Source organism: Nocardia sp. NPDC050412 (assembly GCF_044458825.1).
In the GTDB taxonomy this organism is placed as follows: domain Bacteria; phylum Actinomycetota; class Actinomycetes; order Mycobacteriales; family Mycobacteriaceae; genus Nocardia.
Genome location: NZ_JBITIJ010000001.1, coordinates 343736 through 393028, shown reverse-complemented (window position 1 = coordinate 393028; position 49293 = coordinate 343736). Strand labels below are relative to the sequence as shown.

Here is a 49293-nt window from a genome sequence, read left to right as displayed (position 1 = left end):
GCCGACCTCGTCGGAGATGTCTACGTTGGTGTAGACGTTCTGTACGTCGTCGCTGTCCTCGAGCGCGTCGACCAACTTGAATACCTTGCGCGCGCCATCGACGTCGACGGCGACCGATACCGACGGCTGGAAGCCGGATTCGGCGGAGTCGTAATCGATTCCGGCATCCTGCAGCGCCTTGCGCACCGGGAACAAATCCGATGGCTCACTGATGACCTCGAAGGACTCACCGAGGTCGTTGACCTCCTCGGCGCCAGCGTCGAGCACGGCCACCAGCACGTCGTCCTCGGACAGCCCGTTCTTCTCCAGGGTCACGATGCCCTTGCGGTGGAACAGATAGGAAACCGAACCCGGATCGGCCATATTGCCGCCATTGCGAGTCATCGCCACGCGCACCTCGCCAGCGGCGCGGTTGCGGTTGTCGGTGAGGCATTCGATCAGCACCGCGACACCATTGGGGCCGTAGCCCTCGTACATGATGGTCTGCCAGTCGGCGCCGCCGGCCTCTTCACCGCCGCCGCGCTTGCGAGCACGCTCGATGTTGTCGTTCGGAACCGACGACTTCTTCGCCTTCTGGATGGCGTCGTACAGCGTCGGATTTCCCGCGGGGTCACTGCCACCAGTGCGGGCCGCCACCTCGATGTTCTTGATCAACTTGGCGAAGAGCTTGCCGCGCTTCGCGTCGATCCCCGCCTTCTTGTGCTTGGTGGTGGCCCATTTGGAGTGGCCGCTCATTCCCTACTTCCTCCAGTCGACAGCACGTTTGATCGTGCGCACGGTACCCGCACCGGCCGGGTAGACAACTCTCTCAGCCTACTCGTCCGGTTACGGCGAGTTCCTATGGGCGACTACTGGACGTCGCGAACCAGATCGACGAACATCTGGTGCACCCGCAAATCGCCGGTGACCTCCGGATGGAACGACGTCGCGACTACCTTTCCCTGTCGCACTGCGACAATGCGCCCGGCGGCCGGGCCACTGGGAACCGTCGCAAGCACCTCGACACCCGCGCCCACCCGCTCCACCCACGGCGCCCGGATGAACACCGCGCGCACCGGGCCGTCGGTCAGCCCGGCGAAGTCCAGATCGGTCTCGAACGAATCGACCTGACGTCCGAATGCATTGCGCCGCACCGTCATATCGATACCGGACAGATGCTTGGCATCCGGGCGGGTGTCGAGCACTTCGGAGGCGAGCAGGATCATCCCGGCGCAGGATCCGAAGGCGGGCATACCTTCCCGCAGTCGCGCGCGCACCGGTTCGAGGAGTTCGAAGACCTCCAGCAGCTTGCTGATCGCGGTCGATTCGCCACCGGGCAGCACCAGCGCATCCACCGCGGCCAGCTCGGAGATGCGACGCACCAGCACCGGTTGCGCACCGCATTCCGCGAGTGCGGCGACATGTTCGCGCACGTCACCCTGCAAGGCCAGCACGCCGATGGTGGGCCGGTCGGGACTGCGCTGCGCGCCCGTTGCGGGCGAGGCGACCGATGCGTTCACGCCATGAGCTTACGAGGCGCGCTACTGTGGCCCTGCTCACGGTGGTAATCGGCGTCGCATTCACCATCGCGCAGACCGGCATTGAGTCCGGGCGCTGCCCAGTCAGCGACGAACTCGAACGCGAACTACGTCGGATGACCGAAACCGTGGCGTGCCACCCGTACATCCATGTGGCCAGCGCCCGACCGAGGCGCATCCGGCCGGTCAGCTGGTGAATTTGCAGCTCTGGTAGCCGGAGCTCACGTAGGTGCTGGCACCCGGATCGAGGTAGATCGAATCCCCTTGACCGTCCGTCCTGGCGTACAGCCAGACCGTCGCATTCGTCTGGTTGTCCGCCGCTCCCCGGCCGATGGCTATGTTGTAGGTCCGGTACTCGTCCGGATTATCGATCCGGTCCGAATAGCCAGATCCGTTCTGGTAGGAAAAGCTCCCGACAGCCACATTCCTGCCTCCATTCTTGACGCATTGAAACCGTCGTTCCTGGTCGGCGACTTCTTTGCGCGGCAGTCTACGAGCCGCCCGAGCAAAATACAGACCGTTCGGCATTTCCCGACACTGGGAAAACTGAGCGTTTCGGCGCTCACTCCCCGCGTAAGGTGCGAATCAAGCCCTCTTGCACAACCGCGGCAACCAACTCGCCCGCGCGGTTGAAAATCTTGCCGCCGGTCAGTGCACGACCGAAGCCCGCGGACGGCGAGGACTGGTCGTAGAGCAGCCACTCGTCGGCACGGAACGGGCGCAGGAACCACATGGCGTGATCGAGCGAGGCGTTCTGGGTCGGCTCATCGGGGTGAGTGACCTTGGAGGAGCCGAGCAGGGTCATATCGCTCATGTAGGCGAGGGTGCACACGTGCACGACCGGGTCGTCGGGCAGCGGATGCCGGTAGCGGAACCACACCTGCTGCGGGGAGACGACGCCGTCACGGCGGGTCACCACATCCTGGGGCACGGTGCGGATATCCCAGTGCTCCCATTCGCGCATCGCCCACAGTCGCTCGGGACTCATCGTGGTGCTGGCATCGGGAAGCTCATCCGGCCCCTGCACCTGCGGCATCTCGTCCTGATGTTCCGGACCCGAGTCACCGACATGGAACGACGCCGACATGGTGAATATCGCGGCGCCGTCCTGTACGCCGGTGACCCGGCGGGTGCAGAAGGACCGGCCGTCGCGGATGCGCTCCACGAGGTACACGGTCCGCTCTTCCGGATTGCCCGGCCGCAAGAAGTATCCGTGCAGCGAATGCACCTGGAACCGCGGCTCCACCGTCCGCACCGCCGACACCAGCGCCTGGCCGGCAACCTGTCCGCCGAATGTGCGCACGAGCTGGGTCTTGGTGGACGCGCCACGGAAGATGTCCCGCTCGAGCCGCTCGATCTCAAGCGCCTCTTCGATTGTCGCCATGAGGCCGAGATTATCCCGAGCGCTGATGCGGCCTGTCGGTGACCTCTCGGCAATGTCCGTGTCCGCCGCCCAGAACGGGGTTCGACAGCATCGTTTGATGGAATGGATCGGTGCCGCATTTCGATCCGATCACCCTGGACGGCCTCGTCGAACTCGTCGTCGACCGTATCCGCGAGCTGGGCGGGCGGGTGCTGATCGCCATCGACGGTGCCGACGCCGCCGAACCCGTCACGATCGCGGACCGAATCGCCACCGCACTGCGTGACACCGGACGCACCGCCGAGGTCGTCGCGCTGCACGATTACATCCGCCCCGCCTCGCTCCGCATGGAATTCGGCCGCACCGACGAAATGTCTTATCGCACTGCCTGGTTCGATTACGCCGCACTCGACCGCGAAGTCATCCGAGCGCTACGCCACGACACCCGTTGGCTCCCGGCACTATGGGACGAGGCACGCGACCGCTCGGCCCGCTCCCCCATCCGCACTGCCGCCCCTGACACCGTCCTGTTCGTCGCGGGCCCCATGCTGTTGGGCCGCGGCCTCGACTTCGATCTGACCGTCCACCTCGACATGTCCCAACCGGCCCTACACCGCCGCACCCCACCCGATGACCGGTGGACCATCCCCGCCCTCCTCCGCCACGACCGCGACAACCCCAGCATCCCAAGCTTTTTCATCCGCTGGGACCACCCGGATCGTCCGGCACTCCGAATAGACGACACCACTCGTCGGTAGTCGTACGATCCCAGAACACTGGCCGCCCCTCCTTGCAATTTTGTTCGGTGACAGACATTTCCGCTATCCATAATTAGATGCGCATATCTACGTATCAATATGTCTGTGCACCAGGAGTCGATTCCCTTCTGGGGATCCGTTCCCCTGCGGGAGCCCGTAAGGGGCGCGAAACCCTAGGAAGAGTGGGAATATTCGCGATGGAAGACGCAGTGAGGCGGTGAGCAGGATGCTCACCGCCTCGAATCACCTACTCCCCCGGCCGAACCCACCCGCGGCCGGGATCAGGGACTAACCGCAGGCCGTCGACTGCTGACCGAGATTGGTCAACATGGTGCAGGCCCAACTCTTTTCGACCTTCCACTTACCATCCTCGGCTACGAAGGGCACATCGACGATGTTCTCCTGGCCGTTGATGGTGAACTTCGACTTGGCATTGAGTGCGTCGCCGAAGGCGCTCACCTCGATGACCTCGGCTTTGGCGCCCGCCTGCTGGTAGGCCTGCGCCAAGCGGTTCGGCAGTTCCGGATCCGCGGTCGCGCCTTGCACCAGATCCAGCTTTTCCGAACTCGGTACCGACGGGTCCAGCGCACGGAGCAACTGAGCGTTGAGATCGGCGACGCTCGGGGTCGGCGGGACGTTCGCATTCGACCTCGTGACGCTGGTCGAGGATTTGGTCGGCGTGGTCGCGGTCTTCGAGTCATCGCTGCCACACGCCGACAGGCTGAGCGCGGCCACGGCGGCCAGACCCGCGATCGCGATACGTCCGGTCTTACGAAGCTTCAACTGATCATCCTTTGCCGTTCGGACAGTCCGTGACCCTGGCGGTGCCGCGCGAACTGCCCGCACGGCCGTCGACGTACACCGAATTCCGAAGCTAGCCACCAGCTCTGTGGCGGGCATAAGACAACTGTGAGGGCCGCAACAGCTTCTCCTCCATCGCACAGAACGCGCAACGCCCGCGGCAGTGGATCAAGCAATCCCGGTGCCGCGGGCGTCGATTCGATTCAGCGGTCGATCACCAACCGCGCTCGGCCAGCCGGTGATCGACCGGCAGCTCCTCGACATTGATGCCGACCATGGCTTCGCCCAGACCGCGCGAAACCTTCGCCAGCACATCCGGGTCGTCGTAGAAGGTGGTCGCCTTGACAATGGCGGCGGCGCGTTCGGCCGGATTGCCGGACTTGAAGATGCCCGAGCCGACGAAGACACCCTCGGCGCCGAGCTGCATCATCATCGCGGCGTCGGCGGGGGTGGCGATGCCGCCCGCGGTGAACAGCACCACCGGCAGCTTGCCGGTCTGGGCGACCTCCCGCACCAGCTCGTACGGCGCCTGCAGCTCCTTGGCGGCGACGAACAGCTCGTCCTCCGGCAGCGACGACAGCTTGCGGATCTCGGCGCGAATCTTGCGCATGTGGGTGGTGGCATTGGAGACGTCGCCAGTGCCGGCCTCACCCTTCGAGCGAATCATGGCCGCACCCTCGGTGATCCGGCGCAGCGCCTCGCCCAGGTTGGTGGCACCGCACACGAACGGCACGGTGAAGTTCCACTTATCGATGTGGTTGGCGTAGTCGGCGGGGGTCAGCACCTCGGATTCGTCGATGTAGTCGACGCCGAGGCTCTGCAGGATCTGCGCCTCCACGAAGTGGCCGATACGCGCCTTGGCCATGACCGGAATGGAGACGGCGGAGATGATGCCGTCGATCATGTCCGGATCGCTCATCCGGGAGACGCCGCCCTGTGCGCGGATATCGGCCGGAACACGCTCCAGGGCCATCACCGCGACCGCGCCGGCGTCCTCGGCGATTTTGGCCTGCTCGGGGGTGACGACATCCATGATCACCCCGCCCTTGAGCATCTCGGCCATCCCGCGCTTCACGCGGGCGGTGCCGATGGTGTTGGTGGTCTCGGGCGTGGTCACGGCAAACTCCTGAGTCATGTGCGCCAATCGGGTCGCTTGGAACTAACGCCACCGATTCTAGGCGGGCCGATCAGGCCACTTGATAGCCAGTTGGACAGCACTGGCCTTGCCCCGACCAGCGAGTCTACGTCCGGCCCGCAGCCACTGGACCCGTCACGAGACGGATCCGTCGGGCCGACGCAAGTATTGCGCCGCCCCGGACGAACACCCGACAAGAACTACAGCGGGCCGACTACCAGCAACTGGGCCCAATACCCCGCGGCATCAGAACCCAACAACGGCAATAAGAAATCGAACAACAGGTAGGACATGTACTGCATACCTTCCACACGCCAACGGACCATCTCACTGCAGTGGAAGTACCACCAGAACTTCCGGTAGCGCTCCCCCACCAGCACTACCCATGCGGCAGCAATCCAGTCGCGACGCTATCACGATCGTGAAACACATCACAGCCGAAAGATCCAGGCGCGCACGCTGATCGCGCACCGGCGGCGGTAACCGACCCGAGCCCGGTGCTCGCGCCGATGCGGCGGGAAGCCGCGCAGTCGAGGCAGGAATGGGCGCTCGGGGCAATCCCCGATCACCGGATAGACCGCACCTGAGGATCGGAATCGGCCAGCGCAGCTGCGGCAGCTTCGGGAAGCAGCTGGTCCAAGTGGTACGGATAGACGGTCTCGCCGGTGTGATCCAAGGCGACGATATCCGCCCCGGTGCACCACTTGTTGTCGGTAATGCTGCGCCGCTCGACCGCGGTCAGATTGCCCGGTTCGGGGTCGAAGGCGGGGACGCGCAGGGCGAAGAACAGCTCCTCGGCGCGGATAAGTTCACCGTCGAACGGAAATACCGCGACCCGCCGCCAGATGGGACCGCGCAGACTGGTCGGATCCGCGGTATATCCAGTCTCCTCCCAGAGCTCGCGCACCGCGGCACTGCGCAGGGTTTCCCCCGGTTCCACACCGCCGCCGATCGTGAACCAGAAGAAGACGTCGGGGGTTTTCGGGTCGTTGCCGCGCATGAGCAGCACGCGGTCCTGTTCGTCGAGCAGCACTACACGCGCCGAGGTGCGCACCGTATCGACAGCCAAGCCGGTCGAGGCCGCCGGGGTGGCGCGTTCGCTGATCTCGAAGTACGTCGGGAGCGGCGCGGTGCCGCCCAGGTGCAAGATGCGTACCGGGCGGCGGGTGCGCAGGGCGAGGGTGTCGCGGACCGCGTCGTTGTGGAAGCGGCGCGCGATGAGCACCCGGGCCTCGGCATCGGCGAGTTCGGCGACCTGCTGTGGGCGCAACTGGGCGATATCGACCGTGGAAAGTGCTGCGGAAAGCTGATTTTCGATGGTTTCGCGGTCGGCGCGGCCCGCACGCTCGGCCCGATCGGCAAGTGCGGTCAGCCGTTTGGCCTGCTCGACCAGCGCGGAATCGGCGCTCGGGCCCGCTATGGCCACGGCGACCGACCTGGCCACCACCGCCCGCCGCGCCAGTGCACCGTCGAGGGCCTGCCAGGACTGATCCGACCGCACGTGCAGCCGGTCGAGCCGGTTCGCCGTCGAGGCAGCCCACAGACCGATCGCCACGACCACCGCCGCGATGAGCGCGAGTACGAGAACCGTTGTGGCGGAGAACGTAATCATGGAGCGGCCCTCACCGTGCAATCGATCATCCGGCGGCCCGCACGCGCGTATCCCCCACCGTGACGGTTTCGTAGACCCGCAGGATCTGTTCGGCGACCACGGGCCAGTCGTATTCGCTGACCACTTGGTTGGCGGTATGGATCAGGGCTTCGCGGCGCACATCATCGGTGAGCAGGGTATCCAGCGCCGCGGCGAGCAGAGTCGAATCCCCCACCGGGACAAGCATTCCCGCGGTGCCATCGCGCAATACTCGACGGAAGGCATCCAATTCGCTTGCCACCACGGCAGTTCCGGCCGCCATCGCCTCGATCAGAATGATGCCGAAGCTCTCCCCACCGAGATTCGGCGCGACGTACACATCCGCGCTGCGCATTGCCGAGGCCTTGTCCTCGTCCGATACCTGGCCGAGGAAGCGCAGGTGGCGGGCGAGCGGCCCGGCCTCGCGGCGCAGTCGGTCCTCGTCACCGCGCCCGACGATGAGGATCTCGACATCCGAGTGTCTGCGCACCAATTCGGGCAGCGCGCCGAGCAGGACTTCCATCCCCTTGCGTGGTTCGTCATAGCGACCGAGGAACAGCACCGTCCCGCCCGCGCGCGGATATCCGGGCAGCATCGGGGCCCGCGCGAACGCGGGCACATCGACACCGTTGGGGATCTCCACCGCATCCGAACCGAGCGCCTCCACCTGCCAGCGCCGCGCCAACTCGGAGACCGCGATCCGGCCGCTGATCTTCTCGTGATAGGGACGCAGCACACCCTGAAAAGTGCTCAGCACCAACGATTTCGTGGTCGAGGTGTGGAAGGTCGCGACGATCGGCCCCTCGGCGATCTTCAGCGCGAGCATGGACAGGCTCGGCGCATTCGGTTCGTGGATGTGCAGTACATCGAAGTCGTTGCCGTCGATCCAACGCCGAATCCTAGTGTAGGCCATGGGGCCGAAGGACAACCGGGCCACCGAACCGTTGTACGGAATCGCCACCGCACGACCGGCTGACACCACGAAATCCGGCAGCGGCGTGTCCTCCGATGCGGGCGCGAGCACGCTCACCTTGTGGCCGCGTTCGATGAATACCCGCGCCAATTCCACGACATGGGCCTGCACACCACCGGGGACATCGAACGAATAGGGGCAGACCATGCCGATTTTCATGGTGTCTTCTCCCCTTTGGCGCTTTCCATCCCGGCTTGTGCCGCGGCGATCCTGGCCCGCCGCTGCGCCGAAAGGTCCTGCTCCCATTGTGGCTGCAACATATGCCAATCGGCCGGGTGCTCGGCGATATTGGCCGCGAACCGGTCGGCCAGCGCCTGGGTGGCCGCCGCAACGCCGCCCGAAACATCCAGCGGCGTTTCGGTCTTCATTCCCCATCCTTCGCGACCATCGGCATCGACGGTGAACCAGAGGTGCACCGGAATCAGCGCCGCGCCGGTCTCGATGGCCAGCTTCGCCGCGCCCGCGGGCAGCCAAGTGCGCTCGCCGTACATGGTCACCGGGACGCCCTTACCGGTCAGGTCCCGCTCACCCATCAGGCATACGACATTGTTCGCGCGCAGGCGGGCGGCCAGCGCGGTGAACGGCGGCTGCTCACCACCGGTCAGCGGGAATACCTCGAACCCGAGGCTCTCCCGGTAGGCAACAAACCGCTCGAACAGCGATTCCGGCTTCAGCCGTTCAGCGACGGTCGCGAGGGTACCGCTGTGGTTGACCAACCAGACCCCGGCCGCATCCCAGTTCCCGGAGTGCGGCAGCGCCAGCACTACACCACGTCCCCGCGCCAGTGCGGCATCCAGATTCTCCACGCCCGCCACCGGCGAACCGGTCAATGAGGAGTGGTCCATCGTCGGCAGTCGGAAGGCTTCGCGCCAGTAGCGGGCGTAGGACCGCATGCTCGCGCGGATGAGTTCGTCGGGCACCTCGGCCGGGCTCACACTGAGCACGCGAGCGAGATTGCGCCGCAACTGATTGGGCCCGCCACCGGCACGGAATGCGCGATTCGCCTTGTCCGCGACCCGATTACCGCCCCAATCGAAGGCCCGCCGCGCCGTCGACTCGGGCAGCGCGCGCACCACCCGCCAACCCGCCGCATACGCCCAATCCGTCAGTCCGGACTTGATCCGTGAGCCGACGCCTTCGGACTCGGAACTCACGACCGCGCCTCGCTGGCTTTCGGCTCCGTCGTGCGCGAGAGCGCACTGTGTTGATGGTGCATTCGCTGGCGCTCGCTCACGAGGGCAACTCCGTCGCGTCCGCCGGATTCTGTGGCGGCGCGGGCGGAATCACGTCCCGCGCGCCCGGCGAATTCCGGACCGCCAGCACCCGCTGGAATACCGTGATAATGCTCAACACCGCCAGAATCCACATCGCCACGTGTACGGCCCAGGTCAGCCATTCGATCCCCCAATACCCACCGATACCGGTGAGCCCGGCGCCGACCAAAACGATGATCAGCCGATCCGGCCGCTCGATGAGTCCACCGTCCGCGGATAGGCCACTCGCCTCGGCGCGCGCCTTCGCGTACGAAATCACCTGGGAGGTAACCAGAACCACCAGGGTCGCCAGGAACAGCGGCTTACTGTTCTCGTGATACACCGCCCACCAGGCCAACCCGGCGAAAATAGCGCCGTCGGCGACCCGGTCGCAGGTGGCATCCAGTACCGCACCGTATTTCGTGCCGCCGCCACGGGCTCTGGCCATGGCGCCGTCGAGCATGTCGAACATGACGAACAGCCAGATCACCATGGTTCCCCAGAACAGATGTCCGGTCGGGAACAAGGTGACCGCGGCCGTGATCGAGGCGACGGTGCCGATCACCGTGATCGCGTCGGGAGTGAGTCCGGTACTGACAAGCGCTCTGCCCAGCGGCGCAGTCGCTTTGGAGAACGTCTCGCGGCCGAAGAAGCTGAGCACCCTACTCGACTTCCTTCCACGCCGCCGAAAGCAGCGCCCGAGTTTCCCGCAACAACTGCGGCATGACCTTCACACCGCCGACGATGGTGATGAAGTTGGCGTCCCCGCCCCAGCGCGGCACGATGTGCTGATGCAGGTGATCGGCGAGTGAGCCACCGGCCACCCCACCGAGATTCAGACCGACATTGAAACCGTGCGGCCGCGAGACCCGCTTCATCACCCGAATCGCTTGCTGGGTGAAAGACATCAGTTCGGCGCTCTCCTCGAGCGTCAGATCCTCGAGGTTGGCCACCTTACGGTAGGGCACGACCATCATGTGCCCCGGGTTGTACGGATAGAGATTCAGTACCGCGTAGACGTGTTCGCCACGAGCGATGACCAATCCGTCCTCATCCGTCATCTTCGGAATATCCGTGAACGGATGGCCCGTGGTGTCTTTCGGATTGGACGTGGCCGCCTCTGCGATATAGGACATCCGGTACGGAGTCCACAACCGCTGCAACCGATCCGGCTCCCCTGCCCCGCTATCCACGATGCTCCCGTGCTCGTCCGAGTCCGCGTTCAAATCCGCGAGCCCGTCCGGCGCCGTGCGCTCAGTCATGCTCTGTCCGTTCTGGTTTGAGCGGGGCCCCTCCGTGGTTACGCAAGCTTCTTCCTCCGGGCCCTGACCACTCATACCGTGCCCTTCACCACAAAACCCTCGGCGGTCGGCGAGGCGTTCTCCCGGTTCGCGATCCATTCCACGATCGTGGCCACCGCGGCGGCGACCGGCACGCCGTTGACCTGGGTGCCGTCGCGGAAGCGGAAGCTGACCGCACCCGCGTTCACATCGCGCTCACCGGCGAGCAACATGAAGGGGATCTTCTGCGCGGTGTTGTTGAAGATCTTCTTCTGCATCCGGTCGTCGCTGCGATCGACCTGCGCGCGAATGCCCGCGTCCCGCAGCTGTTCGATCACCGAATCCAGATGCGGCGCAAAGGTTTCCGCAACCGGGATGCCCACCACCTGGACCGGCGAGAGCCAGGCCGGGAAGGCGCCCGCGTAATGCTCGGTGAGCACGCCGAAGAAGCGCTCGATGGAACCGAACAGGGCGCGGTGGATCATTACCGGCCGCTGCTTGGTGCCGTCGGAGGCGGTGTATTCCAGGTTGAAGCGCTCGGGCAGGTTGAAGTCGAGCTGGATGGTCGACATCTGCCAGGTGCGACCGAGCGCATCCTTGGCCTGCACGGAGATCTTCGGACCGTAGAAGGCGGCGCCACCCGGATCCGGGACCAGCTCGAGTCCGGAAGCCTCGGCCACCTCGGCGAGGGTTTCGGTGGCCTCGTCCCAGATCTCGTCGGAGCCGACGAACTTCTTCGGATCCTTGGTGGACAGCTCGAGGTAGAAGTCGTCGAGGCCGTAGTCGGCGAGCAGGCCGAGCACGAATTGCAGCGTGCTGGTCAGCTCGGCGTGCATCTGCTCCTTGGTGCAGTAGATGTGCGCGTCGTCCTGGGTCATACCGCGCACCCGGGTCAGACCGTGCACGACACCGGACTTCTCGTAGCGGTAGACCGAGCCGAATTCGAACATCCGCAGCGGCAGTTCCCGATAAGACCGGCCGCGCGAGCGGAAGATCAGGTTGTGCATCGGGCAGTTCATCGGCTTGACGTAGTAGTCCTGGCCGGGCTTGCGGACGGTGCCGTCCTCGTTGAGTTCGGCGTCCAGGTGCATGGCCGGGAACATGCCGTCCTTGTACCAGTCCAGGTGACCGGAGACCTCGAACAGATGTCCCTTGGTGATGTGCGGCGTATTGACGAATTCATAGCCCGCGGCGACGTGGCGACGGCGCGAGTACTCCTCGAGCTCCTTGCGGATGATGCCGCCCTTGGGATGGAAGACCGGCAGGCCGGAGCCGAGTTCGTCCGGGAAGCTGAACAGGTCCAGCTCCAGACCGAGTTTGCGGTGGTCGCGGCGCTCTGCCTCCTCGAGCAGGTGCAGATGCTCGTCGAGAGCCTCCTGCGATTCCCACGCGGTGCCGTAGATGCGCTGCAGATCCTCGCGGTTCTGGTCACCGCGCCAGTAGGCGGCGGAGCTGCGGGTCAGCTTGAAGGCGGGAATGAATTTGGTGGTCGGTATGTGCGGGCCGCGACACAGATCGCCCCAGACCTTTTCGCCGGTGCGGGGGTCCAGGTTGTCGTAGATGGTCAGCTCTTTACCGCCGACCTCCATGACCTCCGGATCGTCGATACCGGACTTATCACCGATCAGCTCGAGTTTGAACGGCTCCTTGGCCAGTTCGACGCGCGCGTCGTCGACCTCCACCACCCGGCGCGAAAACCGCTGCGCGCCTTTGACTATCTTCTTCATCCGGGATTCCAGCTTGGCCAGATCCTCGGGGGTGAACGGCCGGTCGACCTGGAAGTCGTAGTAGAAGCCGTCCTTGATGGGCGGACCGATGCCGAGCTTGGCCTCCGGGAACTCCTGCTGTACGGCCTGGGCCAGCACATGCGCGGCCGAATGCCGGATCACGCTGCGCCCGTCCTCGGTATTGGCGGCGACCGGCTCGACCTCGACATCGGTGTCCGGGGACCAGGACAGATCCTTGAGCCCCTCCGCATCGCGCACCACGACGATGGTGTCCGGCCCCTTCGTCGGCAGCCCCGCCTCGCGCACCGCGGCACCCGCCGTCGTCCCGGCCGGCACCCGAACGAGGGCGACAGGGCTGATAGGTGCTGAGGTGGTCACGGCGAGAGACTCCTTGGCGTTCGCTGGCGGGCGTGTTCCCGCGCTGGTGCGGGCGGTCGCCCACAGGTCATCGTCGGAGGCGAAATTGCTCCGGCGCGACCATGCTATCGGCACCATGGCGGCCCCGCGTCGATGGACTCGGATCGCCACGTCGTGGGCCGGCCGGCGCCGTTGCGCGAGACCCGAACGTGACATCGAGCATTCGGTTCCGTCACATGACCGCCGCCGGTTCGATGCGGTAAGCCCGGCGGCTCGACGCGCCCGAACGTGTTCGGATCCGACGCCTGGGCGAGCGATCAGCTTTCAGCGGCGAGCCGAGCCAGGAGCAGCTTGCGTTCGGCGGCGGGCCGCTTCGGGCAACTGGTGCACATTTCGCAGCTGGGCACCTCGAAGACCAGGCAGCACGAGATCCGGCGGACAAAGGTCCGCCCGTCGACATCCACGAACCGCGGTACCGGAAGTTTCCCTCCGACTTCGCTCGCAAGCCGCGCCCCAGCTTCGGGCTGCCCCGCATCCAGGGCCCGATTCCCGATGGCATCGGCGGCAATCGCCCAGAGTGACGGCACTCCCGCACCCGAGACCGCCGCTACAGGGCCGATCACGGCCGCCAAGGTCTCCTGCAACGCCTTCGCGCAGGCATGGCCCAGGGCGGCGTCGGTCTCATGCGGTGCGCCGCAGTCCCCCGGCGCGGCCCCGAGACCTTGACCTGCGACGGAGTGAATGCGGATGCGTTCTATGCCGCCGTCCGGACGGACCTCGCAGTCGAGGCGGTCCAAGAACGGCTCAGGCGCTGGTTTGTCGTTCGCGTAGGCGCAGGCGAGCTGTTCGACCAGTGCCGATGCGACCATGCACCACCAGAGCGTGCCGGAGACGCGGGGTTCGGCGGTACCCCAGGAGCGGCCCATTTCCGCGATGCGCGCCGACAGCCAGTCCGGTTCGGTCAGGGTTCGGCCGGGGACCGTGTTCACCACTGCAGGGGACTGCGCAACCACTGCCATTCGACTCCGATCCAGCCGCCGACCAACCCGAATGTTCCCAATACCCATAGTGTCGCGAGGACCAACGCGAAGGTCGCCACCGCCGCGAACACCCGCATGGCCGGCCCTCGTGCGGAGTACCACGCCATACCCTGCCGATACTTGTCACGCAGCCAGCCGAGCACCCGGCGCGCCCAGGCGAATTCGGTGGCGAGAATGCCAAGTCCGGCGAATACGATCGCCCAGCCGGGCCCGGGATAGGGAATCGCCAGGATTCCGATTGCGAGCACCGCGATACCGACCATCGCGACCCCGATCCGGTAGGCGAGGTTCAGCGTAGGTCGCGCGGCCAGCCGGGTGCGGAAGGCGCGCCATCCGGTGCGCGCGGGTTCTGATTCCAACTCGACACTCATCTCCACCAGCCTACGAGCGACATGCGTGGATCCGCCCGAGCGAGGTCGGACGGATCCAGCTGTCATCGACTCAGACGAGTTCCGGCGTGACCCGCGCGCCGTTGTCGTCGATATGGGCGACGCCGTTCACGGTCACCTCGATAACACGCGCGCTGGCGATATCGAAGAACAGGCCCGATACCGTCACATCACGCTCGGCCATCGCCGCGCGCACCGCGGGATGCCGGTGCAGCGTCTCCAACTGCACGGCCACATTCACCATGCTCAGCTGGTCGACCTCGCCGAATCCAGCGGCCGCGGCCGCCTGTGCCACCGGGTGCCCGAACTGGAACTGCTCCAGGCTCGGATGGGCATGGGCGAGCCAGGGTTCGATACCCGGTCCAGTGTCGGCGCCGGAATGCAGCGCCTTCATCGCTCCGCACGACGAATGCCCGCACACGACGATGGACCGCACATTCAATTCGTTCAGCGCGAAGACCAGTGCGGCCTCCACCGACGCGTCTCCGCTGTCCGGCACCAGATTGCCCACATTGCGCACCGTGAACATGTCACCGGGTCCGCTGTTGGTGATGACGTTCGGAACCACTCGGGAGTCCGCGCAGGTCAGGAAGAAGGTATCGGGATCCTGACGGTCACGCAGTTCGTCCAGATGCGGCCGCACCACATGGGCGTGGCTGCGATGGTAGGCGGCGACACCCGAGGTCACCCGGTCGGCATTCGCGTCGTCACCGCGCCACGGGCCGAGGATCTCGTCGAGCACCGCACGCCCGAATCCGCGGGCGGGCGGACCCGCGGTCGCGTGCGCCATCCGCGCACTGCCGATTTCCACGAAATCGACTGCGCCGCCGGTGCTTTCCTGCTGCCGCACCCAGTCTTCGATGGCTTCGAAGGCGGCATGGTCGAGGAAGTCGACCGTCATCTCGACGGTGACGTCCACGCCTGCGGGCACTTTCGCGAATTCCGCGGACAGCTTCGGCAGCGCGAGGAAGGTGCAGGAGCCGTCGATGGTCAGCAGCCAGCGCTGCGAACCGGGAATCTGCGTGGCCGCCACGGCAACTCGCACGACGCGCCACAGCAGCAGACCGAAAGCCAGTGCCAGACCGATGATTACGCCTTCCAGCAGATTAAGGAAGACCACGCTGACGATGGTGACGGCATAGATGAGCAGATCGCCGGTGCGCCTGGCCATCTTGATGTGGGCCAGCTTCACCAGCTGAATACCGATGACGATCAGCAGACCAGCGAGCGCGGACTTCGGAATCTGCTGCACCACCCCGGCCAGGACTACCGAGAACAGCAGAATCCAACAGCCGTGCAGTATCGCCGAAGCGCGGCTGCGGGCACCCGCCTGCACATTGGTGGCACTGCGCACGATCACGCCGGTAACCGGCAGACCGCCTAGTAGACCCGAGAGCACATTGGCCGAGCCCTGACCGATCAGCTCACGGTCGAAATTGGTGCGCTTACCGGTATGCATCTTGTCCACGGCCACCGCCGATAGCAGACTCTCGACGCTGGCGATGAGCGCGACGGTCAGAATCATCAGCGCCACCGCGGACCAGTTGCCGCTGGGGAGCTGCGGCAGTCCGATGGCGTCGAACAGCGAGCCGTTCAACACGATTCGCTCGGCCTCGAAGGGCAGCACCAGCGACAACACCGTGCCGACCAAGACCGCCACCAGCGGTCCCGGCACCACCCGCACCTTGGCGGGCACCCGGCGCCAGCCGAGCATGATCGCGATGACCACCGCGCCGATGATTGCGTCATCGCCGTGCAGCGACAACAGTTGCGACGGCAACTGGGTGATGTTGTTCCAGGCGGAACTATGCGAGGACCCACCGAGCAGCACGTGAACCTGTTGCAGCGCAATGGTTATGCCGATGCCCGCGAGCATCGCGTGCACCACCACCGGCGCGACGGCCAACGCGGCCCGCGCAATCCGGCTGAGCCCGAATAGGATTTGCAGCACACCGGCCGCGACGACAATGAACGTGGTTGTCCGCCAGCCGAATTGGTTGATGGATTCGGCGACAACAACGGTCAGACCCGCGGCGGGTCCGCTGACCTGCAGCATCGAACCGCCGAGCGTGCCCGCGACGATGCCGCCGATGACGGCGGCGATGAGCCCGGCGGCGACGGGCGCGCCGGAGGCGACGGCGATGCCGAGGGACAGCGGCAACGCGACCAGGAAGACCACGATAGAGGACGGCAGATCGTGGCGCAGGATCGACGTCAGACGATCCGACAGAGGTTCGGAACTGCGATGGCCCTTGCCCTGTTCAGCGGGCGGTAACGGTGGTGCGGCTACAGCGCTATCAATAGCCATTGACTTCTCCTTCGCCGACTCGGCGCGAACGCCGAGGTCGGTTGACGATCAAAATGTCCAGCAGGGCACAGACCGCGAACCGGCATATCGCGGTGAAGCAGTTCCCGACACAGCGATGGGTCGAGAGGTAAATCGCATCAAGGCTATTGGTAAAGACTTAGCAAAGCCTGAGAACTTGGCGAAAAATGCTCGAATCCATACCTCCGAATCGGTGTGAAACGCGACACATCCGTGCCGAGTTGTCCTGTCGGGCCACATCATTCGGCCCGACAGCACGCGACTAGACGGGCTCGGCAGCCACGCCCCGCACATCGACCAACCCATCGAACGCCTCGACCGTCAGCTCGTCGTCGAACTCGGCGATGCCGTCCATGGTCACCTCGATGACCCGGGCGGTCGCGAGATCGAAGAACAGTCCGGAGACCGCCACGCCCCGCTCCTCCATCGCCCGCCGGACCACGGGATGGGCATGCAGCCGTTCCAGTTGCACCGCCACATTCACCATGCCGAGCTGGTCGACCGGGCCGAATCCGGCGAATGCCGCGGCATCGGCGACCGGATGTCCGAGCCGGAACCGGTCCAGGCTCGGCCGCGCGTAGGCGAGCCAGTCGCCGAGCCCCGGTCCCGTGTGCACCGCTTGATGCAGTGCGTCCATCGCGCCGCAACCGGAGTGCCCGCAGACCACCACCGCCCGCACATCCAGCTTCTCCAGCGCATAGACCAGCGCGGCCTCCACCGAGACATCACTGCCGCCGGCCGGGACCAGATTGCCCACATTGCGAACGGTGAACAGATCCCCCGGCCCGCTATTGGTGATGACATTCGGCACGATGCGGGCATCAGCACAGGTCAGGAAGAAGGTGTCAGCGTCGGGCCGGTTGCGCAATCCATGCAAATGGGGACGCATCAGATGGGCGTGGCCGCGGTGATAGGCGGCGATACCGGCCGCGATCGGATCGGCCCGATTACCCGTCCGCCGCCACGGTCCGATGACCTCATCGATAACCTGACGCGAGCGCCCACGCTCGGGCGGACCCGCAACCGCGGTCGCCATACGCGCGCTACCGATTTCGACGAAATCGACTGCGCCACCCGCGACTTCACGCAGACCGGCCCAGTCGGTGATCAGCTCATAGGAGGCGTGGTCGAGGAAGTCGACCGTCATCTCGATGGTCACGTCGACGTCCGCGGGGACCTTCGCCAGTTCCGCGGTCAGCTTGGGCAGCGCGAGGAAGGTGCAGGTGCCATCGATGGTGACCAGCCAGCGGTGGGCGTCGACCACCGGTTCGGCGTGGATGGTCACCCGCACCACGCGCCACAGCAGCAGGCCGAAGGCAAGTACGAGACCGATCACCATGCCCTGCAACAGATTCAGGAACACCACACCCAGCACCGTGACCACGTAGACGAACAGGTCGCCGTTGCGCCGGGCCAACCGGATATGGGCCAGCTTGACCAGTTGCACGCCGATGAGGATGAGCAGCCCCGCGAGCGCCGCCTTGGGAATCTGCTGCACCAGCCCGGCCAGCGCGACCGCGAACAGCAGGATCCACACGCCGTGCAGTACCGTCGCGGCCCTGGTACGCGCGCCGGCATGGGCATTGGTAATGCTGCGAACGATCACTGCCGCAATCGGCAGACCACCGAGCAGACCCGACACCACATTGGCCGAGCCCTGCCCGATCAGTTCGCGATCGAAATTGGTTCGATGGTCGGGCCGCGTCTTGTCCACCGCGACCGCCGAGAGCAGGCTCTCAACGCTGGCGATCAGCGCGATCGTCACCATCGCCATCGCGACGGCGAACCAACTGCCGGACGGGATCGCGGGCAAACCGATGGAATCGAGCAGCGACCCGTTCAGCACGACGCGCTCGACATGAGTCGGCCCCACCAGCGACAGGAACGTGGCGACCAGCACGGCGACGAGCGGCCCCGGTACGACCCGGATGGAGCGCGGGAGGAACTTCCAGCCGGTCAGGATGACGATAACCACCAGGCCGACGAACAGATCGCCGCGATGGACCGACATCAACTGATGCGGTAGCTGAGTGAGGCTGGCGAACGAGGAACTCAGCGAATTGCCGCCGAGCAGAATATGGACCTGTTGCAGCGCGATGATGACGCCGATACCGGCCAGCATCGCATGGACCACCACTGGTGCGATGGCGAGTGCGCCGCGCGCAACGCGACTGAGTCCGAACAGGATCTGCAATAGGCCCGCACCAATGGTGATGAAACAGGTAGCGGCCCAGCCGAATTGGTGCACGCTCTCGGCGACGACGACGGCAAGACTCGCCGTCGGCCCGCTGACCTGCACAGCCGAGCCGCCAAGTAGCCCGGCGACGACACCGCCGACTACGGCGGCAATGAGGCCCGCGGCGACCGGCGCGCCGGAGGCGACCGCGATACCGAGCGAAAGTGGTAGTGCGACAAGGAAAACCACGACTGAAGCGGGTAGGTCATGGCGGCCGACGGCGGCAAGGCTTGCTGGAAGACTTGCGCGAAGCGGCGACGTCCGTGGTGCGGGATCGGTGTCGGTGGACATTATTCTCCTTCGCCGAAACGGCGTGAAGCCGATCGGTTCATCGGTCGAACATGTACTGGCATCGAAAGCGAGCGGCGGGCGAAGCTTTCTGGAGAACGCTGGGTGCTACGTGTGCTCCGCACGGAGCAACTTCGTGGAGCAGTGACCCCATGGCACGAAGGTCAGGCGCAATAGTAAAGACTTCGCAAAGCACATGGAAAGGTTTATGGTGCGGATGTGGTCTACTGCTATCAAAATGTGACCCAAGTCACAGCAGGCAAGAGGATTCCGATTCCCGGAGCGGAGACGTGGCGGGCACTGCGCCGATAAGAAATAAGGCCGGGCACCCTTGGCGCACCGACCCTGATCGAATGGGTGGTCCCAGCTGGTTTCGAACCAGCGACCTTCCGCGTGTGAGGCGGACGCTCTCCCGCTGAGCTATGGGACCGAACTCGGCGCTCGAGCGGCGGCAGAGCAGCCGTTCGAACGAGATGGAACCTTAGCACGCACTACCGGCGTCCCACCAAATCGCCACCCCGACAGCGATGATCGGCCGTCGAGCTTTGCGACTGACATTGGTGCGGACTCGTGAATTGCGAAGTAGTGCAGCAGCTCCCGGAGGGGTCACATCGGGTGGGTAGCCATGGATCACCCCATCGACCGCGATGCCGCTTGCCTACGTTCCCGCCCCATGGCGGTCCGGATGTGGCGCAAACGAAGGTGCGCCCCCCTATCCGACACCTTCGCCCCGCGATGCGCCTTATCGCACCTCGCGAACAACACCGATGTAATTCAACTTCAGGCCTCTCTACCAGCGGATTTGTAGGTTGCGCCGAACGTCGGCTAATGTTCTGTCTCGCACCACGGCGGGCCGCAAGCCCCCGGAGATGCAAATGCGGATGTAGCGCAGCTGGTAGCGCATCACCTTGCCAAGGTGAGGGTCGCGGGTTCGAATCCCGTCATCCGCTCGAGGAGTAGGGCCAGGCAATAGTAAAGCCTTCCCCCTTCGCACGGTGGAGTGGCCGAGTGGTGAGGCAACGGCCTGCAAAGCCGTGCACACGGGTTCGATTCCCGTCTCCACCTCGCGCGATTAGCTCAGCGGGAGAGCGCTTCCCTGACACGGAAGAGGTCACTGGTTCAATCCCAGTATCGCGCACCACCGTTTTACCAGGTCAGCCCCGGTTCTTACCGGGGCTGACTTTGTTTGTGCCTCACGGCGCCTCACCACGCCCCTGGCGGCTACCCGAGTACGCGAACTCGCGAAGTTGCCGGATTACCTTCGGGACCATCTCGACCTCGGCGGGATGATTGATCATCGGGTCGAAGTAGTCGGTCCGCTGCTCGCCCTCGGCCAGGCGCAGGTTGATCTCGGCGAGTTTGCGGGTCCGGCCGCCGATGGCGCTGCCGATCAGATCGAAATGCACCTCGTGCTCGCGCAGATATTCTTCGAGTGCTTCGATGGAGGCGGATTTCGGTTGTGCCGCATCAGGTTCGGCGAATACCCAGGTAGGCATCGAATTGCCGAAACGGTACGGCATCAGGCCGCCGTACCTGGCGCGGGCCCAGCCGGTAGCGACGGTGATCACGAACCGACCGATTATGCCGCGGCCCGTGGTCGCAAGGGCGAAGTCCCATGGCTTGTCGTCGCGATCCAGCACGCGAAAGGCGAACCCGAGCACATCCGGTACGGCCCCCGGCAGCCCGGTGCCCTTCGACAGGCGGGCAATGACGGCCCGTTCACCGCTACCGAACAGGTTCTCGAACTCGTATTCGGCGTGCAGCCGACCCGACAGGTGCAGTCCGTCAGGATGGAAGACCCGCGCATGCCGGAGTCTGGCGCCGGCTGCGAACGCGCTTCGCACGACTGTGGCAGATAGATCGACCATGGCGAGTCCTCCGAGGTAGACGACGTTTCGTTACCCGGTTGCCCCGCGCGTAGCCGGATAAACGGTAGGCGCTCCCGAGTCCGCGATGGCACGGTCCGGAACCACCTTCGATGGCGCGCCGCCGAACGACGCATGACCGATGACAACGAGCCACGCGACCTCAGTGGCTCCCTGCACGCATGAGCGCAGGTCCTGCCGATGTCAATGGACCAGTTGGTCAGCCCACGGGGATGGCAGGGTTGCGCTGGATATGTCGGCGATTTCCCGTAGGCGGGAGGTGGGGATTCCTAAGCGGCTCAGTTGGATCAGGCCCTGGGAGATGACGATGATGTGGGCGCTGAGAGCCGAGACAATGGCGGGGTCGGCGGGGGCGCTATCGGGCAGGGAGGTTCGTAGGCGGTCGGCTACGCCTTCTTCCATGGCAGCGGTGGTGTGGGTGCCGATGATGGCGACTTCGGGAATGCGGGTGCCGAGTTGGGCGATGCTGTTGATCATCAGGCAACCGCGGCGGTCGGGCCGGGCGGCACAGTCGTCGATGACCGCTTGGAACAGGGCCCGGACGGCGGCGCGCGGTGAGCCGGACGCGGATGTGACGACCTCGCGGACGAAACGAGCCCGGCGTTCGCAATAGCGCTCGAAGGCAGTGAGGAACAGGCCGCGTTTATTGCCGAAGGCGGCGTAGATGCTGCCGTTCCCGACACCGGTCGCGCGGGATACGTCCTCCACCGACGTCTCGTCGAACCCCTTCGACCAGAACAGTTCCGTCGCGGCATCGAGCAGGTTCGATTCATCGAACTGTCGCGGCCGTCCCATGCGCTCACCGTACCAACCGGGTCGTGATGTCGAGCACCTCACTTGTTCTGGAGGCGTACCTCCATAATACTGGTTGACATGTCCGTAAAATTCGGCGGTACGGCCCGCAGGCGAGTCGGTGTGCTGGTTTTCGACGGTGTCAAGATGCTCGACTTCGTCGGTCCCGCAGAGGTATTCGTGGAGGCGAACCAGTCGGTGGCGGGCTATGAGGTGGTACTCGTTTCGGCCGACGGCAAGGACGTGCACACCTCGATCGGCGCGCGCACGCAGGTGAGCTGCGCAGCGGCCGAGGCGGGTCGCTTCGACACAGTGGTGATTCCGGGCAGCGAGTTGCCCGTGGAAAAATTCGTGACTCCCGAGATGCTGGCGGCGGCGCGGTACCTGTCGTCGCATACCCGGCGGATTGCGTCGATCTGCAGTGGCGCGTTCGTCCTAGCCCAGCTCGGACTGCTCGACGGTAGGCGGGCGACGACCCATTGGAAGTTCACGGCCGACCTGGCGCGCCGGTTTCCGGCGGCGCTGGTGGAACCGGATGCGATTTTCGTGCGTGACGGCAACCTCTACAGTTCGGCCGGTGTCGCGGCCGGTGTGGATCTCGCGCTGGCGCTGGTCGAGGAGGATCATGGTGCCGATGTCGCCCGAAGGGTGGCACAGTCACTGGTGGTGTACATGCAACGTGCCGGTGGACAGTCGCAGTTCTCGGCATCACTGAGCGGGCCCGCGCCACGCAGTCCGCTGCTGCGCGGAGTCGTTGACCTGATCTGCGCGGACCCCGCGTACCCGCATACCGTGCAGAGCCTCGCCGCGCACGCGCGCATCAGCGTCCGGCACCTGACCCGGCTGTTCCGCACGGAGCTCGAACGTTCGCCCGGGGAGTATGTCGCGTTCATTCGGTTCGGGGTTGCCAGAGATATGCTGCACGCTGGACACAGCGTGACCGAGGCGGCGATGGCCGCCGGATACGGCAATAGCGAGGCATTGCGGCGGGCGTTCGTGGCGCGGCTCGGCATTTCGCCGCGCAAGTATCAGCAGCGTTTCCGGACAACCGGATCGACCATAGGCACCGAGTTCGCGGCGGCCGTGTCCTGATCGGGGGCATTTCCGGCCGGTAAAGGGGGGCGCGGGCGACAGGAGGCAGCGGAAACTGCTTTGGACACAGCGCCAGATCGAGAAAGGACCGCGATGTCCCCCGCGTCAACCCCAACCGTTGTACTCGTGCACGGCGCCTTCGCCGATGCGTCGAGTTGGTCGCCGGTCACCCAGCGGCTGCTCGACAAGGGCCACCGGGTCGCTGCACCGCCGGTGTTCAATCGCAGTCTGTCCGGCGACGCCGCCTACATCCGGGCGGTCGTCGAACAGATCGACGGTCCGGTGTTGTTGGCCGGGCATTCCTACGGCGGCGCGGTCATCACCGTCGCCGGCGTTGCCGAGAATGTCGTCGGCCTCGTCTATGTCTCCGGTTACGCGCTGGAGGAGGGCGAGAGCCTTGGCCAATTGCAGGGCCGGTTCCCGGATTCCGAGCTGGCGGCACATCTGGTCTACACCTCGTATCCGGTCGACGGCGAGACCACCGGAACCGATGTGTCCGTCGAAATCGACGCGTTCCCAGCTATTTTCGCAGCTGGAGTCGACGCCGCGAAGGCGCGGGTGCTGGCGGTGTCACAACGGCCGCTGTCGGCAACCGCGTTCGGTGAGGCCGCCACAGCCGCAGCCTGGAAGACCAAGCCGGCCTGGGGAATTGTGTCCAGCTCCGACCGCACCATCAATCCGGATGTCGAGCGTTACGGCTATCGACGGGCCGGGCTGCGGGCGGTGGTCGAGATCGACGCACCGCACCTGGTGATGCAGACCCATCCGGACCGGGTCGCGTCCGTCATCACCGACGCGATCACCGAATTGTCCTGATCCACAACACAAGAGAAAGGCACCACCATGTCAGGTAACCCGTTGGGTATCTCGCTCGAGCAGGCGGCGCAGGAGTTCGTCGACGCTACCTCGCAACCACCGTTCCTCTACCAGCTCGCCCCGGAAGAGGGACGCAAGGCGGTGGATTCGGTGCAGGACGCGGCGATTTTCAAGCCGGAGATCGATGAGCAGTGGGTCACGGTCGAGGGCGGTCCGACGGGGGCGGTGCGGGCGCGCATCGTCAAGCCGCAAGGTGTCACCGAGGTATTGCCGGTGATCATCTACACCCATGGCGCCGGTTGGGTGTTCGGCAACGCACACACCCATGACCGGCTCGTGCGCGATCTCGCCGTCGGGGTACGCGCGGCCGTTGTCTTTCCCGAATACGACCGGTCGCCGGAGGCGCGGTACCCGGTGGCCAACGAGCAGTCCTACCGGGTCGCCCAGTGGGTTACGACCGACGGCGCCGAGCACGGTCTCGACGCGTCTCGGATCGCGGTCGCGGGTGATTCGGTCGGCGGCAATATGGCCATCGCGCTGACGCTCATGGCGAAGGAGCGCGGCGACCTCTCGTTCGCGCAGCAGGTGCTGTTCTACCCGGTGACCGACGCCAACTTCGACACCGGTTCGTACCAGCAGTTCGCCGAGGGCTACTTCCTGACTCGCGCAGGGATGCAATGGTTCTGGGATCAGTACACCACCAGCGCGGAAGACCGTGCGCAGATCACCGTGTCGCCGCTGCGGGCCAGCACCGAGCAGTTGAGCGGACTGCCGCCCGCACTGGTCATCACCGCCGAGGCAGATGTGTTGCGCGATGAGGGCGAAGCCTTCGCCGGCAAGCTACGCGCGGCGGGCGTGCCGGTGACGCAGGCGCGCTACGGCGGGATCATCCACGACTTCGTCATGGTGAACGCGATGCACGATACCCACGCCGCCAAAGCCGCTGTCGCACAGGCGGTTGCGACGCTGAAGGCCGCCCTGCACACAGTGTGATCGCACCTCGTCCGCAAACAGATCAGGAGAAATCTATGACCGCTCCAACCATCGTGCTCGTCCACGGCGCGTTCGCCGATTCCTCCAGTTGGAACGGCGTCATCGAACGCCTACGCGCACAAGGACATTCCGTCATCGCCGCCGCAAATCCGCTGCGCGGCCTCGACAGTGACGCGGCTTACATCGCGTCGGTCGTCGACGGCATCGGGGGCCCATGTGTGCTCGTCGGACACTCGTACGGTGGCAGTGTCATCACCGTGGCGGCCGAGGGGAAGGCCGATGTCACCGCATTGGTTTATATTGCCGCGTTCATTCCAGACGAGAACGAGAGCGCGCTGGAGCTGACCGACAAGTTCCCCGGCTCCACCTTGGGGGCGGCCACCCGTCCGGCGAGCTACCCCCTGCCCGACGGGAGCACGGGAACCGAACTCTATATCCGCCACGAGGAGTTCCACCGGCAGTTCGCCGCCGACGTTCCGGCGGAAACGGCTGAGCTGATGGCCGCGACACAGCGGCCGGTCGCCCTTGCCGCGCTGCAGGAGACTGCTTCCGCGGCCGCATGGAAGTCGGTGTCCGCGTTCGCATTACTGACCACCGACGATAAGAACATCCCCATCGAGGTGCAGCGGTTCATGGCCGAACGCGCCGGTGCCGGCACCGTCGAAATCTCCGCCTCGCATGCGGTCTCGGTATCCGAGCCGCAGGCGGTCACCGACCTGATCGTCGGGGCGGTCGAGCGCTAGCTCGTCTCGAACCGGCTCGCGCCGCGGGGAATTGCGGCGTGAGCCGGGGTCAGGTCGGTGTGGTTTCGGGAGGCTGGGTTCGGCGGCGGGGCGGATGTCGATGACGCCTCGAGCCGGCGGACTCATATGGGCCCGATTCGGCGGCCGTCGGTGGGATGGGCCGGGTTGTCGGTGGTCGGCATTAGGCTTTGGCGCACATGTCGAGTGGAGCCGAGTCGTGGTCAGGGGTGCAGGTGACGGCAAACGAGCCCGATGGGCGCGATCGCGCCGCTGACGATGCCGATCCCGAGGTGCTCGACGATATCGCCGCGGACGTGTCGTTCGATCTCGAGGAGATCAACGAACTTCTGGGGGAATTGATCGACATGCGCGGTGACCGCAAGCGGCGCGATGCCGAAATCGTGGGGTTTCGGCTGGGGGTGAATGGGCAGGCACCGGAGACGTTGGCGCGGATCGGTGCTCGATTCGATCTGTCGCGGGATCGGGTTCGACAGTTGCATACCCGGGCGGTGGCGCAGATTCTGCGGGAAGCGCAGTTGAGTGGACATCGAGCGGCCGAGGTCTTCGGGGCGCGGTATCCGGTAGGGACACGGGATCAGCAGTTGGTGCGGGCGCTGTTGGTGGAGACCTACGCGACCGATACCGATCTGGCCGCCAATGAGTTGGCTTACCTGAAGTTGCGGTTGGCAGGGCATGCGGGCGAGGATGCCAAGCGGGTCGCCGGATACGTCATGCAGCGGATCATGGCATGGCAGAAGAAGACGAACCGGCGGTTGGCGAAACTGCACGAGCCGCTGGCGACAAGTGAGCTGAATTCATGGCTGGGACAGGTCGATTGGCCCGCCGCCGCACCGGGCCCCGCTCCCCTGCCGCTCGCCTCGGCGCGGACAGTGGACGGCGATGACGAAGGACGCGGGCGGTTCTATCTCGACAAGGTCGGACGTGATATCGGGTTCGATTCCGGTCTGGAGGCCCGGCTGCTGCGGACGGTGAATGTCAGCGATCTGGTCGAGACGTTCCAGGAGCAACCGAGTGCGGTCGCCTACGAGGTAGACGGCGCGGACCGGATCTACTACCCCACCATCGTCGCACGACTTGCCGATGGCCGCGTGGTCCTGATCGATGTCGAACCGCTTGGACACGTCGGCTTCCATATCAATCGGATCAAGTCGGCGGCAGGTCGCGCCCATGCGCATGCCAACGGCTGGGGCTGGCTGGTGTGGACCGGCAGCAAGGTCGGGATTCCAGATCTATTGCGGCGCAAGGTAGCTGCGCAGTCCGAAAGTCGGCTGCGCGAGCAGGTCGAGCGCGGACCGGTGGATTGGTCCGCGCTGCGACAGTTGCGCGCCGAGGTCGAGCTGGATCTGCTCGACCTGATCGCGGTGGTGCTGCGCAACGAATGGCGTTGGGACCGTGCGCCATTCCGCTTGAGCGGCACTCACCCGAACTGAACCGGCTCAGCGCACGAACATCGCTCCCGCGATGAATGTCACGATCAGCATCATCGCGCAGTAGGTGATCAGCTGCCAGTGACCGATCGCCTTCTGCATGCTCGCGATGGTGCCACGCAGGCTGGCGTCGATCCGGTGGTGATCGTCGAGCTTGCGCCTGACCTCGGCCAGCGAGTCCGCGTGTTCTTGCGCGGACTCCTCGGCGCGTTCCAGCCGGGTGGTAAGCTTCATGATCTGTTTCTGCTTGTCCCGCACGGTTTTTCGGGACACGGCCAGGGTGGTGCGTTGGTTGACCAACTCCTGGCGCTGCCGAGCGATGACGCTGGCCTGCGTCCTTGTGTGGTGTTCCCAGTCGGTCACGGTGGCCCAACCTCCTGTCATCACATCGCGGTAGCCCCACGCGATTTCACCCCGCACCCAGCCCTCCAGGAAATCGCGCAGTTCGTAGGGTTCCCGGCGCGGTACGACGAGCGCGCTGTTCGAGGCGTCCAACATGCCATCTTCGGCCCGGTAATCGCAGGCGGGCGGCGCGAAATCGGCGATGCCGAGCGCGGGCAGATGCCCGACCCAGTAACCCGGCGGGCACAGCCACAGCACCCCGTCACAGCCGGAGGTGCGCAGCCGCATCGTGTGGTGCTGCGCCGATTCCCGGTCCAGCGGCCCGGTGCGGACCTCGATGGCGTACTGCCGCTCGCCGCTGCGCCAGAGCACGTCCACCGGGACGTCACCCACCCGGCGATCCACCTCGGCCAGGTCCGCGCCGTAGGACGCGAGCCGACCGCACAGCCAATACTTGAGCCGCTGGATATCCCATTGCGCGGCGGCACATTCCGGACATGTGCAGCCGTACCCCCCAGCCCCCACCGCTGCGCGCACGGGTGCGCGACCATCCGGCACCCGGGTATCCGCGACGCGACCATCCGACAACCCCAATTCGGCGAGCATCGCCCGACGCCCGCACGCCCGCTCGACGCGCTGCTTCGTTCTCACGCAACCTCACCCCTGCCCAAAACCACCGCAGGTCAGGTACGACCTACGCCATAGATCAAGAGTGCGTCAGCTTTGGCCCGCCCGCCAGCCCCCTATACCCCGCGCTCGGGTGCGCCACAACCCGCGAATATGCTCCGACCAGCCGATGTGTGCTGTCTCACAAGCGATTTCACTGCGACACGCGAGAGCATCGCCACAGTTATTCCCATGATTGATAGTTGCGGCCATTCCTGGGACACGGACCGATACTCCGAACCAGCGGACGAAACCGGACGAAAAGTGCACAGCGTGGCCCCGGCCGGTACTCGAACCGGCGTCGGTACCGATCGACAGATAGAATCGGCCGGCCACGAGCGGAGTTTCGGGCAATACGGGGAAGAAGGTATGGGATGGACCACGACGAGCGGAGTGGCGAATCGATCGGCGCACTCTTGTCGAGTCTCGCGACGACCCTGCGCGAGGTGAGCAATAAACTCGACGCGGTTGCCGCGCACGTGGACGACGATCGTAATCTCGCCGGTCGCTTGGCCAAGCTGGAGGCGTGGGCTTTCCGTACGGGGGAGGATGTTTCCAAGATCGGGTCGCGGTTGGAGCAGGTCGTCACCGTCGAGCCGAGTGACGAACCGGCCGAGCCCGCGCTGCGGATCCATCCGGAGCCCGCTCCCGTGGCCAGGGAACGGCGCGAACCGATTCCATCGCGTCGCGACCGTCTCGATGCCGTCAACGGACGGGCCGACACCACGAGTGCGCGTGCCGAGACCGGACGCACCGACCTCCCGGATATCACGACCGTGCTCAGCGAGACGCCGACCGGACGCAACCACCGCTCCAATACCACCGGAACAAACGAGCGCCTCGAGCCCGCGACCGGCCGCAATGAACGCATCACGCCCGCCACCGGAACCAACGGGCGGCTAGGGAACACGACGGGACGTCAAGACGCCCCGACCGGACGCAACGAGCGACTTGAAGCGCCCGAAGACCCCGCGAACATCGCGCCCCGCCCCGCACGGACCGAGTTCACCGCGCCGATCGCCCGCACCGAACACCTCGAACCCTTCGGCCCCGCAACACCCAACGACTCCCTGCCCCTCCCTTCGCGGACACCGCAGCCCGTGCCGCCCGCGGTCCCTCCGACCTACCGCAGCGAACCGCTGTCCGCACCCACCGCCCGCCCCGATTGGCTCGACTCGGCCACACCGGCCAGCACCGAACCTGCCGCGCCGACCTACACCAACTCGCAGCCGGCGACCAGCGGCGACCGGCTCGAATACGGCTCGATCGGCACGAGCAACGGCCGCCTGGAGCCGCTCACCTCCCCGCCCCGCAACGGCTACGAACCCGCAACGCCCACAACCCGTCCCGATAACGGCATGACCGCGCCCCGCGCCGAGGACAAGGGCGCACTGACCCCTGGCGCGCACCGCGCGGACACCGGGGAGGATTCCTCCCACGTGGACAAGTTGCAGGCCATGCTCGACGAACTCAAGCGCAATCCCAACGGCCCGTTCGGCCGCCCCGAACCGACCTCCGCACCGAACGAGCTACCCGGCGTGGACCCGAACTTCGCGATCCGTACCGAGGGCTGAGCAACTCACCGGCCGGACGAGTCCAGACCGGCGAGGGTGCCGCGAATCAATTCGCGCAGCCATCGGTGGCCGTTGTCGGCGGTGTTACGGGGGTGCCATGCCATGGCGATGGCGATTTCGGGGAGGGGTAGGGGGATTTCGAAGGCGCACAGGCCGAGTGCGGTGCGAGTTGTCGCGGTGAGAGCGGCGGGGACAGGGCAGACCAGATCGCCGGAGCGGACCGCTAGCAGGGCGCTGGTCAGGTCGGGAACGGTGGCCACGACTCGACGGGTGCGGCCGTGCAGCGCCAAGCGATCGTCGATGGGACCGCGGGCGCGGCCGCGGCGGGAGATGCCGAGTTGGGCGGCCGCGGCGAACCGCGCCACGGTCACGCGGTCGGTGATCAGCGGATGTTGTGGTGCGGCAACGCCGATTACGCGGTCGCGCAGTACACGTTGCACAGTGGTCTCGGGATCGGTGTGCTCGATGACGCCGACCGCGATATCGACGCGGCCGTCGCGTATCGCGGCGGTGCCCTCGTCGCGGTCCGGGAGCAGGTGCATTGTCACTCCGGGCGCCTGCGCGCGGACGGCGGCCAGCAGCGGCGTCGCCAATTCGCCGAGAACCATATCGCCCGCTCGCACCGAGAAGTCGCGTTTCAGCGTTGTCGGGTCGAGGGGGCCGCGCGGGGTGAGCAGCGTCCGTCCACGCTCCACCAGAACGCTTACCTCATAACGCAATTCGAGTGCGCGCGGCGTCGGCACCAGGTTACGGCCCGCGCGCACCAGCAGCGGATCGCCGAGCACGCGTCGCAACTTTGCCAGCGTTCGACTCATCGCGGGCGCCGAGGTGTGCAGCCGCTCGGCGGCCCGGGTGACGCTATTGGTCTCCAGCAGCGCATCCAGAGCAACCAGCAGATTCATGTCGAGGGCGTCCACTCCTGGATTATCCAGAATGGAATGACTGATAACCAACATTGCATTGGCGATAATCCGTCATGTCGGCCTCGACAGCACCGTCCCGCCCGATTGTCGACTCACGTCGAAAGGATCGCGCCCCCCGTGCGGCGTCGGTCACACTCTGAGCTTCTTCGACTCGAAACCCATAGTCGCACTGCGAAAATCGACATGCCCCCCGACCTTCTTTCGATCCCGCTTCCTTCCGGCGACCGCTGTCACGCGGGCGATTGGCCGGGCGAGGACCGCGAGACCCCTCCTCTGCGATCGTCGACGCCGATCGAACCCGTAAATGGGCGTACGAATGCCCTCTCGATGCCGCAGCCGAGATATAACGCGACAGCGTCGAGGAGCGCCCAGCCATCCCCGGGCGCATTGCGGGCAATCTACCTAGGGTGTGCGCTGTTCGACGGAGACCGCAGGGACGGTCTCCGGCGCGGGGGTCCGCACCGGTCCCTTCGACCGCTCCGCCAGCCCACGATACGAAGACGGCTTGATCATCCGGAACCATTGTGCCGCACGGGTTCTGCGCGGCAGCCGGAATTTCAGGTCGGCGAGCATCTCGTCGATATTGTGAATCGAGAACGGGGTGATGGCGCCGCCATGCGCGTGATGGCCGCCCGTGCGTTCGGCCATCCAGCGCAGCCGCTCATCGACGTGCGTGGTCATCTCCTCCTGCGTCGGCAGGGCGAGGCGGCCGCGCAGCAGTGCCGCGGTCCAATGCGCGCCGACCTCGGCGCTGAGCGTGCTGATGACCGAGGAGTTGTACCCGACGAAGCTCAGGTTGGGCACGCCGATCGGCAGGATCTGCCGGTACAGGCGGAAATTGCCGTCGTCGTCGGTGAGCTGACGCTGTACGTACGGGGTGAGGAACGGCACCCGCTGGTGGAATCCGGTCGCGCAGATGACGATATCGGCCTGCAGGGTCGTCCCGTTGGACAGTCGCACCTGGTTCGCGGCCATCTCGGTGATGGTGCTGTCGCGGTGCACCGCGATCAGTCCCATTCCCACCCGCTCGAAGAAGTCCTCGGTGACCAGGCTGACCGTGCTCTCCGCGATGTCCTCGAAGCGCCCCTCCGGCACCAGACCCAGCTCGCGCAGATGCGACTTCTTGGTGGCGAGCTCCTGGATCACATCCAAATTGCTGTCGCGGAAGCTACGCCCGGAACCGTGCAGGAATCGCTCGATCCGCCCGAGTTCCTGATAGCGGAAGTGCGCCTCGCCCAGCCTGGTCAGCATCAGCCGCTCGTAATCCGCCAGCCCGCGCGCCAACTTGCGCGGCATCTTCCACAGCAGCCGCCGGGCGACCACATTCGTCGAGGCCGCGACATGACTGACCGCCTCAGCGATATCGCAGGCCGATTTGCCGTAGCCGACCACCACGACCGATTTACCGCGCGCCCACTCCACATCCAGGAACTCCGAGGCGTGCCCGATCTGCCCGCCCGCCTGCCGGAACCGCTCGACGCCCGGATAGTCGGGTATCGCGGGCTCATTGAAAATTCCGTTCGCGATGACCAGATGGTCGCAGGAGGTGCGGTGAACGCCGATATGGTCGCGGATCTCCAGCAGCCAGCCACTGTCCACCGGATCGGCCGCGACCACCTCGGTGCCCAGACGCAGGCTCTCGCCGAAGCCGAAGTGCCGCACGTACCCGTCGAGGTACTGCTGCATCTGCTGTCCATCCGGCACGCGCGGATAGTCGTCGGGCATCGGGAAGTCGGAGAAGTGATACGTGTGTTTGCTGTTCTGTGCGCGCAGACCGGGATACCGGCGCGTCGCACTCCATACGCCGCCGACGTCCGGGGTCCGATCGAATACCTCGACCGGAAATCCCTCTTGGCGCAACACTTTCGCGCAGGCAAGGCCTGCAATGCCCGCACCTACGATTGCGACGCGGTTCCCGCTCGTCATGGCACGGAGATTACGTCGCTCACGCGAATGCGGCAAAGCCTCGGTGCGATTTCACGAAGTTGAACGTGGGGTGACTACAATCCTGGCCTTCTCGCGCGGCACGGTGGTGATATTGCGCACCCGTGCGCGCTCGGATTTTGCCCCCTCGGGCGCGGCCAGGGTGTAGCGGGACAGGATCTCGCGCAGCACCGTGGTGCCCTCCATCAGCGAGAATCCGGCGCCGATACAGCGGCGTACCCCACCGCCGAAGGGCAGCCAGGTATTCGGTTCGACCTCCCCGTCCAGGAAGCGCGACGGACGGAAGCTCCAGGTGTCGGGATAGTTGGCCGGGCTGCGGTGCGCCAGCAGGATCGAACAGCTGACCACGGTGCCCGCGGGCAGCTCCCAGCCGCCGATGGTCATCTCCCTGGTGAGTTTGCGCACCGCTCCGGGTATGACAGTGCGCAGCCGCATCGCCTCCTTCACGACAGCCTCTAGCGCCTTGTCGTCATTGATGCGGACCGCTTCATGGGCGTCGCGTTGTACCTGCGGGTTGACCGACAGTTCGTGTAGCGCCCAGGACAGCGCCGCCGCGGTGGTTTCGTGACCGGCGAGCAGCAGGGTGATGAGTTGGTCGCGCAGTTCGGGGTCGGTGAGCGGCGGATCGGATTCGGTATCCCCGCCCACTTGCAGCAGCCGGGACAGGACATCGGTGCGTTCGGCGAGGTCGGGTGCGGTGCGCCGATCCGCGATCTCGGCATACAGCAGATCATCGATGGCGGCCATATTGTCGTGGAAGGACTTCCACGGCGGAAACTTCTGCAGCGCCGGTTTCATCAGGCCGAGGTACTGCAGCGGGCCGACATCGACGATGCGGCCGAGGCGCGGTGCGAGCGAGGCCCGGGTGCGCTCATCGGTGACGCCGAAGACCACCCGCATGATCACCTCGAGGGTGAGCGCGTTCATCCGGTCGAGGGTGATCACCGTCGAACCGGGCCGCCAGCGGTCGACCTCCACGGCCGCGATCTCGGCGACCAGATCGCGGTAGCCGCGCAGGGCCGCGCCATTGAATGCGGGAATGAGCAAGCGGCGGGCCCTGGCGTGTTCGGCCTCATCGGTCAGCAGCACCGAATGCTCGCCCATGACCGGGCCGAGGATCTGGTTGCCTTCGCCCGCATGCAGGTCGCGTGGGTCGCCCGCGAAGATTTCCTTGATGTGTTCAGGGTGGGTGAATACGACGAGGTCCCGCGCGAACGGCGGCACACGCAGCGAGAACACATCGCCGTAGCGCCGCCCCAACGGTGGCAGCATTTGGGCGCGGTTACGGATGTACAGCAGGCCCTGCAGAAATGCGGGGATAGGCGGACCGGGTGGATACGCCGCAGTCATCTTCCCTCCGCATCCGCCACCGGACGCATCGTTACGACCGGTTCTCTGCACTGTTGCACAGTTGTCCGGCATGACGGAAGCCCCTGGGGCACAACGCCTGATCAGCTGGGCCGTCCGCCGTTGGGCGCACAACCCACGCCGGACTCAACGCAGTGCGGGCGCTTCGGCCAATTCGACCGGAAGATCCTGCAATCCCCGAATGAGCATGCTCTCCCGCCAACGCAATTCCCCACCCTCGGCGGCCAAGCGCAGATCCGGGTACTGCTCGACCAAGCGTGTGATCGCGATGCGCGCCTCCAGCCGAGCCAGGCCCGCACCAAGGCAGTAGTGGATGCCGTGCCCGAACGCCAAATGACCGGAAGTGGAGCGCTGCGGATCGAACTCTGCGGCGTCGGCGAAGTGCCGTTCGTCGTGGTTGGCCGACCCCAGCGCGACGAGCACCATCTCGCCCGAGGGGATTTCGATGCCGCCCAACGTGACCGGTTCAGTCGTGTAACGCAACGTCGCGACATTCACCGGACCGTCGTAACGCAGCATCTCCTCGATCAGGGCGGGCACGGCCTCGGTATTGCCGTGCAGCGCACGGTAGCGCGCCGGATCCGACAACAGGGTGAGCACCGTATTACCGATCAGATTGACCGTGGTCTCATGACCCGCGACCAGGATGAGGAACACCATGGAGATCAGCTCGTCATCGGTGAGGCGGTCACCGTCGGCATTGGCGACGATCAGGTCCGAGACGACATCCTCCCCCAGCCCCTCGGCCCGCCGTCGAGTGACCAGCCGCTCGAAATATTCGGCGATGGCATCGGTCGCTTGCCGGACCTCCTCGGGCGTCGCGGTGGACAGCTCGACGATGATGCGCGACCACTCCCGGAAATCCGCGCGATCGGCCACCGGCACACCGAGCAGTTCGCAGATGACGGTGATGGGCAGCGGAAATGCATACTCCGACAACAGATCCACCCGGCCGGCGCCATCCGCGGCGATCCGGTCGAGGAGTTCGTCGGCGATCGCAAGCACGCGCGGGGTCAGCGCCTCGATCCGGGCGGGCGCGAATGCGGGCGCGACCAATCGGCGCAGCCGGGCGTGCCCCGGCGGATCGGTATTCAACAGGTGGTAGCTGATCCGGGCATTCACCGCACCGACGCCGGTGTCATCGATGGGCAGGCCGCGGGCCTTGCGGCTGGCGTCGGTGCGAGGGTCCTTGCGAATGGCCGGATGGCGCAGCACCTCACGCGCGACGTCCAGATCCACCACCAGCCAGGCGCGGACGCCGCTATTCAACTCGACCGGGTGCACGGGGCCTTCGGCGCGCAGCTCCTCATAGAAAGCATACGGTGTATGAAAGAAGTCCTGCGGCAGCTTTCTCATTCGACGGCCCTTCCCGTTCGCGAGTTGTCTTGCGCCCCTTCGATAGTGGCACGCGACACCGATCTCGACCACCCGCGCGCCGACCGTAGCCACCGAATCTGACCAGAGGATGACCTTCGCGCGCACCGCATCCGACGAAAGGATGACCGCGACAGATTCACCAGGCACGGCCACGACGGGGCCGATACTCTCCGCAGATGGGACCGATTTCTCCTGTCCTGCGCGGAGCCCGGATCGCGAATTCGTTCGCCTTCGGGTTGCAGGGCTTTTTCTTCGCGGTGGTGCTCACCGAACTGCCCCAGCAGAAGGATCGGTTCGGCCTGTCCGATGGCCTGATCGCCGGTTCGGTGGTGCTGGTTTCGATCCTCGCGGGCGTCGGCAGTGTGGCGGCCGAGCAGGTGGCCACGCGATGGTCGAGTCGAGTCACGGTGCGGATCGGATTGCTGGGCATCACGGTCACCGGATGCGCCATCGCGCTGGCACCCGATACGCCGGTGCTGCTGATCACCCTCGGGCTCTACGGAATCGCGGTCGGCATTGTCGACGCGAGCACCAATATGCAGGGTGTGTTCATTCAGCACGGGTACGGGACATTCATCCTGTCCTCGTTCTACGCGGTGTGGAGTGCCGGATCAATACTCGGCGCGCTGTTCGTATCCGCCTGCGAGGCACTGGATGTCACACTGCGCGAATCGCTGTTGACGGCGGCGGGCATAGTTCTCGCGATCGGATTGCTGATAGGCCCACGCCTGCTCGGGGCCGCGGCGGCCGAGTCCGCGACGGAGGTGGCCAACGGCGAATCCTCGGCATTCGCGATGGTTCCGCTGCGCATGTACCTCGCCTTCGGGATCGCGGCATCGCTCGTATTCGCCATCGATCTCGCCGTCAGCAACTGGTCGGCGTTGTATCTGAAGGAGGATCTGCTCGCCAGTTCGTCCACGGCGGCGTTGGCGTTGGCGGTCTATCAGTGCGCGTCGCTGGCGGCCCGACTCAGCGGTGATCTTTGGGTTCGGCGGCTCGGTGGACGCCGGGTGGTGCGCATCGCGGGGGCGGTCGGCGTGCTCGGACTGGCCGTCGCGGTGGTCGCGCCCGGGCCGGTTGTCGCGATCGTCGGCTTCCTGATCGGCGGTTTCGGTACCGGCGTCGTCGCACCCCTGTGCTTCAGCGAGGCCGGCCAGCTGACCAGTGGGCGCCGGCTCGACGCACTCATCGCACGCCTGAATCTGTTCAACTACGCGGGCACACTCGTCGGCGGCGGACTGGTCGGTGCGATCGCCGCCGGGTTCGGACATCGGATCGGTTTTGTGATTCCCGTCCTGTTCATGGCAATCGTTATCGGACTCGCGCGTGTATTCCATTCCCGTTCCGAACCGGATGAGCTTTCGGCCTCCAGCGATGGTCGTGCTGTACTGGACACATGAGCAACATCCCAGTCACCGTCGACCGGGCCGGATTATGGGACGCCGAGGCCCTCAGTGACGTTGCGGCCGCGACCTTTCCGCTCGCCTGTCCCCCGCACGCAACTGCGGACGATATCGAGATCTACATCGCCGAGGCGCTCTCCGGTGAACGCTTCGGCGAATATCTGACCGACCCCGCCCGGATCGTGCTCAAGGCGGTGGCGGCCGGCGGTATCGTCGGCTATGCGATGTTGCACTACGGCGACCCGGCCGATCCCGACATCGCCAAGGCCGTCGACCTGCGGCCGGCCGTCGAGATCAGCAAGATGTACGTACTGCCCGGCCACCATGGCGCCGGTGTGTCGAAGGCGCTGATGAACGCGTCGCTGGAACTGGCCCGCGAGGAGGCGGTCGCCGGGGTCTGGCTCGGGGTCAACCAGGAGAATGAGCGCGCCCAGCGGTTCTATCTCAAGCACGGGTTCGAACGGGTCGCCACCAAGACGTTCATCGTGGGCAGCCAGTTGCACCACGATTTCGTAATGCGGCGGGTTTTCTGACCGGATCAGGCCACGAACTCGACCAACGCCGCATGGAAATTCGGATCCACCACGGCCATCAGGTGATCGCCGGGCACGATCCGCAGCGTCGCGTCGGGTAGTGCGGCCGCGAGCCGATCGGGCTCGGCGGCGAACGGGTCCTTATCGCCGGCCAGGACCAGGCTCGGCACCGTGATATCGGCCAGGGTCTTTATCGGCTCGTCATCCAGGGCGGTCGCGACCGCCTCGATGGCATCGCGATCGGCGCGTACCGCGTCGGCGAGAATCCGGAACATCATCGCGATCGGTGGTGTGCCCGCGCCGTCACCACGCATGGCGGCGCGCAGATCGTCGATATCGATGACGCGCCGGTCGACGCCGCCGCAATCGAGCACACCCGAGCCGATGCCGCCCACAGCCAGCTTGCTCACCCGCTCGTCGGCACCCGCCACCAGCAGCGAGATGATCGCGCCCATCGAATAGCCCACCTGAACAACACGATCGAAGCCCAGTTCGTCGTAGAGCGCGCTGACATCGCGTGCCATCCCCGCCCACGAATACCGCGACGGATCATGGGGTTTCTCGGAACGACCGTGACCGCGCGCATCCAATGACACCACGGTGCGCCCGGCGGCCTGCAGGGCGCCGACCACGCCGGTGGCCATCCAGTTGGCATTCGTATCGGCAACCACGCCGTGTTGCAGAACGACCGGAGTGCCTGCGCCCTCCCACACGCGGTAGTTGAGCTCCAGTCCATCCCAGGTCTTGAACGTCGTCATGCCCGGATCGTAGCCCGACAGCGGAATTGACAAGTTCTGCTTGTTCAGTATGTACTGAACATCTCAGTCATTTTTGAACTTGCAGGAACTAGAAGACTTCTCGAAGGAGCGTCATGACCACCGCCGCGATCCGCACCGAGGGCCTGACCAAGCACTACGGCAAGCATGTCGCCCTCACCGAACTGAACCTCGAGGTCGACCAGGGCGAGGTGTTCGGGTTTCTCGGGCCCAACGGTGCGGGCAAATCCACCACCATCCGCATCCTGCTGGATCTGATCCGACCGACCGCGGGCCGGGTCGAGGTGCTCGGCGTCGAGCCGCGCCTCGCCGGCGCGCAATTGCGCAAGCGCATCGGTTACCTGCCGGGCGAACTCGAGATCGAGGGCCGAAATACCGCACGTGAGCTGCTCACCTTCCTCGGCGATCTGCGCGGCGATGTCGCACCGAGGCGGATCACCGACCTTGCCGATCTGCTCGATCTGGATCTGTCCAAGAAGGTCGGCGCGATGTCCAAGGGCAATAAGCAGAAGGTCGGCATTATCGCCGCCTTCATGCACAACCCGGATCTGCTGATCCTCGACGAACCCACCTCCGGACTGGATCCGCTACTGCAGCAACGCTTTCTGGATCTGGTCGGCGCGGCCAAGCGCAATGGGCAGACGGTGTTCATGTCCTCGCACATTCTCAGCGAGGTACAGCAGAGCGCCGATCGGGCGGTCATCATGCGCGCCGGTCAACTGCTCGGCACCGAGAATGTCGAGGATCTGCGCAGGCGTTCGCCGCGCTCGGTCGAATTGGTCTTCGGCGAAGACATTTTCGGCGACGACTTCGCCAAGCTGCCCGGCGTGCGCGATTTGTCCGTCGACGGAAAAACCTTGCGCTGCACCACCGAGGGCGAGGTCGACGGCCTGTTCAAGGTGGCCGCGAAATACCAACTGGTGAGTGTGCTGTCCACCGAGCCGGACCTCGAACAGATCTTCTTCAGCCGCTACGGCCGCTGATCCTGCATCACCCGAATCATTAGCGCATAGGAGAATTCGTCATGACTCGCTCGATCTTCACCCAGACGTTGAAGGAACAGCGGCGCGGCCTGATCGGCTGGTCGATCGGCTTCGCCATCATCCCGATGATGTACCTGCCGTCCTATCAGTCACTGAAGGAGCAGGGCTCGCTCGATCTCGAGCAGAACAAGATGTACGACGCCATGGGCGTCAGCGATTTCGCCAGCGCCAGTGGATATTTGAACGCGACGGTGTACTCGCTGATGGGGCTGGTGCTGATGCTGATCTTCGCGGTCACATTCGCGAGCCGTTCGGTGACGCAGGAGGAGAACGGGATGCTGGATCTGCTTCTCGCACAACCGATCAACCGGATGAATCTGCTGCTGCAGCGGTTCGCCGCGCTGTCCGCGCAGACCGCGATCGCCACCACCGTGCTCACCCTGAGCGTGATTGCGGGGGCCGATCAGGGTGGGCTGGACGTACCCACCGGCAATATCGTGGCCGCAAGCGCGGGCCTCGGATTGCTGGCGCTGGTCGTCGGCGCGATCACGCTGCTGATCGGCGCGGCCACTGGAAAGCGTTCGGTGACACTGGGTTCGGCGTCGCTGATCGCGGTGGCGGGCTATTTGGCCAATAACCTCGGCGGTGACTTCGTGCGCAAGCTGTCGCCCTTCTACTGGGCCAATGGCGGCGCGCCGCTCGTGCACGGCTGGAACGGTATCCATCTGGTGGTGCTGGTCGTCGTGGCCGCGATCGCCCTGGTGCTGGCGCTCGGTGCCTTCGATCGCCGCGATCTGGCGGTCTGATCGACCGATCCGGGGCGGTCCGACACGGTCCGCCCCGTGTACCGCGACCCGGATTCTAGAAGGGATACTTCTCCGATGGGCACCACCGACAACGAGCAGACAACCGAACCGAGCCCGGAAAAGTTGGCATTCGTCGAGGATTTCGCGCTCGTACTGGAGCGGATGGGCCTGGTCCGGATGACGGGTCGGGCCGCGGGGTGGTTGTTGGTCAGCGATCCGCCGGAGCAGACCTTCGGCCAGATCGCCGATGCGCTGCAGGCGTCCAAGGGTTCCATTTCATCGGCGTTGAAGACGCTGGTCACCATGCGCTGGGTGGACAAGATCTCCAAGCCGGGCGATCGCAAGGACTACTACTCGATCCGGCCCGGAATCCTGCCGGAGCTGACCCGTCAGCAGAGCGGTATGTACACCGACCTCACCAATATGACCGCGCGCGGGCTCGCACTATTCGACGATCCGAATGGTGCCGATGCCGAACGGGTTCGGGATATGCACGAGTTCTTCGTGTGGATGGGTAAGGAGCTACCCGCACTGATCGATCGGTGGTATGCGGAACACCCCTAGACGAGCAGCTTCGCCTTCAGTGCGGCGATATCGGTAGCCGACAGCTTCAATCCCTCGCGCACGTAGTTGTCGAAACTGCCGTAGCTCTGGTCTGTCTGATCGAAAGCGGCATCCAGCCAGGCGGCCGAAACACCGTTGAGCGGGTCGTTCGGGCTGGCGTTGCGGTACTGGTTGGACAGCAGGTAATCCTGCGTGACGGTGTCGCGGTCCACGCCGAGGACGCTCAGCAGGACGGCGGAAGTCCAGCCGGTGCGGTCCTTACCGGCAGTGCAGTGAAACAGCACGGCGCCGTCGGCGTCGATGATGTCGCGCAGCACCGAGGCGAAGGCCTCGTCCGCGCCGGGCGCGGTGATGAATGCGCGGTACAAATCGCTGCCGCCCGTGAGGGTGGTAACCAGCGTTTGCGGCGGGGCTTGCCCAATGACGTCGTTCCAGTTCGCGACCGCCTCCGCGGGCACGCGGTCGGCCGCGATGGTCCGCTCGTAGACGGTGCGCAGATCGTCGACCACGCGCACCTGACGGCCGGTCAGCACCGCCAGATCGGCCGGAGTCGCATTGTTGAGCTGGCCGGTGCGGTAGACCAGCCCGGTGCGCACCCAGTGCCCGTCGGTGGTGCGGTAGCCGCCCACGTCGCGTCCGTTCTGCACGCCTTGCAGGTTCAACGCGCGATCGAAGGTCACCGGATCGGCGACGCTGACCGGGTCGGCCAGCGCGAAGCCTGCCACCGGACCGAAGGCGACGGTGAGACCGGCGGCGAGCGCGACCGGAACCCGAACGGAACGACGGACCATGCCTGCTCCAATCATCGGTGTGAACGACCATCACACACAATCAAGTGAAGTATGAGTTGGTCAACTTTCCCGGGCGGATCGGCCGGGTAGGTCCGTCCTCGACAGTTACGCAGCAACCTCGAAGCGCGAAAGCGCCAGCAGACGCGAAATCGCGCGCAGGTACTTCTTGCGGTATCCGCCGTCGAGCATCTCCTTGGAGAAGATCTCGTCCAGCTTCGCACCCGAAACCGTCACCGGGACGCTCGCGTCGTACAGCCGGTCGGCGAGCACGACGATCCGCAGCGCGACCGCCTGATCGGTCACCGGATGCACATTCGAAATGAATACCGACGACACACCGGAGATCAGCGCGCCGTACTTGGACGGGTGCAGTGTGCTCAGATGCTTCAGCAGCGCATCGAATTCGTCGAGTGTGGAACCCGGTGTGGCAGAAGCACGTTCAGTGAGCAGCTCCGGCGAGGTGGGTTCCGGAGCGGGCGGCAGATCGCGGTGCCGGTAGTCCGGACCGTCGACGCGCACGGCCTCGAAGATCGAACCGAGCTTCTTGATCTCGCGCAGGAAATCCTGGGCGGCGAAGCGGCCCTCGCCAAGCTGGCCGGGCAGGGTGTTGGAGGTGGCGGCGATGGAGACGCCGCGCGCAGAAAGCTCGGTCAACAGCCGCGAAACCAGCATGGTGTCGCCGGGATCGTCGAGTTCGAATTCGTCGATGCACAGCACGCTGTTCGCCGCGAGCCGCTCGACGGCATTGTTGAAGCCGAGTGCGCCAACCAGATTGGTGAGTTCACCGAAGGTGCCGAAGGATTTCGGCGCGGGCGCGCTGTGGAAGATGGAGGCCAGCAGGTGGGTCTTGCCGACACCGAAGCCGCCATCGAGGTAGAGCCCCGCGCCGCTGACCGGCTTCTTCCTCCCGAACAGGCTCTTCTTGTTCGCAGCCTGATGGATCTTGGCGACCTGACCGGCAAAGCCCTCTGCCTTGCCGACCGCGGCCGCCTGGGACGGCTCCTTGGGATCGGGAATGTAGGAGGCGAAACTGACCTCGTCGAACATAGGCGGTGGCACCATCTGGGCGACCAACTGGTCCGCCGGAACCTCCGGATGGCGATCGACAAGGCGCTCTTGCATGCTGGAAGCCTAATGACGTGGTGTGATCTTTGTTCATGCAGCGTATCCACAATGCGATCCAGCTCACAGGACTGAGCCGGGACGAGCTCGCCGACCTGTACGCCTACCCCACCGAACTCCAGGCGCCTTGGATCCGCGCCAATTTCGTCTCCAGCATCGATGGCTCCGCCACCAGCGACAATGTCTCCGAAGGCCTCGGGACCCCCGCCGACAAAACCGTCTTCATGCTGCTGCGTCAATTGGCCGATGTGATCGTGATCGGCGCGGGCACCGCGCGGGCGGAGAACTACGGCGGCGCCGCGACCGACCCCGTCTTCCGGCGGGCACTGTACGACCGCGGCATCGGCGGACATCGCGACGGCGCACCGCCACCGATCGCCGTGGTCACCGCGAGCGCTTCGCTGGAGCCGGGCGCGCGGCTGTTCACCGAGACCAAAATTCCGACGCTGATCATAACGACCAGCACCGCACCGGAGGATCGCAAACAACAGCTCGCCGATGCGGGCGCGCATGTCATCGAGGCGGGCGGTGTCGCGATCACCCCGCAGGGCCTGATCAACACACTCACCGACCTCGGACTGCGGCGTGTGCTGTGCGAGGGTGGCCCGCATCTGTTCGGTGAGCTGCTGGAGGCGGATGTGGTCGACGAACTGTGCATCACCACCGCGCCGATCCTGGTGGGCGGCACCGCGCGCCGAATCTCATTGTCCGCACACGAGTTCCGGGTACCGATGGTGCGCAGGCATATCCTGCTCGACGACGACGGCACCATGCTGACCCGCTGGACCCGTTCATGAACAACCCGCACGAACCTGGCAGGCTGTAGCGCATGCGCTGGACTCGGGCCGTCGTGCTGGCATCGACACTCTCGATCATGATCGCCGGATGCGGTGCGGGACCTTCCGATCGCCCCGGCGTCGCCGTCGAGCGCGCGCCGCAGGGCGGGGCGGGTCCGCACCCGACCACGGTCATCGCACCGCCACCGGATGCCGGTGTCCCCAAAACCGATCTGACCTGGCGCGATTGCACCACGCCCACGCTCGACCTACTCGGCCTCGGTCCCGCGCCGTCCGGCCTGGTCCTGGACTGCGCCGAATACACCACCCCGATCGATTCGACCGGCGGTGTGCTCGGCAACTTCCGCACCGGCGCCATGCGGGCCCGGCTGCCGCAGACCCCGACCGATGTCGCGCCGCTGGTCATTACCTCCGGCTCGGACCGCTCCTCCACCGCGACACTGGCCGGAATCGCCGTCGGCGCGGGCGGTGGGCTGCTGGCCAGTCGCCCGATCGTCGCGGTGGATCGGCGCGGCCTCGGTACCTCGCAACCGATCGACTGTATGACCGTGGAGGCCCGCCGCGGCCTGGCCGATAACGGGCAATTCGGGCCGGGCGCAAGCGATCCCGTCGAAGCGGTGACCGGATTCAGCCAGGACGCCACCATCGCCTGCCGCGACTTCCTGCAGCCCTATGAGGGCACCTTCGACGCACCGCACGCCGCCGACGACATCGAGCAGTTGCGCAGGCAGTGGCAGGTCGATCGGATCGACCTGCTCGGATCGGGCAACGGCGCGAAGGTCGCGCTCAGCTACGCGCGGAAATTCGGCGACCATCTGGCGCGTCTGGTGCTGGACTCGCCGGAGGCCGTGGGGGCCGATGCCGTCACTCGCACCGAACAGCGCGTCCAGGGCGCGGAGGCGGCGGTTACCGCATTCGCCCAGCGATGCACAGGAGTCAACTGCTCACTCGGCGCCGACCCGCGAGCGGCGATAATCGATCTGGTGCGCAAAGCCAGCAGCGGCGGACTCGGCGATATCTCCGCGAGTGCGCTGCTGACCGCGTTGTCCGGCTTCCTCGCCGGTCCGCGCGACCAGTCCGCGCATATCACCGAACTCGCCGACGCGCTCTCGGCCGCCGGGCGCGGCGATCGCGGCTCGCTCGGGACACTGATCCAGCGCGAAAGCGCCGCCACCGCGGCCGACGGTCAGTTCGTCAACCGCTGCACCGATAACCAGCTGCCACCGAGCCCCACCAAGGCCAAGGAGCTCGCCGACACATGGGGCACCAAATATCCGGTCTTCGGCAGGTCCGCCGCGATCGGGATGATGGAGTGCGTTGCCTGGCCGGTCAGTGCCGCGCCGCCGCTGCCGGAGAAGCTGGACCTGCCGGTTCTCGTCCTCGGCGGGGTCGCGGATCCACTGGTCGGCGACGGCGGTCAAGCCTCGGTGACCGGTGCGCTCGGCGCCGCGGGTGCGCGCAAGGCCGCCATCACCTGGCAGGGGTGGGGACATCCGGTTTTCGCCCATTCCGGTTGTGCGCAACGGGCTCTCACCGACTATCTGAAGGACGCCAAGCTACCTGCGGATGGCACTGCTTGCCCCGCATAAGCGAGCGAATCAAAAGGCACAGCCCTTAGGGGAATAACGGAGCAAAGCGCCAGCGAGGCACGGTCATTTCCCCTAATGTCGGCGCGCCAGGTAGGTCCCGGCAACCGTCGTATACGGATCCGGTGTACCGTGCCCCAGTGTTACTTCGACAGCTCGAGCCTCGCACCGCTCGCACCACCGCCGAGGTGATCAAGTTCGCACTCTGGCCCCTCGCGGTCATGACTGTGCTCAACCGGATCTTCATCAAGGCAGTCAACGGGTTCATCACCGATGACTTCAAACCGGTCTACAACGCGTCGCTGGCCTTCCTCAACCACCAACCGGTGTACACGGCGAATTACAACCTGGTGGATCCGCACTACCTGTATCCCCCGAGCGGCACGCTGCTGATCGCGCCCCTGGCGCTGATCGACCCGGAGAAGTCGCGCTGGTGCTTCATCCTGCTCAATGCCGCCGCCATCATCGTGGCCTGGTATCTGCTGCTCAAGCTGTTCAAGTTCACGCTGTCGTCGGTGGCCGCGCCAGTGCTGTTGCTGGCGATGTTCAGCTCCGAAACCGTGATCAACACACTGGTTTTCACCAATGTGAACGGATGCGTACTGCTGGCCGAGGTGGCGTTCATCATGCTGCTGCTCGCGCGACGGGATCTGTGGGCCGGTGCGATATTGGGTTTGAGTATCGCGGTGAAACCGACGCTCGCACCACTCGTGCTGATCGCGGCGGCGCGCGGGCAGTGGAAGGTGTTCTACACCGCTATCGGGGTCCCGGTGGCGCTCACCGCGATCGCCTGGCCGCTGTCGAAGGACGCGGACAAGTTCTTCACCCGTACCGCGCGCTACCTCTTCGAATCCCGGGACTACTTCAACAGCGCGATTGTCGGCAATGCGGCGTATTACGGTCTGCCGCTGTGGCTGACCTGGGGTATCCGGATCATTATGGGCATCGTCGTCGCCATCACGCTGTGGTTGCTGTATCGCTACTACCGCGAGGACGAACTGTTCTTCGTGACGACCTGCTCCGGTGTGCTGATGACCGCGTTCTTCCTGCTGTCCTCACTGGGGCAGATGTACTACTCGATGATGCTGTTCCCGCTGCTGATGTCGGTGGTGCTGCGCAATTCGGTGATGCGGAACTGGCCGGCGTGGCTGGCGGTCTTCGGATTCATGTCCTACGACAAGTGGCTCTCGGACCGCTGGCAGGGCTTCGGGCGCAACCTGGAGTATCTGCGGATCACTTTCGGCTGGGGTCTGCTGCTGATCGTCATCGCGTGTGTGCTGGTCGATCGGTATCTGGCGGCGCGACGGGAAGGTCGGCTGCCGTTCGGAATCGATCCGGAGTGGATGCGCTCGGCACCGGATTCGCGGGATGCCGCCGAGGACGCGCCGCGGGTGGCCGAGCCGGCGACGGCATACGAAAACACTCCCGACAAGGCGACGAACGGCAGCGAATTGCTCGATGAACCGCGGGCGAGTGCACTCAAGTAGCGACGAGGCAGTCGGCGCAGGCGTCGAAAACCTATTAGCGTGGAGCAATGAGTTCTGACGCCGACACGTCCCTGCCCGCACCCCGGATCCAGCTGACCCCACAGGAGTGGAAGGCCAAGCTGAATCCGGAGGAGTACGCGGTGCTGCGACAGGCCGCGACCGAACGTCCGTTCACCGGCGAGTACACCGACACCAAGACCGAGGGTGTTTATGTGTGCCGGGCGTGCGGGGCCGAATTGTTCCGCAGCACCCAGAAATTCGATTCCCATTGCGGTTGGCCGTCGTTCTTCGACCCGGCGAAGTCGGAGGCGGTAATTCTGCGTTCCGACGACACACTGGGCATGCACCGGGTCGAAGTGCTGTGCGCGAATTGCCACAGCCACCTCGGCCACGTCTTCGAGGGCGAGGGATACAACACGCCCACCGATAAGCGCTATTGCATCAACTCCATCGCCCTGCAACTGCACCCCTCGGGCAGTGCAGCGGAGTAGAACGAACACGGCGCTGAGCGAAATATACAGACCGACCGGCTTGTTGCGCATGCCCCGAAAAACTGGGGCATGCGCGAACGGTTGGTGAATCAGGGCAGCGCGGCGATGAGTTTTTCGATTTCGACGCGAGGGCCGGTGAAGAAGGGCACCTCTTCGCGCACGTGCAGGCGGGCCTCGGTGGCACGCAGGTCTCGCATGAGGTCGACGATGCGGTGCAGTTCCGGGGCCTCGAAGGCAAGGATCCATTCGTAGTCGCCGAGAGCGAAGGAGCTGACGGTGTTGGCGCGCACATCCGGGTAGCCGCGTGCGGCCTTGCCATGGTCGGCGAGCATCTTGCGGCGCTCGTCGTCGGGCAGCAGGTACCACTCGTAGGAGCGCACGAACGGGTAGACGCAGATGTAGTTGCCCGGATCCTCACCGGCCAGGAACGCCGGAACGTGGCTCTTGTTGAATTCGGCGGGCCGATGCAGCGCCACATTGCTCCAGACCGGCGCGCTGGCCCGGCCCAGTTCGGTGGTGCGCCGGAAATCCGCGTACACCGACTGCAGATCCTCGACCCGCTCGGCATGCGACCAGATCATGAAGTCGGCATCGGCGCGCATCCCCGCGACGTCGTAGATTCCGCGCACCACGACCTCGCGCTCGGCGAGCCCATCGAAGAATGCCCGTGCCTCCTTGATGGCGGCCTCACGGTCGTCCCCGAGCACCCCCGGCTGCACCTGGAACACCGAGAACATCAGGTAGCGGATGGTGGAATTGAGTGCTTGATAGTCGAGTCGCGCCATGATTCCTATCGTGCCACTGCGGCGGATCAGGGTATCCGCGCGGGCCGGTCCCAGCGCGGGTGCTCGCGCCGTGTTTGCGGCGCGAGCAGACTGCCCGGTTACATCGGGCCGGTGTCCAGTCGCCAGTCGGTCGGGGTGAACTGTTCGATGTATCGGTGAACCGTGAGAGCTGCATGAACCCGCCGCCACCGGCGAGCAACCGCTGCCACGGCGATGGTGTCCTTAATTACGCGATACGGTGCGGTTTTTGACCCGCCGACAATGCCGGGGATACCGGAACCGTCACCATCCGACGGGATGCACATCACATGGTCGGCTATCCCGGCCGGCCACACCGGTCTACATTCCGGTATCTGTCATTGCTATCGCGTGGCGGCAATTCGCGGTGTCGCGGGACCCGATCAGGGTCTGGTGGTATGGGTCAAAGTGGTGGCTATGCGATGGGCGGCGGCGGTGCCGGAGGCTACGCAGGCAGGGACGCCGACGCCGTGGAGGTAGGCGCCTGCTATCGCGAGGCCATCGAAATCGGCTGTGGTGGATTCGATTTCGGCTATGCGGTCGAGGTGGCCGGGAGCGTATTGGGCGAGGCCGCCCGGCCAGCGTTGCACCACGGCGGAGATCGGTTCGATGGCGGCCCCGGTGACGGTGGCGAGGTCTTCGGTGGCGGCTGCGATCAGGTCGGCGTCGGACCAGGTCTGGGAGGAGTCGTCGCCGAATTTGCCGAATGAGGCTCGGACGGCGGCGGTTTCGCGTTCAGCGAGGTGGGTCCACTTACGGCTCGACAATGTGAAGGCCTTGGCACGCAAGGGTTCTCCGGTGGCGACCAGAACGCCGGAGTTCTGCGGCAGCGCGGTGTCACGTGGGAGGGCAAGGGCCACAACGACGGACGAGGACAGCTCGACACCCGCGGCAGCTGCTGCGGCGCCGGGCGCGAAGGGGCGCAGCAGGTTCGCGGTCACCGGAGCGGGGGTAGCGAGCACCACCGCGTCGACCGCGCCGATCGGTTCCAGTACCCAGCCGTGGGTCGCGCGGATCAGATGGCTGGCCGAGGTCGCGGTGACGAATTTCGCCTCGGACTTGGTGGCCAACGCGTCGAGGAGCACCCGATAGCCGTCGCGAAGGCCGCCGAAAACCGGCGCGTTCGAGGGCGGCGGCATGGCGGCGGCCACCGCCTGAGTGAGGCTCGACGCACCATCGTCGAGTGCGGCGGCCAGGGTCGGCAGTGCGGCGCGCACCCCGATGGACCGCGAACTGCCCGCATAGACGCCACCGAGCAGCGGATCGACGCTGCGTTCGGCGACCTGCGCACCGAACCGGTCGGCGACCAGGCTGTAGACGTCGATATCGGCGTCCGGGTACCAGGCCAGCGGCCGGCGCGCCTCCGCATCGATCCGCTCGAGCGTCTCGGCATCGACCAACCCGCGCATCGACTCGGCATCCGACGGAATGCCCATCAGTGTACGTTCCGGCAGCGGATGCGCGCTCCCCTGCGCCCAGACCAGCGGACGCAGCCCCGCGGGCACCACCAACTGCGACTCCAGACCGAGCTCGCGCAGCAATGCGGGCATCTCCGGCCGCCGCCCGACGAACGCCTCGGCCCCGAGATCCAAAGGCCCCCCGGCCAATTCGCCGGTATAGAGAATGCCACCCAATCGCGCGCCCCGATCGATGACCACGATCTCCGCCTGCGCCCCCAGCAGCCCCCGTAATCGGTACGCCGCGACAAGTCCGCTGATCCCGCCACCGACCACCGCGATTCTCATGTCGCGACCGTAGCCCTTCCGCGGATTCGCACCGTCCACACCCCTCACCTTCGTGACCGCGCACACGGTCGGGACCCAGGAGGGGTGTTTTCAACGGTCGCCGCGCAGCTGCGCCCGGATCTCCGGCTTGAGCACCTTGCCGATTTTCGAGCGCGGCAGATCGGGCCAGATCTCCACCTGTTTAGGAGTTTTCACCCCACCGAGGCGCGCCTTGGTGTGCTCGCGCAGTTCTTCGACGGTCACGGTATGGCCGAGATGCAATTGCACGACGGCGGTGACCCGCTCGCCCCACTTATCGTCCGGAAGTCCGATAACCGCGCAGTCCTGGACCGCTGGATGAGTCAGCAGCGCCTGCTCGACCTCGGCGGA

The 49293-nt window shown here is 65.6% G+C and carries 47 protein-coding genes and 4 tRNA genes (1 of these 51 running past the window's edge); 20 read left to right on the top strand and 31 right to left on the bottom strand.

The features are described 5' to 3' along the window. Together ACIBI6_RS01850 and pdxT are read right to left on the bottom strand one after the other, a co-directional pair. Positions 1 to 735, bottom strand: a 735-nt coding sequence (locus ACIBI6_RS01850; RefSeq protein ID WP_396955018.1) for a YebC/PmpR family DNA-binding transcriptional regulator, incomplete at its 3' end; no start/stop codon positions are given. A gap of 113 nt (positions 736 to 848) precedes the next feature. Then, positions 849 to 1499 carry a pyridoxal 5'-phosphate synthase glutaminase subunit PdxT gene (pdxT, locus tag ACIBI6_RS01845; RefSeq protein ID WP_364340009.1) on the bottom strand — a complete coding sequence of 217 codons (651 nt, stop codon included), beginning with the start codon at positions 1497 to 1499 and terminating at the stop codon, positions 849 to 851. Positions 1500 to 1525: 26 nt separating this feature from the next. On the opposite strand from pdxT, the gene ACIBI6_RS01840 reads away from it, so the two are divergent. Then, on the top strand, positions 1526 to 1714 hold the full coding sequence (locus ACIBI6_RS01840; RefSeq protein ID WP_396955017.1) for a hypothetical protein: 189 nt from the start codon (positions 1526 to 1528) through the stop codon (positions 1712 to 1714). Here ACIBI6_RS01840 and ACIBI6_RS01835 read toward each other — a convergent pair. Continuing rightward, the gene (locus ACIBI6_RS01835) at positions 1704 to 1940 is read right to left on the bottom strand and encodes a hypothetical protein (RefSeq protein WP_364340007.1); all 237 of its coding nucleotides are present in this window, start codon (positions 1938 to 1940) and stop codon (positions 1704 to 1706) included. The two genes, ACIBI6_RS01840 and ACIBI6_RS01835, sit on opposite strands and share 11 nt — an antisense overlap. A 139-nt stretch (positions 1941 to 2079) precedes the next feature. Then, positions 2080 to 2901 (bottom strand): acyl-CoA thioesterase II, encoded by an 822-nt coding sequence (locus tag ACIBI6_RS01830; RefSeq protein ID WP_364340005.1) that lies wholly within the window; start codon positions 2899 to 2901, stop codon positions 2080 to 2082. A gap of 110 nt (positions 2902 to 3011) precedes the next feature. Between ACIBI6_RS01830 and ACIBI6_RS01825 the strand changes: the two genes are divergently transcribed. Next, complete coding sequence (locus tag ACIBI6_RS01825; protein ID WP_364340003.1) at positions 3012 to 3638, top strand: hypothetical protein; 627 nt, start codon at positions 3012 to 3014, stop codon at positions 3636 to 3638. A gap of 288 nt (positions 3639 to 3926) precedes the next feature. On the opposite strand, the gene ACIBI6_RS01820 is transcribed toward ACIBI6_RS01825, so the two are convergent. From ACIBI6_RS01820 to ACIBI6_RS01755, 14 genes are all read right to left on the bottom strand, one after another. Next, positions 3927 to 4421: a hypothetical protein gene (locus tag ACIBI6_RS01820; RefSeq protein WP_364340001.1), complete on the bottom strand. Its 495-nt coding sequence runs from the start codon at positions 4419 to 4421 to the stop codon at positions 3927 to 3929. A gap of 232 nt (positions 4422 to 4653) precedes the next feature. After that, the gene (gene pdxS, locus ACIBI6_RS01815) at positions 4654 to 5556 is read right to left on the bottom strand and encodes a pyridoxal 5'-phosphate synthase lyase subunit PdxS (RefSeq protein WP_040692437.1); all 903 of its coding nucleotides are present in this window, start codon (positions 5554 to 5556) and stop codon (positions 4654 to 4656) included. Between the two features lie 218 nt (positions 5557 to 5774). Next, a complete protein-coding gene (locus tag ACIBI6_RS01810) occupies positions 5775 to 5948 on the bottom strand; it encodes a hypothetical protein (protein WP_364339999.1) in 174 nt (57 codons plus the stop codon). Between the two features lie 191 nt (positions 5949 to 6139). Continuing rightward, positions 6140 to 7183: an NUDIX domain-containing protein gene (locus ACIBI6_RS01805; RefSeq protein WP_364340700.1), complete on the bottom strand. Its 1044-nt coding sequence runs from the start codon at positions 7181 to 7183 to the stop codon at positions 6140 to 6142. Between the two features lie 28 nt (positions 7184 to 7211). Continuing rightward, positions 7212 to 8336, bottom strand: a complete 1125-nt coding sequence (locus ACIBI6_RS01800) for a glycosyltransferase family 4 protein (RefSeq protein WP_364339997.1) — start codon at positions 8334 to 8336, stop codon at positions 7212 to 7214. Continuing rightward, complete coding sequence (locus ACIBI6_RS01795; RefSeq protein ID WP_396955016.1) at positions 8333 to 9331, bottom strand: phosphatidylinositol mannoside acyltransferase; 999 nt, start codon at positions 9329 to 9331, stop codon at positions 8333 to 8335. The genes ACIBI6_RS01800 and ACIBI6_RS01795 overlap by 4 nt, the downstream gene beginning before the upstream one ends. A gap of 76 nt (positions 9332 to 9407) precedes the next feature. Next, positions 9408 to 10091, bottom strand: a complete 684-nt coding sequence (gene pgsA, locus ACIBI6_RS01790) for a phosphatidylinositol phosphate synthase (protein WP_364339993.1) — start codon at positions 10089 to 10091, stop codon at positions 9408 to 9410. Position 10092: 1 nt separating this feature from the next. Then, positions 10093 to 10692, bottom strand: coding sequence for an HIT domain-containing protein (locus ACIBI6_RS01785; RefSeq protein WP_364339991.1), 600 nt, complete (start codon positions 10690 to 10692; stop codon positions 10093 to 10095). Positions 10693 to 10763: 71 nt separating this feature from the next. Next, a complete protein-coding gene (gene thrS / locus ACIBI6_RS01780) occupies positions 10764 to 12815 on the bottom strand; it encodes a threonine--tRNA ligase (protein ID WP_364339989.1) in 2052 nt (683 codons plus the stop codon). 296 nt (positions 12816 to 13111) lie between these two features. After that, positions 13112 to 13783: a (2Fe-2S)-binding protein gene (locus ACIBI6_RS01775; protein WP_396955015.1), complete on the bottom strand. Its 672-nt coding sequence runs from the start codon at positions 13781 to 13783 to the stop codon at positions 13112 to 13114. Continuing rightward, positions 13780 to 14205, bottom strand: a complete 426-nt coding sequence (locus tag ACIBI6_RS01770) for a TIGR02611 family protein (RefSeq protein ID WP_396955014.1) — start codon at positions 14203 to 14205, stop codon at positions 13780 to 13782. Before ACIBI6_RS01770 ends, ACIBI6_RS01775 begins: the two co-directional genes overlap by 4 nt. Before the next feature lie 70 nt (positions 14206 to 14275). Beyond that, complete coding sequence (locus ACIBI6_RS01765; protein WP_396955013.1) at positions 14276 to 16531, bottom strand: solute carrier family 23 protein; 2256 nt, start codon at positions 16529 to 16531, stop codon at positions 14276 to 14278. A 280-nt stretch (positions 16532 to 16811) separates the two neighbouring features. Further along, positions 16812 to 19076, bottom strand: coding sequence for a SulP family inorganic anion transporter (locus ACIBI6_RS01760; protein WP_396955012.1), 2265 nt, complete (start codon positions 19074 to 19076; stop codon positions 16812 to 16814). A 355-nt stretch (positions 19077 to 19431) separates the two neighbouring features. After that, positions 19432 to 19503: transfer RNA gene (locus ACIBI6_RS01755), tRNA-Val, on the bottom strand. A gap of 447 nt (positions 19504 to 19950) precedes the next feature. On the opposite strand from ACIBI6_RS01755, the gene ACIBI6_RS01750 reads away from it, so the two are divergent. From ACIBI6_RS01750 to ACIBI6_RS01740, 3 genes are all read left to right on the top strand, one after another. Continuing rightward, positions 19951 to 20023: transfer RNA gene (locus tag ACIBI6_RS01750), tRNA-Gly, on the top strand. 44 nt (positions 20024 to 20067) lie between these two features. Beyond that, positions 20068 to 20138 (top strand) — tRNA-Cys (locus ACIBI6_RS01745). Position 20139: 1 nt separating this feature from the next. Further along, positions 20140 to 20214, top strand: a tRNA-Val gene (locus tag ACIBI6_RS01740). A 52-nt stretch (positions 20215 to 20266) separates the two neighbouring features. Here ACIBI6_RS01740 and ACIBI6_RS01735 read toward each other — a convergent pair. Beyond that, positions 20267 to 20941: a phosphodiesterase gene (locus ACIBI6_RS01735; protein WP_364339979.1), complete on the bottom strand. Its 675-nt coding sequence runs from the start codon at positions 20939 to 20941 to the stop codon at positions 20267 to 20269. 201 nt (positions 20942 to 21142) lie between these two features. Next, a complete protein-coding gene (locus ACIBI6_RS01730) occupies positions 21143 to 21754 on the bottom strand; it encodes a TetR/AcrR family transcriptional regulator (protein ID WP_396955011.1) in 612 nt (203 codons plus the stop codon). A gap of 78 nt (positions 21755 to 21832) precedes the next feature. Here ACIBI6_RS01730 and ACIBI6_RS01725 point away from each other — a divergent pair, with 78 nt between their 5' ends. From ACIBI6_RS01725 to ACIBI6_RS01705, 5 genes are all read left to right on the top strand, one after another. Then, positions 21833 to 22843, top strand: a complete 1011-nt coding sequence (locus tag ACIBI6_RS01725) for a GlxA family transcriptional regulator (RefSeq protein ID WP_364339975.1) — start codon at positions 21833 to 21835, stop codon at positions 22841 to 22843. Between the two features lie 93 nt (positions 22844 to 22936). After that, positions 22937 to 23659 (top strand): alpha/beta hydrolase, encoded by a 723-nt coding sequence (locus tag ACIBI6_RS01720; RefSeq protein WP_364339973.1) that lies wholly within the window; start codon positions 22937 to 22939, stop codon positions 23657 to 23659. A 27-nt stretch (positions 23660 to 23686) separates the two neighbouring features. After that, the gene (locus ACIBI6_RS01715) at positions 23687 to 24652 is read left to right on the top strand and encodes an alpha/beta hydrolase (RefSeq protein WP_364339971.1); all 966 of its coding nucleotides are present in this window, start codon (positions 23687 to 23689) and stop codon (positions 24650 to 24652) included. Positions 24653 to 24687: 35 nt separating this feature from the next. Then, positions 24688 to 25395 carry an alpha/beta hydrolase gene (locus ACIBI6_RS01710; protein ID WP_364339969.1) on the top strand — a complete coding sequence of 236 codons (708 nt, stop codon included), beginning with the start codon at positions 24688 to 24690 and terminating at the stop codon, positions 25393 to 25395. Between the two features lie 233 nt (positions 25396 to 25628). Beyond that, the gene (locus tag ACIBI6_RS01705; protein ID WP_396955010.1) at positions 25629 to 26846 is read left to right on the top strand and encodes a sigma factor-like helix-turn-helix DNA-binding protein; all 1218 of its coding nucleotides are present in this window, start codon (positions 25629 to 25631) and stop codon (positions 26844 to 26846) included. A 6-nt stretch (positions 26847 to 26852) separates the two neighbouring features. On the opposite strand, the gene ACIBI6_RS01700 is transcribed toward ACIBI6_RS01705, so the two are convergent. Continuing rightward, positions 26853 to 27836, bottom strand: a complete 984-nt coding sequence (locus ACIBI6_RS01700; protein WP_364339964.1) for a hypothetical protein — start codon at positions 27834 to 27836, stop codon at positions 26853 to 26855. Positions 27837 to 28225: 389 nt separating this feature from the next. Here ACIBI6_RS01700 and ACIBI6_RS01695 point away from each other — a divergent pair, with 389 nt between their 5' ends. Next, positions 28226 to 29425 (top strand): hypothetical protein, encoded by a 1200-nt coding sequence (locus ACIBI6_RS01695; RefSeq protein WP_396955009.1) that lies wholly within the window; start codon positions 28226 to 28228, stop codon positions 29423 to 29425. Between the two features lie 5 nt (positions 29426 to 29430). Here ACIBI6_RS01695 and ACIBI6_RS01690 read toward each other — a convergent pair whose 3' ends face one another. The 4 genes from ACIBI6_RS01690 to ACIBI6_RS01675 form a co-directional block, all read right to left on the bottom strand. Next, positions 29431 to 30342 (bottom strand): LysR family transcriptional regulator, encoded by a 912-nt coding sequence (locus tag ACIBI6_RS01690; protein ID WP_396955008.1) that lies wholly within the window; start codon positions 30340 to 30342, stop codon positions 29431 to 29433. Positions 30343 to 30750: 408 nt separating this feature from the next. Beyond that, the gene (locus ACIBI6_RS01685; RefSeq protein WP_396955007.1) at positions 30751 to 32274 is read right to left on the bottom strand and encodes a flavin-containing monooxygenase; all 1524 of its coding nucleotides are present in this window, start codon (positions 32272 to 32274) and stop codon (positions 30751 to 30753) included. Between the two features lie 51 nt (positions 32275 to 32325). Further along, positions 32326 to 33642: a cytochrome P450 gene (locus tag ACIBI6_RS01680; protein ID WP_396955006.1), complete on the bottom strand. Its 1317-nt coding sequence runs from the start codon at positions 33640 to 33642 to the stop codon at positions 32326 to 32328. Positions 33643 to 33786: 144 nt separating this feature from the next. Further along, positions 33787 to 35016, bottom strand: coding sequence for a cytochrome P450 (locus ACIBI6_RS01675; protein ID WP_396955005.1), 1230 nt, complete (start codon positions 35014 to 35016; stop codon positions 33787 to 33789). A gap of 197 nt (positions 35017 to 35213) precedes the next feature. Here ACIBI6_RS01675 and ACIBI6_RS01670 point away from each other — a divergent pair, with 197 nt between their 5' ends. Both ACIBI6_RS01670 and ACIBI6_RS01665 read left to right on the top strand, forming a co-directional pair. Beyond that, positions 35214 to 36437 (top strand): MFS transporter, encoded by a 1224-nt coding sequence (locus ACIBI6_RS01670; RefSeq protein ID WP_396955004.1) that lies wholly within the window; start codon positions 35214 to 35216, stop codon positions 36435 to 36437. Beyond that, the gene (locus tag ACIBI6_RS01665) at positions 36434 to 36973 is read left to right on the top strand and encodes a GNAT family N-acetyltransferase (protein WP_396955003.1); all 540 of its coding nucleotides are present in this window, start codon (positions 36434 to 36436) and stop codon (positions 36971 to 36973) included. The genes ACIBI6_RS01670 and ACIBI6_RS01665 overlap by 4 nt, the downstream gene beginning before the upstream one ends. A gap of 5 nt (positions 36974 to 36978) precedes the next feature. Here ACIBI6_RS01665 and ACIBI6_RS01660 read toward each other — a convergent pair whose 3' ends face one another. After that, complete coding sequence (locus ACIBI6_RS01660; protein ID WP_396955002.1) at positions 36979 to 37731, bottom strand: alpha/beta fold hydrolase; 753 nt, start codon at positions 37729 to 37731, stop codon at positions 36979 to 36981. Positions 37732 to 37844: 113 nt separating this feature from the next. Between ACIBI6_RS01660 and ACIBI6_RS01655 the strand changes: the two genes are divergently transcribed. The 3 genes from ACIBI6_RS01655 to ACIBI6_RS01645 all read left to right on the top strand — a co-directional run bounded on the left by ACIBI6_RS01655 (position 37845) and on the right by ACIBI6_RS01645 (position 40102). Then, positions 37845 to 38732 (top strand): ABC transporter ATP-binding protein, encoded by an 888-nt coding sequence (locus ACIBI6_RS01655; RefSeq protein WP_364339948.1) that lies wholly within the window; start codon positions 37845 to 37847, stop codon positions 38730 to 38732. Between the two features lie 41 nt (positions 38733 to 38773). Continuing rightward, positions 38774 to 39538 (top strand): ABC transporter permease subunit, encoded by a 765-nt coding sequence (locus ACIBI6_RS01650; RefSeq protein ID WP_396955001.1) that lies wholly within the window; start codon positions 38774 to 38776, stop codon positions 39536 to 39538. A 75-nt stretch (positions 39539 to 39613) separates the two neighbouring features. Then, complete coding sequence (locus ACIBI6_RS01645; RefSeq protein WP_396955000.1) at positions 39614 to 40102, top strand: GbsR/MarR family transcriptional regulator; 489 nt, start codon at positions 39614 to 39616, stop codon at positions 40100 to 40102. Here ACIBI6_RS01645 and ACIBI6_RS01640 read toward each other — a convergent pair. Then, complete coding sequence (locus tag ACIBI6_RS01640) at positions 40099 to 40893, bottom strand: tyrosine-protein phosphatase (RefSeq protein ID WP_364339943.1); 795 nt, start codon at positions 40891 to 40893, stop codon at positions 40099 to 40101. The genes ACIBI6_RS01645 and ACIBI6_RS01640 overlap by 4 nt on opposite strands. Positions 40894 to 40998: 105 nt before the next feature. Continuing rightward, positions 40999 to 42015, bottom strand: coding sequence for a cell division protein ZapE (gene zapE, locus ACIBI6_RS01635; protein ID WP_364339941.1), 1017 nt, complete (start codon positions 42013 to 42015; stop codon positions 40999 to 41001). 35 nt (positions 42016 to 42050) lie between these two features. Here zapE and ACIBI6_RS01630 point away from each other — a divergent pair, with 35 nt between their 5' ends. The 4 genes from ACIBI6_RS01630 to msrB all read left to right on the top strand — a co-directional run bounded on the left by ACIBI6_RS01630 (position 42051) and on the right by msrB (position 46376). Continuing rightward, a complete protein-coding gene (locus ACIBI6_RS01630; RefSeq protein ID WP_364339939.1) occupies positions 42051 to 42812 on the top strand; it encodes a pyrimidine reductase family protein in 762 nt (253 codons plus the stop codon). A gap of 32 nt (positions 42813 to 42844) precedes the next feature. Then, positions 42845 to 44401: an alpha/beta hydrolase gene (locus ACIBI6_RS01625; RefSeq protein WP_364339937.1), complete on the top strand. Its 1557-nt coding sequence runs from the start codon at positions 42845 to 42847 to the stop codon at positions 44399 to 44401. A gap of 137 nt (positions 44402 to 44538) precedes the next feature. Further along, positions 44539 to 45885 (top strand): glycosyltransferase family 87 protein, encoded by a 1347-nt coding sequence (locus tag ACIBI6_RS01620; protein WP_364339935.1) that lies wholly within the window; start codon positions 44539 to 44541, stop codon positions 45883 to 45885. A 47-nt stretch (positions 45886 to 45932) separates the two neighbouring features. Then, positions 45933 to 46376, top strand: a complete 444-nt coding sequence (msrB, locus tag ACIBI6_RS01615) for a peptide-methionine (R)-S-oxide reductase MsrB (protein WP_396954999.1) — start codon at positions 45933 to 45935, stop codon at positions 46374 to 46376. Positions 46377 to 46465: 89 nt separating this feature from the next. On the opposite strand, the gene hemQ is transcribed toward msrB, so the two are convergent. The 3 genes from hemQ to ACIBI6_RS01600 form a co-directional block, all read right to left on the bottom strand. Further along, positions 46466 to 47161, bottom strand: coding sequence for a hydrogen peroxide-dependent heme synthase (gene hemQ, locus ACIBI6_RS01610; protein ID WP_364339931.1), 696 nt, complete (start codon positions 47159 to 47161; stop codon positions 46466 to 46468). A 401-nt stretch (positions 47162 to 47562) separates the two neighbouring features. After that, positions 47563 to 48924, bottom strand: a complete 1362-nt coding sequence (locus ACIBI6_RS01605) for a protoporphyrinogen oxidase (RefSeq protein ID WP_396954998.1) — start codon at positions 48922 to 48924, stop codon at positions 47563 to 47565. Positions 48925 to 49014: 90 nt separating this feature from the next. Next, positions 49015 to 49293, bottom strand: the final stretch of a protein-coding gene (locus ACIBI6_RS01600; RefSeq protein ID WP_364339927.1) for a long-chain fatty acid--CoA ligase. Its footprint extends 1257 nt past the window's final position; only the last 279 of its 1536 coding nucleotides appear in the window; the start codon falls outside the window, past its right edge — the gene reads right to left on this strand; it ends in the stop codon at positions 49015 to 49017.

Coding starts and splice junctions, on each gene's coding strand:
- ACIBI6_RS01830 (WP_364340005.1), bottom strand. CDS start 2,901: ATGGCGACAATCGAAGAGGCGCTTGAGATCGAGCGGCTCGAGCGGGAC.
- ACIBI6_RS01800 (WP_364339997.1), bottom strand. CDS start 8,336: ATGAAAATCGGCATGGTCTGCCCCTATTCGTTCGATGTCCCCGGTGGT.
- ACIBI6_RS01785 (WP_364339991.1), bottom strand. CDS start 10,692: ATGACTGAGCGCACGGCGCCGGACGGGCTCGCGGATTTGAACGCGGAC.
- ACIBI6_RS01770 (WP_396955014.1), bottom strand. CDS start 14,205: ATGAGTGTCGAGTTGGAATCAGAACCCGCGCGCACCGGATGGCGCGCC.
- ACIBI6_RS01765 (WP_396955013.1), bottom strand. CDS start 16,531: ATGGCTATTGATAGCGCTGTAGCCGCACCACCGTTACCGCCCGCTGAA.
- ACIBI6_RS01760 (WP_396955012.1), bottom strand. CDS start 19,076: ATGTCCACCGACACCGATCCCGCACCACGGACGTCGCCGCTTCGCGCA.
- ACIBI6_RS01735 (WP_364339979.1), bottom strand. CDS start 20,941: ATGGTCGATCTATCTGCCACAGTCGTGCGAAGCGCGTTCGCAGCCGGC.
- ACIBI6_RS01730 (WP_396955011.1), bottom strand. CDS start 21,754: ATGGGACGGCCGCGACAGTTCGATGAATCGAACCTGCTCGATGCCGCG.
- ACIBI6_RS01725 (WP_364339975.1), top strand. CDS start 21,833: ATGTCCGTAAAATTCGGCGGTACGGCCCGCAGGCGAGTCGGTGTGCTG.
- ACIBI6_RS01720 (WP_364339973.1), top strand. CDS start 22,937: ATGTCCCCCGCGTCAACCCCAACCGTTGTACTCGTGCACGGCGCCTTC.
- ACIBI6_RS01715 (WP_364339971.1), top strand. CDS start 23,687: ATGTCAGGTAACCCGTTGGGTATCTCGCTCGAGCAGGCGGCGCAGGAG.
- ACIBI6_RS01710 (WP_364339969.1), top strand. CDS start 24,688: ATGACCGCTCCAACCATCGTGCTCGTCCACGGCGCGTTCGCCGATTCC.
- ACIBI6_RS01695 (WP_396955009.1), top strand. CDS start 28,226: ATGGACCACGACGAGCGGAGTGGCGAATCGATCGGCGCACTCTTGTCG.
- ACIBI6_RS01685 (WP_396955007.1), bottom strand. CDS start 32,274: ATGACGAGCGGGAACCGCGTCGCAATCGTAGGTGCGGGCATTGCAGGC.
- ACIBI6_RS01680 (WP_396955006.1), bottom strand. CDS start 33,642: ATGACTGCGGCGTATCCACCCGGTCCGCCTATCCCCGCATTTCTGCAG.
- ACIBI6_RS01675 (WP_396955005.1), bottom strand. CDS start 35,016: ATGAGAAAGCTGCCGCAGGACTTCTTTCATACACCGTATGCTTTCTAT.
- ACIBI6_RS01670 (WP_396955004.1), top strand. CDS start 35,214: ATGGGACCGATTTCTCCTGTCCTGCGCGGAGCCCGGATCGCGAATTCG.
- ACIBI6_RS01665 (WP_396955003.1), top strand. CDS start 36,434: ATGAGCAACATCCCAGTCACCGTCGACCGGGCCGGATTATGGGACGCC.
- ACIBI6_RS01660 (WP_396955002.1), bottom strand. CDS start 37,731: ATGACGACGTTCAAGACCTGGGATGGACTGGAGCTCAACTACCGCGTG.
- ACIBI6_RS01655 (WP_364339948.1), top strand. CDS start 37,845: ATGACCACCGCCGCGATCCGCACCGAGGGCCTGACCAAGCACTACGGC.
- ACIBI6_RS01650 (WP_396955001.1), top strand. CDS start 38,774: ATGACTCGCTCGATCTTCACCCAGACGTTGAAGGAACAGCGGCGCGGC.
- ACIBI6_RS01645 (WP_396955000.1), top strand. CDS start 39,614: ATGGGCACCACCGACAACGAGCAGACAACCGAACCGAGCCCGGAAAAG.
- ACIBI6_RS01640 (WP_364339943.1), bottom strand. CDS start 40,893: ATGGTCCGTCGTTCCGTTCGGGTTCCGGTCGCGCTCGCCGCCGGTCTC.
- zapE (WP_364339941.1), bottom strand. CDS start 42,015: ATGCAAGAGCGCCTTGTCGATCGCCATCCGGAGGTTCCGGCGGACCAG.
- ACIBI6_RS01630 (WP_364339939.1), top strand. CDS start 42,051: ATGCAGCGTATCCACAATGCGATCCAGCTCACAGGACTGAGCCGGGAC.
- ACIBI6_RS01625 (WP_364339937.1), top strand. CDS start 42,845: ATGCGCTGGACTCGGGCCGTCGTGCTGGCATCGACACTCTCGATCATG.
- msrB (WP_396954999.1), top strand. CDS start 45,933: ATGAGTTCTGACGCCGACACGTCCCTGCCCGCACCCCGGATCCAGCTG.
- hemQ (WP_364339931.1), bottom strand. CDS start 47,161: ATGGCGCGACTCGACTATCAAGCACTCAATTCCACCATCCGCTACCTG.
- ACIBI6_RS01605 (WP_396954998.1), bottom strand. CDS start 48,924: ATGAGAATCGCGGTGGTCGGTGGCGGGATCAGCGGACTTGTCGCGGCG.